Annotated in this window: 45 protein-coding genes, 2 tRNA genes, 3 rRNA genes, 2 other RNA genes and 1 pseudogene (2 of these 53 cut by a window edge); 40 read left to right on the top strand and 13 right to left on the bottom strand. The window is 63.4% G+C overall.

Annotation, left to right across the window (positions count from 1 at the left end; translation table 11 throughout):
- Both ACV17W_RS09820 and ACV17W_RS09815 read right to left on the bottom strand, forming a co-directional pair.
- A protein-coding gene (locus ACV17W_RS09820) for a tripartite tricarboxylate transporter permease (protein ID WP_462596226.1) crosses the window boundary here: on the bottom strand, positions 1-759 show its 5' portion. Its footprint begins 747 nt before the window's first position; the window shows 759 of its 1506 coding nt (coding positions 1-759); the start codon lies at positions 757-759; its stop codon lies off the left edge, out of view.
- A gap of 13 nt (positions 760-772) precedes the next feature.
- The gene (locus ACV17W_RS09815; RefSeq protein WP_462596225.1) at positions 773-1237 is read right to left on the bottom strand and encodes a tripartite tricarboxylate transporter TctB family protein; all 465 of its coding nucleotides are present in this window, start codon (positions 1235-1237) and stop codon (positions 773-775) included.
- Positions 1238-1644: 407 nt separating this feature from the next.
- Between ACV17W_RS09815 and ACV17W_RS09810 the strand changes: the two genes are divergently transcribed.
- The 4 genes from ACV17W_RS09810 (at position 1645) to ACV17W_RS09795 (ending at position 3469) form a co-directional block, all read left to right on the top strand.
- Positions 1645-2091: a hypothetical protein gene (locus ACV17W_RS09810; RefSeq protein ID WP_462596224.1), complete on the top strand. Its 447-nt coding sequence runs from the start codon at positions 1645-1647 to the stop codon at positions 2089-2091.
- Positions 2091-2405, top strand: coding sequence for a cell division protein ZapA (locus tag ACV17W_RS09805; RefSeq protein ID WP_462596223.1), 315 nt, complete (start codon positions 2091-2093; stop codon positions 2403-2405). The genes ACV17W_RS09810 and ACV17W_RS09805 overlap by 1 nt, the downstream gene beginning before the upstream one ends.
- A gap of 45 nt (positions 2406-2450) precedes the next feature.
- Positions 2451-2636, top strand: a non-coding RNA gene (gene ssrS / locus ACV17W_RS09800) — 6S RNA.
- Positions 2637-2710: 74 nt separating this feature from the next.
- Positions 2711-3469, top strand: coding sequence for an SIMPL domain-containing protein (locus ACV17W_RS09795; protein ID WP_462596512.1), 759 nt, complete (start codon positions 2711-2713; stop codon positions 3467-3469).
- On the opposite strand, the gene lgt is transcribed toward ACV17W_RS09795, so the two are convergent.
- On the bottom strand, positions 3444-4232 hold the full coding sequence (lgt, locus tag ACV17W_RS09790) for a prolipoprotein diacylglyceryl transferase (protein WP_462596222.1): 789 nt from the start codon (positions 4230-4232) through the stop codon (positions 3444-3446). The genes ACV17W_RS09795 and lgt overlap by 26 nt on opposite strands.
- 107 nt (positions 4233-4339) lie before the next feature.
- Here lgt and ilvD point away from each other — a divergent pair, with 107 nt between their 5' ends.
- From ilvD to msrA, 3 genes are read left to right on the top strand one after another with little or no spacing between them, the layout of a single operon-like run.
- On the top strand, positions 4340-6025 hold the full coding sequence (gene ilvD, locus ACV17W_RS09785) for a dihydroxy-acid dehydratase (protein ID WP_462596221.1): 1686 nt from the start codon (positions 4340-4342) through the stop codon (positions 6023-6025).
- Positions 6009-6371, top strand: a complete 363-nt coding sequence (locus tag ACV17W_RS09780) for a c-type cytochrome (protein ID WP_462596220.1) — start codon at positions 6009-6011, stop codon at positions 6369-6371. Before ilvD ends, ACV17W_RS09780 begins: the two co-directional genes overlap by 17 nt.
- A 40-nt stretch (positions 6372-6411) precedes the next feature.
- On the top strand, positions 6412-6969 hold the full coding sequence (msrA, locus tag ACV17W_RS09775) for a peptide-methionine (S)-S-oxide reductase MsrA (protein ID WP_462596219.1): 558 nt from the start codon (positions 6412-6414) through the stop codon (positions 6967-6969).
- Positions 6970-7042: 73 nt separating this feature from the next.
- On the opposite strand, the gene hppD is transcribed toward msrA, so the two are convergent.
- Positions 7043-8155 (bottom strand): 4-hydroxyphenylpyruvate dioxygenase, encoded by a 1113-nt coding sequence (gene hppD / locus ACV17W_RS09770; protein ID WP_462596218.1) that lies wholly within the window; start codon positions 8153-8155, stop codon positions 7043-7045.
- A 155-nt stretch (positions 8156-8310) separates the two neighbouring features.
- Between hppD and ACV17W_RS09765 the strand changes: the two genes are divergently transcribed.
- From ACV17W_RS09765 to ACV17W_RS09735, 7 genes are all read left to right on the top strand, one after another.
- Positions 8311-8787 carry an Lrp/AsnC family transcriptional regulator gene (locus tag ACV17W_RS09765; protein WP_462596217.1) on the top strand — a complete coding sequence of 159 codons (477 nt, stop codon included), beginning with the start codon at positions 8311-8313 and terminating at the stop codon, positions 8785-8787.
- 843 nt (positions 8788-9630) lie between these two features.
- Positions 9631-11161: ribosomal RNA gene (locus tag ACV17W_RS09760) — 16S ribosomal RNA — on the top strand.
- 136 nt (positions 11162-11297) lie between these two features.
- Positions 11298-11374 (top strand) — tRNA-Ile (locus ACV17W_RS09755).
- A 54-nt stretch (positions 11375-11428) separates the two neighbouring features.
- Positions 11429-11504: transfer RNA gene (locus tag ACV17W_RS09750), tRNA-Ala, on the top strand.
- Positions 11505-11799: 295 nt separating this feature from the next.
- Positions 11800-14685 (top strand): 23S ribosomal RNA (locus ACV17W_RS09745).
- Between the two features lie 165 nt (positions 14686-14850).
- Positions 14851-14963 (top strand): 5S ribosomal RNA (gene rrf / locus ACV17W_RS09740).
- Together the 16S, 23S and 5S rRNA genes with 2 tRNA genes alongside form the textbook arrangement of a ribosomal RNA operon.
- 641 nt (positions 14964-15604) lie before the next feature.
- Entirely contained in the window at positions 15605-15970 is a 366-nt protein-coding gene (locus tag ACV17W_RS09735) for a DUF4870 family protein (protein WP_462596216.1), read from the top strand.
- A gap of 212 nt (positions 15971-16182) precedes the next feature.
- Here the strand turns inward: ACV17W_RS09735 and ACV17W_RS09730 are convergent, their stop codons facing one another.
- Positions 16183-16461, bottom strand: a complete 279-nt coding sequence (locus ACV17W_RS09730) for an SWIB/MDM2 domain-containing protein (protein WP_160350246.1) — start codon at positions 16459-16461, stop codon at positions 16183-16185.
- 146 nt (positions 16462-16607) lie between these two features.
- On the opposite strand from ACV17W_RS09730, the gene ACV17W_RS09725 reads away from it, so the two are divergent.
- Both ACV17W_RS09725 and pyrC read left to right on the top strand, forming a co-directional pair.
- The gene (locus ACV17W_RS09725) at positions 16608-17801 is read left to right on the top strand and encodes a M20 aminoacylase family protein (protein ID WP_462596215.1); all 1194 of its coding nucleotides are present in this window, start codon (positions 16608-16610) and stop codon (positions 17799-17801) included.
- Between the two features lie 19 nt (positions 17802-17820).
- The gene (gene pyrC / locus ACV17W_RS09720; protein ID WP_462596214.1) at positions 17821-18882 is read left to right on the top strand and encodes a dihydroorotase; all 1062 of its coding nucleotides are present in this window, start codon (positions 17821-17823) and stop codon (positions 18880-18882) included.
- Positions 18883-19263: 381 nt separating this feature from the next.
- Here pyrC and ACV17W_RS09715 read toward each other — a convergent pair whose 3' ends face one another.
- Positions 19264-21087, bottom strand: coding sequence for an ATP-binding cassette domain-containing protein (locus ACV17W_RS09715; RefSeq protein ID WP_462596213.1), 1824 nt, complete (start codon positions 21085-21087; stop codon positions 19264-19266).
- 84 nt (positions 21088-21171) lie between these two features.
- On the opposite strand from ACV17W_RS09715, the gene rnpB reads away from it, so the two are divergent.
- From rnpB to lpxC, 16 genes are all read left to right on the top strand, one after another.
- An RNA gene (rnpB, locus tag ACV17W_RS09710) (RNase P RNA component class A) lies at positions 21172-21586 on the top strand.
- 270 nt (positions 21587-21856) lie between these two features.
- Complete coding sequence (mraZ, locus tag ACV17W_RS09705; RefSeq protein WP_462596511.1) at positions 21857-22285, top strand: division/cell wall cluster transcriptional repressor MraZ; 429 nt, start codon at positions 21857-21859, stop codon at positions 22283-22285.
- An 8-nt stretch (positions 22286-22293) separates the two neighbouring features.
- Positions 22294-23382, top strand: coding sequence for a 16S rRNA (cytosine(1402)-N(4))-methyltransferase RsmH (gene rsmH, locus ACV17W_RS09700; protein ID WP_462596212.1), 1089 nt, complete (start codon positions 22294-22296; stop codon positions 23380-23382).
- Positions 23382-23672 (top strand): cell division protein FtsL, encoded by a 291-nt coding sequence (gene ftsL, locus ACV17W_RS09695; protein WP_462596211.1) that lies wholly within the window; start codon positions 23382-23384, stop codon positions 23670-23672. The genes rsmH and ftsL overlap by 1 nt, the downstream gene beginning before the upstream one ends.
- Positions 23669-25399: a peptidoglycan D,D-transpeptidase FtsI family protein gene (locus tag ACV17W_RS09690; protein WP_462596210.1), complete on the top strand. Its 1731-nt coding sequence runs from the start codon at positions 23669-23671 to the stop codon at positions 25397-25399. Before ftsL ends, ACV17W_RS09690 begins: the two co-directional genes overlap by 4 nt.
- Positions 25396-28224: a bifunctional UDP-N-acetylmuramoyl-L-alanyl-D-glutamate--2,6-diaminopimelate ligase MurE/UDP-N-acetylmuramoyl-tripeptide--D-alanyl-D-alanine ligase MurF gene (murF, locus tag ACV17W_RS09685; RefSeq protein WP_462596209.1), complete on the top strand. Its 2829-nt coding sequence runs from the start codon at positions 25396-25398 to the stop codon at positions 28222-28224. Before ACV17W_RS09690 ends, murF begins: the two co-directional genes overlap by 4 nt.
- The gene (mraY, locus tag ACV17W_RS09680; protein ID WP_462596208.1) at positions 28214-29383 is read left to right on the top strand and encodes a phospho-N-acetylmuramoyl-pentapeptide-transferase; all 1170 of its coding nucleotides are present in this window, start codon (positions 28214-28216) and stop codon (positions 29381-29383) included. The genes murF and mraY overlap by 11 nt, the downstream gene beginning before the upstream one ends.
- Positions 29380-30909 (top strand): UDP-N-acetylmuramoyl-L-alanine--D-glutamate ligase, encoded by a 1530-nt coding sequence (murD, locus tag ACV17W_RS09675; RefSeq protein ID WP_462596207.1) that lies wholly within the window; start codon positions 29380-29382, stop codon positions 30907-30909. The genes mraY and murD overlap by 4 nt, the downstream gene beginning before the upstream one ends.
- Entirely contained in the window at positions 30909-32102 is a 1194-nt protein-coding gene (ftsW, locus tag ACV17W_RS09670) for a putative lipid II flippase FtsW (protein ID WP_462596206.1), read from the top strand. Before murD ends, ftsW begins: the two co-directional genes overlap by 1 nt.
- Complete coding sequence (murG, locus tag ACV17W_RS09665) at positions 32099-33172, top strand: undecaprenyldiphospho-muramoylpentapeptide beta-N-acetylglucosaminyltransferase (protein WP_462596205.1); 1074 nt, start codon at positions 32099-32101, stop codon at positions 33170-33172. Before ftsW ends, murG begins: the two co-directional genes overlap by 4 nt.
- Positions 33169-34575 (top strand): UDP-N-acetylmuramate--L-alanine ligase, encoded by a 1407-nt coding sequence (gene murC / locus ACV17W_RS09660; RefSeq protein ID WP_462596204.1) that lies wholly within the window; start codon positions 33169-33171, stop codon positions 34573-34575. The genes murG and murC overlap by 4 nt, the downstream gene beginning before the upstream one ends.
- Positions 34572-35552 (top strand): D-alanine--D-alanine ligase, encoded by a 981-nt coding sequence (locus ACV17W_RS09655; protein ID WP_462596203.1) that lies wholly within the window; start codon positions 34572-34574, stop codon positions 35550-35552. Before murC ends, ACV17W_RS09655 begins: the two co-directional genes overlap by 4 nt.
- 12 nt (positions 35553-35564) lie before the next feature.
- Positions 35565-36389, top strand: coding sequence for a cell division protein FtsQ/DivIB (locus ACV17W_RS09650; RefSeq protein WP_462596202.1), 825 nt, complete (start codon positions 35565-35567; stop codon positions 36387-36389).
- A 4-nt stretch (positions 36390-36393) separates the two neighbouring features.
- On the top strand, positions 36394-37620 hold the full coding sequence (gene ftsA / locus ACV17W_RS09645; protein ID WP_462596201.1) for a cell division protein FtsA: 1227 nt from the start codon (positions 36394-36396) through the stop codon (positions 37618-37620).
- Positions 37621-37809: 189 nt separating this feature from the next.
- Positions 37810-38994: a cell division protein FtsZ gene (ftsZ, locus tag ACV17W_RS09640; protein WP_462596200.1), complete on the top strand. Its 1185-nt coding sequence runs from the start codon at positions 37810-37812 to the stop codon at positions 38992-38994.
- Between the two features lie 226 nt (positions 38995-39220).
- The gene (gene lpxC / locus ACV17W_RS09635) at positions 39221-40144 is read left to right on the top strand and encodes a UDP-3-O-acyl-N-acetylglucosamine deacetylase (protein WP_462596199.1); all 924 of its coding nucleotides are present in this window, start codon (positions 39221-39223) and stop codon (positions 40142-40144) included.
- A gap of 7 nt (positions 40145-40151) precedes the next feature.
- Here lpxC and ACV17W_RS09630 read toward each other — a convergent pair whose 3' ends face one another.
- Positions 40152-40643 carry a DciA family protein gene (locus ACV17W_RS09630; protein ID WP_462596198.1) on the bottom strand — a complete coding sequence of 164 codons (492 nt, stop codon included), beginning with the start codon at positions 40641-40643 and terminating at the stop codon, positions 40152-40154.
- A gap of 42 nt (positions 40644-40685) precedes the next feature.
- Between ACV17W_RS09630 and ACV17W_RS09625 the strand changes: the two are divergent.
- The 3 genes and pseudogenes from ACV17W_RS09625 to ACV17W_RS09615 all read left to right on the top strand — a co-directional run bounded on the left by ACV17W_RS09625 (position 40686) and on the right by ACV17W_RS09615 (position 45314).
- A pseudogene (locus ACV17W_RS09625) lies at positions 40686-41671 on the top strand (M23 family metallopeptidase).
- 163 nt (positions 41672-41834) lie between these two features.
- Positions 41835-44585, top strand: coding sequence for a preprotein translocase subunit SecA (secA, locus tag ACV17W_RS09620; RefSeq protein WP_462596197.1), 2751 nt, complete (start codon positions 41835-41837; stop codon positions 44583-44585).
- A gap of 3 nt (positions 44586-44588) precedes the next feature.
- Positions 44589-45314 carry a VOC family protein gene (locus ACV17W_RS09615; protein ID WP_462596196.1) on the top strand — a complete coding sequence of 242 codons (726 nt, stop codon included), beginning with the start codon at positions 44589-44591 and terminating at the stop codon, positions 45312-45314.
- A gap of 6 nt (positions 45315-45320) precedes the next feature.
- Here ACV17W_RS09615 and ACV17W_RS09610 read toward each other — a convergent pair whose 3' ends face one another.
- Complete coding sequence (locus tag ACV17W_RS09610) at positions 45321-45848, bottom strand: cysteine dioxygenase family protein (RefSeq protein ID WP_462596195.1); 528 nt, start codon at positions 45846-45848, stop codon at positions 45321-45323.
- Between the two features lie 187 nt (positions 45849-46035).
- Here ACV17W_RS09610 and ACV17W_RS09605 point away from each other — a divergent pair, with 187 nt between their 5' ends.
- Positions 46036-47298, top strand: coding sequence for a D-amino acid dehydrogenase (locus ACV17W_RS09605; RefSeq protein WP_462596194.1), 1263 nt, complete (start codon positions 46036-46038; stop codon positions 47296-47298).
- Between the two features lie 23 nt (positions 47299-47321).
- Positions 47322-47786, top strand: a complete 465-nt coding sequence (locus ACV17W_RS09600; protein WP_462596193.1) for an Lrp/AsnC family transcriptional regulator — start codon at positions 47322-47324, stop codon at positions 47784-47786.
- Between the two features lie 15 nt (positions 47787-47801).
- Here ACV17W_RS09600 and mgtE read toward each other — a convergent pair whose 3' ends face one another.
- The 3 genes from mgtE to ACV17W_RS09585 all read right to left on the bottom strand — a co-directional run bounded on the left by mgtE (position 47802) and on the right by ACV17W_RS09585 (position 50832).
- Positions 47802-49277: a magnesium transporter gene (mgtE, locus tag ACV17W_RS09595; RefSeq protein ID WP_462596192.1), complete on the bottom strand. Its 1476-nt coding sequence runs from the start codon at positions 49275-49277 to the stop codon at positions 47802-47804.
- 26 nt (positions 49278-49303) lie between these two features.
- Positions 49304-49711 (bottom strand): acyl-CoA thioesterase, encoded by a 408-nt coding sequence (locus ACV17W_RS09590; RefSeq protein ID WP_462596191.1) that lies wholly within the window; start codon positions 49709-49711, stop codon positions 49304-49306.
- 77 nt (positions 49712-49788) lie between these two features.
- Positions 49789-50832 carry a YeiH family protein gene (locus ACV17W_RS09585; protein ID WP_462596190.1) on the bottom strand — a complete coding sequence of 348 codons (1044 nt, stop codon included), beginning with the start codon at positions 50830-50832 and terminating at the stop codon, positions 49789-49791.
- Between the two features lie 111 nt (positions 50833-50943).
- Here ACV17W_RS09585 and ACV17W_RS09580 point away from each other — a divergent pair, with 111 nt between their 5' ends.
- Positions 50944-51840: a LysR family transcriptional regulator gene (locus tag ACV17W_RS09580; RefSeq protein ID WP_462596189.1), complete on the top strand. Its 897-nt coding sequence runs from the start codon at positions 50944-50946 to the stop codon at positions 51838-51840.
- Positions 51841-51900: 60 nt separating this feature from the next.
- On the opposite strand, the gene ACV17W_RS09575 is transcribed toward ACV17W_RS09580, so the two are convergent.
- Entirely contained in the window at positions 51901-53109 is a 1209-nt protein-coding gene (locus ACV17W_RS09575; RefSeq protein WP_462596188.1) for a M20 aminoacylase family protein, read from the bottom strand.
- An 80-nt stretch (positions 53110-53189) separates the two neighbouring features.
- On the opposite strand from ACV17W_RS09575, the gene ACV17W_RS09570 reads away from it, so the two are divergent.
- The gene (locus ACV17W_RS09570; RefSeq protein WP_462596187.1) at positions 53190-54878 is read left to right on the top strand and encodes an AMP-binding protein; all 1689 of its coding nucleotides are present in this window, start codon (positions 53190-53192) and stop codon (positions 54876-54878) included.
- Positions 54879-55106: 228 nt separating this feature from the next.
- Here ACV17W_RS09570 and ACV17W_RS09565 read toward each other — a convergent pair whose 3' ends face one another.
- A complete protein-coding gene (locus tag ACV17W_RS09565; RefSeq protein ID WP_462596186.1) occupies positions 55107-55976 on the bottom strand; it encodes an inositol monophosphatase family protein in 870 nt (289 codons plus the stop codon).
- Between the two features lie 136 nt (positions 55977-56112).
- Between ACV17W_RS09565 and mnmC the strand changes: the two genes are divergently transcribed.
- Positions 56113-57671 carry the 5' portion of a bifunctional tRNA (5-methylaminomethyl-2-thiouridine)(34)-methyltransferase MnmC2/FAD-dependent 5-carboxymethylaminomethyl-2-thiouridine(34) oxidoreductase MnmC1 gene (mnmC, locus tag ACV17W_RS09560; protein WP_462596185.1) on the top strand. Its footprint extends 334 nt past the window's final position, so the window shows 1559 of its 1893 coding nt (coding positions 1-1559); it begins with the start codon at positions 56113-56115; its stop codon lies beyond the right edge, outside the window.

The raw sequence follows: 57671 nt of genomic DNA, 5'->3' as shown, positions 1-57671 counted from the left end.
CGCGGCCGGGGCTGCCTCGCGGAATTCCTGCTTGTTGGGATACAGCGAGCCGATCTTGTCCGTGATGTCGACGCGATTCTCTTTCTGTTCCAGGTTGGTCATGATTTCGGCAAAGCCGAACACGCCCATGGCCACGATGGCGAAGTCGATGCCGTCCTGCAGTTCGGGGATGCCGAAGTCATAGCGCGCGACGCCCGAGTTCACATCGGTGCCTACCATGCCCAGTAGCAAGCCCAGGATGATCATGGCGATTGCCTTCGGCAGCGAGCCGGACGCCAGCACCACCGCACCCACCAGGCCCAGCGTCATCAGCGAGAAATACTCGGCGGGGCCGAACTTGAAGGCCACTTCGGCCAGCGGGGGAGCAAAAGCAGCCAGCAGCAGCGTGGCGACGCAACCGGCGAAGAAAGAGCCCAGGGCTGCGATGGCAAGGGCGGCGCCTGCGCGGCCGTTGCGAGCCATCTGGTGGCCGTCGAGCACCGTTACCACCGCCGAGGTCTCGCCGGGTAGCGCCACCAGAATCGCAGTGGTCGAACCCCCGTACTGCGCACCGTAATAGATGCCGGCCAGCATGATCAGGCCCGCCACCGGCGGCAGCACATAGGTAATGGGCAGCAGCATGGCGATGGTCGGCACGGGGCCGATCCCCGGCAGCACGCCGATCAGCGTGCCCAGGATGCAGCCCAACAGGGCGTACAGCAGGTTCTCGGGCGTGAAAGCCACCGAGAAGCCAAGCGACAAGTGTTCAAATAATTCCATGGCCGCTTACTCCTTAATTCATGCCAAGAAACGACGGCCACAGCGGGAAAATCAGACCCAGCCCCTTGATGAAAGCCAGATACGAGAACACCACGAGGAACAGGCCATTGATGGCGGCAACCTTGAAATTGAACTCATGGCTCGCGAGGCTGCTGACCACCACCAGGATGAAGACGGACAGATACACGCCCAACAGTTTCAGGACCAGTGCATAAAGCACCACTGACCCGATCACCAGGAAGGTGATGCGCCAGTCGAGTTTGTCTACATGGGTTTCGGTTGCGCGCTTGGACAGCGAGCCCAGTAACACGATCGCGCCCAAGATGGCCAGAACAAGTCCCAGGGCAAACGGGAAATATCCCGGACCCATGCGAGCGGCGGTACCCATCTGGTAGCTCGCCGCTTTCCAGGCGAATCCCAGGCCCAGGAAGATGAACATCACCCCGGACCAGAAATCCTGCCGATTGCGTAGCTGCATGGTCTACTCCTCTTTACAGCATGTGGGTTAAAACCGGATCCAGACTGGCTCCGGCACAATTGGGCACTACTGTGCCGCTAGGTATGGTGGAATCAGGAGGCGCCTTTTAGGCAGCGCGCATGGTAGCCAAGGGGATAGGGCCTGCAAACCCGACTTATCCGCTATGCAGATGGGGTTTTCCCTAGAACGGGCGCCCAAGTTGTAACCCCAGGCGCTGTTGCGCCCGGAATGAAAGCAAAGTGAAAGTTTTTAGAAAGACAGGCGAAAGCCGCCGTGCATGCGCCTGACGATTTATTCTTCTGCTTGGCCGACCGGCCTGCGGTGGCAAGTCCTACTGAATATTGCCGTGTTTCTCACGTTGCGTGTGGCCTCCCGGCCGACGCACGGAATGGTTTACGATAGCGCCCATGCTGCAAGACCTCGATCAACTCGCCGCCCGTATCGGGCAACTGGTGCAACGTGCACGGCAATTGGCTGCCGAGCGTGACGCGTTGCGTGTCCGCCTGAGTCAATGCGAATCCGGCCAGCGTGCACTCGAGCAGCGCTGCGCCGAGCGCGAGACTGAAATTCAGGCTCTGCAGGCCCGGCTGCAAGAGCACGACGGCACTGTCGCCGGCATGCTGGCCGAAGCGCGCCAGAATGAAGCCGGTCTGCGCGAAGAGCTCGCGCGAGCCGTTGCCGATCACCAGGCTTTCGCATCCCGCGCCAGTGCGCGCGAAGCCGAACTCCTGGGCAGCCTCGGCGCGCGCGACACCGAACTGCAGCGCCTGCGAGTCGCCGCCTCGGCCGCGCGCGAACGTATCGACACTGTATTGGCGCGCCTGCCGGGTGCACCCACCGGAGAGCAACCCTGATGGAACGCGTCGATGTCACCATCCTTGGCCGCGACTACTCGCTTGCCTGCTCCACTGACGAAAAGCCCGCACTGCTGGCGGCCGTGCGCCATGTCGACCAGCTCATGTTGCGCATCCAGGGCTCTGGCAAAGTCTCCAGCAACGAACGCATCGCGGTCATGGCCGCTCTGCAGATCGCGGGCGAACTGCTTGCCATGAAGGCCGCGCCCGATGGTCCGCTGGGTGGGTTGGCGGTCGGCGACTTCAAGCGTAGAATTGAAGACATGAACTCCTTGCTCGACCAAGCCTTGTCGGGTCAAGAGAAATTGTTGTAGGGCGCAAGCCCCCGGCGTGTCGGTATCACGCGTTGTTTTTTCAGTTTGTCCCTGCCGTGTTCGTGACTTGGCCATACATTCTCTGAACCTATGTCTTATGGCATATTGGTTGCGCGAATGGTGAGCTGGAGCGCTTGTCTCTTCGTAGATGAACCCGACGCTCAACGGAACGCGACCACCTTGAACCTCAGGGTTCGAGATGCCGGCCTCGACGGCACAGGTGGGGCATTTCTTCCGGCGGGCCTGCTGCATGCAGGTCCGCTTCGGATGTCTCCTTACTCCCCACCCCCTACAGGCTTGCCATGATGCACTCCATACCCGTGCTTTCATTGAATCGGCTCGCGGCTGCATGCTGCGCGACTTTCGCCCTGGCTGCGGCGCAACCCGCGTGGTCACAGCCTTCGGCTTCAGCGCCTGCGCAGGTGCAAGAGCCCTCTGCACGAGTGCCCGAACTCAGCCTGCAGGCATCGGCTTCCTCTGACGTGCGGCAAGACACGGTTCGCATCACCCTGGCAGCCGAACTCGAGGCGGCCACTCAGGCCGCCGCCGGCCAGGCCCTCACGGCGGCCCTCGATGAAGCGGTCAAGCGCACCCAGGGCGCGAAAAACATCGAGGTCAGCACTGGCGGCTACAGCATCTGGCCGAATACCGACGAAAAAGGCAAGATCCGCAATTGGCGGGCACGCGGTGAAATCATTCTGGAATCCAAGGATTTTGCTGCCGCATCTGAATTGGCATCCAGGCTGTCCGATAAGACCGCAATTGGGCAGATCTCTTTCACCCTGTCGCGCGATGCGCGCGAGGCCGAAGAACGCAAGTTGTTGAGCCAGGCGGCCCAGGCGTTCCGCGACCGTGCCCTGGCGGCGGCCACGGCATTCGGGTTCAGCGGCTATCAGGTGCGCAACCTCGAACTCAGTGGCGGCGGGTCGCCGGTGCCGGTGCCCCGGCCCATGGGCGCTCAGATGATGGCCAAGCGCGACCTGGCCGAGTCCGCCGATGTGCCGCTTGAAGCGGGCAAGGTCACGGTCAGCATTTCCGTCAACGGGACGGTTGCCTTGCACTGAGCACGAACAGCAGCACGCCTATTGCCACCATGGGCAGGGACAGCCACTGTCCCATGCTCATGCCGCCGGCCAGCAAGCCTAGAAAGCCGTCCGGCTCGCGGGTGTATTCCACCAGGAAGCGGAAGGCGCCATAGCCGATCAGGAACAGCGCGCTGACCTGCCCCGTGGGTCGGGGCCGGGCCGAAAACCACCACAGCAGCACGAACAGCACGATACCTTCCAGGCCCAGCTCGTACAGCTGCGAAGGGTGCCGCGCCAGGCTGTCGCCCGCCTGCGGAAACACCATGGCCCATGGCACGTCGGTCGGCCGACCCCACAGCTCTCCGTTGATGAAGTTGCCCAGGCGGCCGGCACCCAGCCCCAGCGGAATCAGCGGGGCAATAAAGTCGCTGACCGTGAAGAACGAGAGGCCTTTCTTGCGCGCGAAAAGCAGCATCACCACGATCACGCCGACCAGGCCGCCGTGGAACGACATGCCGCCTTCCCACAGGTAAAGGATCTCCAGGGGGTGGGCAAGGTAGTACGCCGGCTTGTAGAACAGCACATAGCCCAGCCGGCCTCCCAGCACCACGCCCAGCACGCTGTAGAAGATCAGGTCTTCCAGGTCGCGCGCCTGCAGGGCGGGCGTGTGGCCGCGCGACAGGCGCATGCGTCCAAGGCCATACACCAGCGCGAAGCCCAGCAGATACATCAGGCCGTACCAATGAATGGCCACGGGGCCGATACTCAGGGCAATCGGGTCAAACTCGGGATGATGCAGCATATTCCGCCACGCAGAAAAAGATTGGGTCGATAATAACCGGCGAACGCGCCGCCTCGCAGTCACGGCCCGGCCGCATCTGCGGTCCCGCCATCTTCCGGAGAGCCACTATGCCCGACAACGAACGTTCGCGCCACATCACTCAGGGCGTGGCCCGCGCGCCCAATCGCGCCATGTACTACGCGCTGGGCTACCAGGAAGCTGATTTTGACAATCCCATGATAGGCGTGGCCAATGGCCACTCCACTATCACACCCTGCAACAGCGGCCTGCAACGCCTGGCCGATGCGGCGATCGACGCCGTGCGCGCATCCAAGGCCAACCCCCAGGTGTTCGGCACGCCCACCATCTCCGACGGCATGTCGATGGGCACCGAAGGCATGAAGTATTCCCTGGTCTCGCGCGAGGTCATCGCCGATTGCATCGAGACTGCGGCGCAGGGCCAGTGGATGGACGGCGTGGTTGTCATCGGAGGCTGCGACAAGAACATGCCAGGGGGCATGATCGCGCTCGCGCGCATGAATGTGCCGGGCATTTATGTGTATGGCGGCACCATCAAGCCCGGCCGATACCGCGGCCAGGATCTCACCATCGTCTCGGTATTCGAGGCCGTGGGCGAATACACGATGGGGCGCATGCCGCAAGAAGATTTCAGGCAGATCGAAAAGTGCGCGATTCCCGGTTCGGGGTCTTGCGGCGGCATGTACACCGCAAACACCATGAGCTCGGCCTTCGAAGCCCTGGGCATGAGCCTGCCTTATTCCAGCACCATGGCGAACGAAGACGACGAGAAGGTCGCCTCGGCGGCCCAGTCCGCGCGGGTGCTGGTCGATGCCGTGCGGCGCGGCGTGCGGCCTCGCGACATCATCACTCGCGAATCCATCGAGAACGCGGTGTCCGTCATCATGGCCACCGGCGGCTCGACCAACGCGGTCCTGCATTTCCTGGCCATCGCCCACGCCGCCGAAGTGGAATGGACCATCGACGACTTCGAGCGCATACGCCGCCGCGTGCCGGTCATCTGCGACCTGAAACCGTCGGGTCGCTATGTCGCGACCGACCTGCATCGCGCTGGCGGTATTCCTCAAGTCATGAAACTGCTGCTCGATGCAGGCCTGCTGCACGGCCACTGTCCCACCATCACGGGCAAGACCATCGCCGAAACGCTGGCCGACGTGCCGGCAGAACCGCCAGTGGGGCAAGACGTCATACGTCCAATCGCCCAGGCGTTGTATCCGCACGGCCACCTGGCGATCTTGAAAGGCAACCTGTCGCCGGAAGGCTGCGTAGCCAAGATCACGGGGCTGAAGAACCCGGTCATCACGGGTCCGGCGCGTGTGTTCGATTCCGAAGATGCGGCCATGGCGGCCATCATGGAACAGCGCATACGCGCTGGCGACATTGTGGTCATACGCTATGAAGGCCCCAAGGGAGGGCCTGGCATGCGTGAAATGCTGGCGCCTACCTCCGCGCTGGTGGGGCAGGGCCTGGGTGAAAGTGTGGGGCTCATCACCGACGGGCGCTTTTCGGGCGGTACCTGGGGCATGGTGGTCGGCCATGTGGCGCCCGAGGCCTACGTCGGCGGGCCGATAGCTCTGATTCAAGAGGGCGATTCGGTTACCATCGACGCTCACCAACTATTGTTGCAACTCAATATTTCCGATGAGGAAATGGCGGCCCGCCGCGAGGCCTGGGTTCAACCCAAGCCCCGGTACACGCGCGGCGTACTTGCCAAGTTTGGCAAGCTGGCCGGCACCGCCAGTCGTGGGGCAGTTACCGATGCATTCGAAGATTAGTTGGGCGGTCCGGTCCGCCTTGGGTTTGGGAATCGGCCTGCTGGCCATGACGGCCACGGTGTCTGCACAGAGCACTGCCGAAGGTCTTGAGCTGGCCCAGCGCAAGGCGTGCATGGCCTGTCACCAGGTCGACACCAAACGGGTGGGGCCCCCGTTGATCAGCGTGGCGGAACGCTACGCGGGGCAGGGGGAAGCCATGGTGCAATACCTGGCCGAAAGAATCCGGGGCGGGGGCCGTGGTGCCTGGGGGGCTGTCCCCATGCCGGCGCAGTCCCAGGTGAATCCGGACGAAGCCACTCAACTGGCACAATGGATTCTCTCGCTGGCACCTGCCAAGCCCCAATAGTATTTACGGCGGCCACGCTGGCCGCCCTCAAGGAGCCGTCATGCCCGAGCAAACTTCCACAGGTTCCACTCAGGTCGCCGTGTTGGGCGGCGGATGTTTTTGGTGTGTCGAGGCCGTGCTGGTAGACCTGCGTGGTGTCATCAGTGTGCAGCCTGGCTACAGCGGCGGCCATGTCGATACCCCCACATACGAGCAGGTCTGCGGAAAGCAAACGGGCCATATCGAGGTCGCTCGCGTCGAATTCGACCCGGCCGTGCTTTCCTACAGCGACCTGCTGCGCGTTTTCTTTGCCACCCACGACCCGACCACGCCGGGACGCCAGGGCAACGACGTCGGGCCGCAATACGAATCTGCCATCTTCTGGCAAGACGAAACGCAGCGCGACCAGGCGAAAGCGGTCATGGCCGAGATCGAAGGGCTGCATGTGTACGATGCGCCCCTGGTCACGCAATTGCGCGAGCCCGCCACGTTCTGGCCCGCCGAAGACTACCACCGCAATTACTTCGCCCTGCATCCCGAGCAGGGGTATTGCCAGTTCGTCATCGCGCCCAAGGTGGCCAAGTTTCGCAAGCAGTTTCACGACCGACTGAAGCGCTGATCCCGTCCTGCCTGTGTGCCTCCTCGCGGCGCGTGGGCAGGATAGGTTCGTGCGGCGACTGGCGCGGTGTTCCTTACTCTACCGCCTTGACTACGCCGCGCCGCATCTGGTCCAGTTCGATAGATTCGAACAGCGCCTTGAAGTTGCCCTCGCCGAATCCCTCATTGCCCTTGCGTTGAATGATTTCGAAGAAGATGGGCCCGATCTGGTTCTCGGTGAAAATCTGCAGCAACAGGCCGCCACCGGGGGCGCCATCCAGCAGAATGCGGTTTCCCTGCAGGCGGGGCACCTCTTCGCCATGTCCGGGCAGGCGCTTGTCCAATAGCTCGTAGTAGGTGTCGGGCGTGTCCAGGAACTTCACGCCGTTGCGGCGCAGAGCCTCAACCGTGGCGTAGATGTCTTCGGTGGCCAACGCAATGTGCTGGATGCCTTCGCCACGGTACAGGTCCAGATACTCCTGAATCTGGCCCTTTTCCTCGGTGCCTTCTTCATTGATGGGAATGCGGATATTCCCGCAAGGCGAAGTCATGGCTCGCGACTTGACTCCGGTGACCTTGCCTTCAATATCGAAGTAACGAATCTCGCGGAAGTTGAACAGGCGCTCGTAGAACTCCGACCACTCCGCCATGCGGCCTTTGTGTACGTTATGGGTAAGATGGTCCACCAGCGTAAGGCCGGCACCCGCGTGGGTCAGATCGGTGTCGGCCGTCTGCAGGTCCAGCGGCTCGAAGTCCACATCATAGATGCTGATGTCGCCGATGCCGCCATGGCTGTTCTTGCCGCGCCAACGGTCAACCAGGTAGATCAGTGAATCGCCTATGCCTTTGATGGCCGGAATATTCAGCTCCATGGGGCCGCTGTGGGAATCGAAGCCCCAGGCACCCAATTCGAGCGCGCGCCGATAGGCGCGCGCGGCGTCCTGCACGCGAAAGCCTATCGCACAGATCGACGGCCCATGCAGCCGTGCAAAGCGCTGCGCGAATGAATCCGGCTCGGCGTTGATCAGGAAATTCACGCCGCCTTGGCGATACAGCGTCACATCTTTATGGCGATGGCGGGCGATGGCCTTGAATCCCAGGCTTTCGAACACCTTGCGCAGTGCCGCGGGGTCGGGGGCGGCGTACTCGATGAATTCAAAGCCTGCGGTGCCCATGGGATTGTCCCAGGGCTCAAATGTCTCGTTCATGGTGGCGCTCCTGATCCGGTGTACGCATGACTTGGAAGGCCAAGTCCGAAACACAAATTGTAGGCAGGGCTGGGTGGCAGTTGATTGCAAATCTGCCCCATATAATCCACCTCCCGGCAATAATATTGCTCTATAAACCGATAACGGGACAAAAAATGGCCGATACAGATCTAGACAGGACAGACCGGCGTATCCTGGCCGAACTTCAGCGGGACGGCCGTCTCAGTAACCAGGAGCTGGCCGACAGGGTGTCGCTGTCGCCCAGCCCCTGCCTGAGGCGGGTTCGCCGCCTGGAAGAGCGTGGATATATCAAGCGCTACGTGGCGCTGGTCGACGCCGAAAAGGTGGGCCTGGGCCTGTTGGCCTATGTCTCCATACGTCTGGACAAGCACATCGACGGTAGCCACGCTCCTATCAGCGAATTCGCGCGCGACGTTCAGAGATGGCCCGAAGTCGTGGAGTGCTATGCCATGTCGGGCGACATGGACTACCTGTTGCGCGTACAAGTGGCCGATCTGGCGCATTTTTCGACGTTCGCCATGGACACCCTGATGCGGCACCCCGCCGTCGTCGATATGAAATCCTACTTTGCCCTGCAGCAAATCAAGGAAACCACCGAACTACAACTATAGACAGTCCCGGCCAGTCAGGCGCCGTCCGCGTCGCTGTGTGCATCAGAGGGGACCTCGGGCGGGACCTGCTGTCCGCGTATAAGCGGCTTCCAAGGGCTCGTTTCGCTGGGTCCGATGCAGGCCTATTCCGCCTTTCGGCCGTATGCCGCCTCATCGGTATGCTTGGGGCAGCCTTTCGCTAGCGTCCCCAATTTCCCTGGGCTGGAAAAAAATAAGTTCCGCAGCCGCAAGCGGGGTCAATTTATCTATGCTATAGTCTCGCCTCTTCGTTGCCCGGGTGCAGTTTTCCAGGTGGCGGGGCCGAAGTCTTTGTTGCGACGGCCGGCACAATGTTCACGAACCTTGTTGCGCGGGCTGAAATAAACGTGCTAAGATCTTGGGCTTGGCGGTTCGCAGGAAATCAGGGTTAACCCTTAGATGAATGTGAGCGGTCAAGGTGGCGGGGAGGTGGCCTGGGTTCAGGCAAGCCGGCCAGGCTGGAATCAGATCAAGTTTGCAGAAACATCGATTTGACAGGTTTTAAAAAAGGCCTCATAATCTCGTTTCTGTGCTGATCAAACAGCACCGCAGTTGCAGTACCTGTTCTTTAACAACGAAACAACCGATAAGTGTGGGCGCTTGATGATGCGGCGCAGGGCGCGGGTTGGTGCGAGACGTCCTGGGGGCTTTGCCTTTGGGGTGTGTTGTGTCGGCCTGGCCTGTAAGCCAAAGAGAAATATCAGGCGCTCACCAGTAAGTGAAGTACCAAGAATGTCAAACAGAAATGGTTGATCTATTGGAACCTCATTTTCTTTGAGCGAAGTGCCATGGTTTCGATCATGGTGCGCGAACATTACAGAGATTGAACTGAAGAGTTTGATCCTGGCTCAGATTGAACGCTAGCGGGATGCTTTACACATGCAAGTCGAACGGCAGCGCGGACTTCGGTCTGGCGGCGAGTGGCGAACGGGTGAGTAATGTATCGGAACGTGCCCAGTAGCGGGGGATAACTACGCGAAAGCGTGGCTAATACCGCATACGCCCTACGGGGGAAAGCGGGGGACCTTCGGGCCTCGCACTATTGGAGCGGCCGATATCGGATTAGCTAGTTGGTGGGGTAAAGGCCTACCAAGGCGACGATCCGTAGCTGGTTTGAGAGGACGACCAGCCACACTGGGACTGAGACACGGCCCAGACTCCTACGGGAGGCAGCAGTGGGGAATTTTGGACAATGGGGGCAACCCTGATCCAGCCATCCCGCGTGTGCGATGAAGGCCTTCGGGTTGTAAAGCACTTTTGGCAGGAAAGAAACGGCCCTGGCTAATATCTGGGGCAACTGACGGTACCTGCAGAATAAGCACCGGCTAACTACGTGCCAGCAGCCGCGGTAATACGTAGGGTGCAAGCGTTAATCGGAATTACTGGGCGTAAAGCGTGCGCAGGCGGTTCGGAAAGAAAGATGTGAAATCCCAGGGCTTAACCTTGGAACTGCATTTTTAACTACCGGGCTAGAGTGTGTCAGAGGGAGGTGGAATTCCGCGTGTAGCAGTGAAATGCGTAGATATGCGGAGGAACACCGATGGCGAAGGCAGCCTCCTGGGATAACACTGACGCTCATGCACGAAAGCGTGGGGAGCAAACAGGATTAGATACCCTGGTAGTCCACGCCCTAAACGATGTCAACTAGCTGTTGGGGCCTTCGGGCCTTGGTAGCGCAGCTAACGCGTGAAGTTGACCGCCTGGGGAGTACGGTCGCAAGATTAAAACTCAAAGGAATTGACGGGGACCCGCACAAGCGGTGGATGATGTGGATTAATTCGATGCAACGCGAAAAACCTTACCTACCCTTGACATGTCTGGAATGCCGAAGAGATTTGGCAGTGCTCGCAAGAGAACCGGAACACAGGTGCTGCATGGCTGTCGTCAGCTCGTGTCGTGAGATGTTGGGTTAAGTCCCGCAACGAGCGCAACCCTTGTCATTAGTTGCTACGAAAGGGCACTCTAATGAGACTGCCGGTGACAAACCGGAGGAAGGTGGGGATGACGTCAAGTCCTCATGGCCCTTATGGGTAGGGCTTCACACGTCATACAATGGTCGGGACAGAGGGCTGCCAACCCGCAAGGGGGAGCCAATCCCAGAAACCCGATCGTAGTCCGGATCGCAGTCTGCAACTCGACTGCGTGAAGTCGGAATCGCTAGTAATCGCGGATCAGCATGTCGCGGTGAATACGTTCCCGGGTCTTGTACACACCGCCCGTCACACCATGGGAGTGGGTTTTACCAGAAGTAGTTAGCCTAACCGCAAGGAGGGCGATTACCACGGTAGGATTCATGACTGGGGTGAAGTCGTAACAAGGTAGCCGTATCGGAAGGTGCGGCTGGATCACCTCCTTTAAGAGCGAGTGCCGTGTTGTTAAAGCGTCCACGCTTATCGGTTGTTAATTGTGTAGCTGGGATCGGTTGTGAGCGTGGGTAGAGGGGGAATCCTCCCTGTGCCGCAATCCTGACTGCTGATCCGAAGAGGGTTTTTGGGTCTGTAGCTCAGTCGGTTAGAGCACCGTCTTGATAAGGCGGGGGTCGTTGGTTCGAATCCAACCAGACCCACCAGTATGCGAAGGGTTGTCCGGGTGTCGAGAGGCGTGCGGGTGATTGGTCGTCATAGGGGGTGTAGCTCAGCTGGGAGAGCGCCTGCTTTGCAAGCAGGATGTCATCGGTTCGATCCCGTTCACCTCCACCATTGATTTCCAGAAGTCATTGCATAGGGTTGGTTGGTTCTGTTGAATCAGTCTTATGCATTGGGTTTTGGCCCAATGAAGCTATACATCGTTCTTTAACAATTAGGAAGAAGCACAACGAAAGTGTGTTCATGCAGTAGCTGGCTTGATTGCCGGTGAAGATGAGCACGGGTTGTGATTGCATAGATTTGTTCCAAGTTCTCAAGATCTCGTGCTTGATTGGCGAGATGGCTTTGAAACTTATGAACGGCACAAACGCGAAACATATCAGCGTCCTATAAGACTTCAGTGTTATAGGATCAAGCGACTAAGTGCATATGGTGGATGCCTTGGCGATCACAGGCGAAGAAGGACGTGGTAGCCTGCGAAAAGCTGCGGGGAGCTGGCAAACAAGCTTTGATCCGCAGATGTCCGAATGGGGAAACCCACTGCAGCGATGCAGTATCCCTGGCTGAATACATAGGCCAGTGGAGGCGAACCGGGTGAACTGAAACATCTCAGTAACTCGAGGAAAAGACATCAACCGAGATTCCGAAAGTAGTGGCGAGCGAAATCGGAAGAGCCTTTACGATTTAGCAGATCAGGTAGTCGAACGGAATGGAAAGTCCGGCCGTAGCAGGTGATAGCCCTGTAGACGAAATCTGGTTTGTGGAACTAGGCGTAAGAGAAGTAGGGCGGGACACGTGAAATCCTGTCTGAAGATGGGGGGACCATCCTCCAAGGCTAAATACTCGTGATCGACCGATAGTGAACCAGTACCGTGAGGGAAAGGCGAAAAGAACCCCGGAAGGGGAGTGAAATAGATCCTGAAACCGTATGCATACAAACAGTCGGAGCCTCTTTATGGGGTGACGGCGTACCTTTTGTATAATGGGTCAGCGACTTACATTCAGTGGCGAGCTTAACCGAATAGGGAAGGCGCAGCGAAAGCGAGTCCGAATAGGGCGATTTTAGTCGCTGGGTGTAGACCCGAAACCAGATGATCTACCCATGGCCAGGTTGAAGGCACGGTAACACGTGCTGGAGGACCGAACCCACTAGTGTTGAAAAACTAGGGGATGAGCTGTGGATAGGGGTGAAAGGCTAAACAAATCTGGAAATAGCTGGTTCTCTCCGAAAACTATTTAGGTAGTGCCTCAAGTATGACTGCGGGGGGTAGAGCACTGTTATGGCTAGGGGGTCATGGCGACTTACCAAACCATGGCAAACTCCGAATACCCGCAAGTCCAGCTTGGGAGACAGAGCACCGGGTGCTAACGTCCGGACTCAAGAGGGAAACAACCCAGACCGCCAGCTAAGGTCCCGAATTATCGCTAAGTGGGAAACGAAGTGGGAAGGCATAGACAGTCAGGAGGTTGGCTTAGAAGCAGCCACCCTTTAAAGAAAGCGTAATAGCTCACTGATCGAGTCGTCCTGCGCGGAAGATGTAACGGGGCTCAAGCGATAAACCGAAGCTGCGGGTGTGTACTTTGTACACGCGGTAGGAGAGCGTTCTGTAAGCCTGCGAAGGTGGCTTGTAAAGGCTGCTGGAGGTATCAGAAGTGCGAATGCTGACATGAGTAGCGATAAAGGGGGTGAAAAGCCCCCTCGCCGTAAGTCCAAGGTTTCCTGCGCAACGTTCATCGGCGCAGGGTGAGTCGGCCCCTAAGGCGAGGCAGAGATGCGTAGCTGATGGGAAGCGGGTTAATATTCCCGCACCGTCGTACAGTGCGATGGGGGGACGGATCGCGGAAGGTCATCAGGGTGTTGGAAGTCCCTGTTGCTGCATTGGAGAAGGCGCTTTAGGCAAATCCGGGCGCGTAATTCAAGGGTGTGGCACGAGGTCCCATGTGGACCGAAGTGATTGGAAGTGGTTCCAAGAAAAGCCTCTAAGCTTCAGCTGTACGAGACCGTACCGCAAACCGACACAGGTGGACGGGATGAATATTCCAAGGCGCTTGAGAGAACTCAGGAGAAGGAACTCGGCAAATTGATACCGTAACTTCGGGAGAAGGTATGCCCCATTAGGGTGAAGCGCTTGCGCGCGGAGCTTGAAGGGGCCGCAGAGAATCGGTGGCTGCGACTGTTTATTAAAAACACAGCACTCTGCCAAGACGAAAGTCGACGTATAGGGTGTGACGCCTGCCCGGTGCCGGAAGGTTAAGTGATGGGGTGCAAGCTCTTGATCGAAGCCCCGGTAAACGGCGGCCGTAACTATAACGGTCCTAAGGTAGCGAAATTCCTTGTCGGGTAAGTTCCGACCTGCACGAATGGCGTAACGATGGCCACACTGTCTCCTCCTGAGACTCAGCGAAGTTGAAGTGTTTGTGATGATGCAATCTACCCGCGGCTAGACGGAAAGACCCCATGAACCTTTACTGTAGCTTTGCATTGGACTGTGAACCGGCCTGTGTAGGATAGGTGGGAGGCGCAGAAACCGAGTCGCCAGATTCGGTGGAGCCGACCTTGAAATACCACCCTGGTTTGTTTGCGGTTCTAACCTTGGTCCGTTATCCGGATCGGGGACAGTGCATGGTAGGCAGTTTGACTGGGGCGGTCTCCTCCCAAAGCGTAACGGAGGAGTTCGAAGGTACGCTAGGTACGGTCGGAAATCGTGCTGATAGTGCAATGGCATAAGCGTGCTTGACTGTGAGACTGACAAGTCGAACAGGTGCGAAAGCAGGACATAGTGATCCGGTGGTTCTGAATGGAAGGGCCATCGCTCAACGGATAAAAGGTACTCTGGGGATAACAGGCTGATACCGCCCAAGAGTTCATATCGACGGCGGTGTTTGGCACCTCGATGTCGGCTCATCTCATCCTGGGGCTGTAGCCGGTCCCAAGGGTATGGCTGTTCGCCATTTAAAGAGGTACGTGAGCTGGGTTTAAAACGTCGTGAGACAGTTTGGTCCCTATCTGCCGTGGGCGTTGGATACTTGACGGAGCCTGCTCCTAGTACGAGAGGACCGGAGTGGACGTACCTCTGGTGTACCGGTTGTCATGCCAATGGCATTGCCGGGTAGCTAAGTACGGAAGAGATAACCGCTGAAGGCATCTAAGCGGGAAACTCGTCTGAAGATTAGGTATCCCGGGGACTTGATCCCCCTGAAGGGTCGTTCGAGACCAGAACGTTGATAGGTCGGGTGTGGAAGCGCAGTAATGCGTTGAGCTAACCGATACTAATTGCCCGTGCGGCTTGATCCTATAACTCTGCAGGTTTTGTAGACCTGGTATGAGCGCGTAGCGACAAGTGCCGTTCAAAGAAATAACCTTCACAATCGCTGCTCAGGGCTGCCCCCCTGACAGCTCGATGTGCTTCTTCCAAATTGGGGTGCGCAGACCCACCGTCTGCCCGCCCAACCGTTTACGCTTGACGACCATAGCAAGGTGGTCCCACTCCTTCCCATCCCGAACAGGACAGTGAAACGCCTTCGCGCCGATGATAGTGGACATTCGTCTGTGAAAGTAGGTCATCGTCAGGCTCTTATCCCGCAAAACCCCAGCACCCATACGTGCTGGGGTTTTGTCTTTGGCGCGCCAGTCAACGCCCGCCAAACCAACCGCCCATGACGCGTACCGCGAATGGAGCAAGGGCGCAGTCACGCTGTGCCACGACCAGACCACCGACAGGACCGCTACTGCGGTCTGGGTAGCTAGCGGACATGGCCGCACACTGCCCCAAGTCCGGCGCGCCAACTCCCGAGACAAGATGCGTCTTGAGGGGACGATGACGCAGCAGGCGCGTTTCTCGGTCTGGATACGACCCGACTGAATGATGAAATTCGCATTGCGGATGCATCGCGCATCCCGACCAGGCGCGGTGGCCTTGATCCGCTTGCGAGGCAGGTGGTCATGGACCCGCCCTGTTCAATGGGACGACGAGGGATCTGTTGGCAGTCTGCTTCGTTGTGGGCCAAGTCGACTCTCGGTGGCATAGGCTGGTGCGGGAGACTGCAGGCATTCTGACGGCACTCTGATGCGGCAGCCTCACCCAGCGTGCGGCTGCAGGCATCTTCAGGCCGTCGCGATGCGACCACACCTTGCTCATCGAACGACTCATAGCCCACGTTCAGTTGTCTATGTGCGGTAAGATTGCCTAAATCTATTCGATGGAGCGGTTATCGTGAGCGATCCCCAGATTCCCCAGTCAAACAAGTCGCCCGACCTGCGCACGCTGACCCATGTGGCCTATGGCTTGTATGCCCTTGGATTCCTAACCGGCGGCTTCTTGGGCATTGCCACGCTGGCGGCAGTGGTACTGATGTACGTCAAACGCGCCGACACGGCTGGCACTATGTATGCGGCACATTTCGACTGGTTGCTACGCACATTTTGGTGGGCGTTGCTGTGGCTGGCCATAAGCGCCATCGCTACGCTGGTCTTTATTGGCTGGATTGGCCTGGCGGCCACGGTGATATGGGTACTTTACCGTCTCATCAAGGGCTGGCTCGCGCTGCTTGAAGGCGTGGCGCCCACGCCGTATGCGTAAGCATTATCGGCGTAGTTAAAAAAGGCTGGCCCGTCAGGGCCAGCCTTTTTTTGTCTGGTCACAGCAGCACCATCGCGTCGGCATGGCCGCAATGCGCGCGGGTAGGCTTGCTTGGGGAAGGCAGGGCCTTAGAGGGCCCGCGCGGCCCGCCTTGAGGCGTATGCCGGCTTTCGAATGGGCGCAGGGACGTACCGGGTACGCCCTTTGCCTGCTTACTTCAGGTGGGCGTTGACCAGCTTGGTCAGTTCGAACATCGTGACTTGATCTTTGCCGAAGATCGGGCGCAGCTTGGCGTCAGCATTGATGTTGCGCTTGTTGCTGGCATCTTGCAGGTTGTGTTTTTTGATGTATTCCCAGATCTTTTTGGTGACCTCGGTGCGCGGCACGGCGTCCGAACCAATGACTTCAGCCAGTTCGGCACTGGGGGTCAAGGGCTTCATGAATGCGGCGTTCGGCTTGCGCGCGGTCGCGGGTTTGGAGGTTGTAGCCATAATGCGGCGCTCCTTCTCTGGCTGTTGGAAAAATTGTCCTGCGGGCGGAGCATAACTTGTCTCCCTCGCAAAGACAAAGGCATTTATGCTCTGTAGCAACTAAAATGGGGACTTCCTTGCCCCCTTACCAAGGTGTGTAACGGCACATGTACGCGAGATCAGCGCTGGAGTCCATCCGGCTCTTTCATGACGAACTGACGGCCTTGCGCCGCGACCTGCACGCGCATCCCGAGCTGGGCTTCGAAGAGGTGCGCACGTCCGGCATTGTGGCCGGCGCGCTCGAGGCACTGGGCATCGAGGTGCACCGCGGCATAGGCAAGACCGGCGTGGTTGGCGTGATCCGAGGGCGGGGCCGCGACAGCGGCCGCATGATAGGCCTGCGCGCCGACATGGACGCCTTGCCCATGACCGAAGACAACGACTTTGCGCATAAGTCTAGCAAGGCCGGACTCATGCATGGCTGCGGCCATGACGGGCATACCGCCATTCTGATCGGTGCAGCGCGATATCTTGCGCAGACGCGCAATTTCGATGGAACGGCCGTACTGATTTTTCAGCCGGCCGAAGAAGGTCGCGGTGGCGCAAAGGCCATGATGGAAGATGGCCTGTTCGATACCTTTCCGTGCGACGCGATCTATGCATTGCACAATTGGCCCGGCCTCAGGCCGGGTACGGTGGGCATCAACCCCGGTCCGATGATGGCTGCGGCCGACCGCTTCGAAATCACCATTACCGGCCGAGGCGGCCATGGAGCGCATCCGTACCAGACCATCGACCCCGTCACCATCGCGGGCCACGTCATCACTGCCTTGCAGACTATCGTGTCGCGCAACGTGAATCCGCTCGATTCCGCGGTTTTGTCCATCGGCTCGCTGCAGGCCGGGCACCCTGGTGCCATGAGCGTCATACCCCGCGAAGCCAAGCTGGTGGGCACGGTGCGTACGTTCCGCAAGTCGGTGCAAGAGATGGTCGAGACGCGGATGCGCGAGCTCGTCAACGCACTGTCAGCGGGTTTTGGCGCCACCGCCGAGATCATCTACGAGCGCATCTACCCGGCCACGCTGAATACACCACAGCATGCCAACCTCGTGGCCGACATAGCCACCGACATGGTGGGCAAGGAAAACGTGGTGCGTGATCTGGTGCCTTCGATGGGCTCGGAAGATTTTTCTTTTATGCTGCAGGCTCGTCCAGGCGCCTATTTCCGGCTGGGGCAGGGCGGAGCAGAATCCGGCTGCGTGCTGCATAATTCACGATTCGATTTCAACGATGCCGTCATTCCGCTGGGCAGCGCCATGTTCTGCGCGCTGGCCGAGCGTGGCATGCCCTTGGCAGAATGACGCCGCCCCCCCTTAGCTCATGTCCACCACGCCCCAGATTACTCAACTGACGATCACCCGCCCCGATGACTGGCACTTGCACCTGCGCGACGGCGCGGCGCTGCAGGCGGTTGTGGGGGACACGGCGCGCCAATTTGCGCGCGCCATCATCATGCCGAACCTGCGGCCGCCGGTAACCACTACCGAACAGGCCCTGGCCTACCGGCAACGTATTGAGGCAGCGTTGCGCTTGCATGAGGACGCACCGCCATTTGTGCCGCTGATGACACTCTACCTGACCGACAACACTTCGGCCGATGAGATCGTCCGCGCGCATGAATCGGGCGCCGTCTATGCCGTGAAGCTGTATCCGGCGGGGGCAACCACCAATTCGGATGCCGGCGTGACCGACCTGCTGGGCAAGTGCGGCAAGGCTTTGCAAGCGCTCGAACGTTGCGGCATGCCGTTGCTGGTGCATGGCGAGGTCACCGATCCGTCTGTCGACGTGTTCGACCGTGAGGCCCTGTTCATCGAGCGGGTCATGCAACCGCTGCGACGCGCTTATCCCGGCCTGAAGGTGGTGTTCGAGCACATCACCACCAAAGAGGGTGCAGAGTACGTGCGCGACGCCGAGGGCCCCATAGGCGCCACGATCACCCCGCAACACATGCTGTACAACCGCAATGCCATTTTTCAGGGCGGGGTACGTCCGCATTTATACTGCCTTCCCATACTCAAGCGCGAGATCCATCGCAAGGCGCTGGTCGAGGCGGCCACCAGCGGCAGCCCTCGCTTTTTCCTGGGCACTGACAGCGCACCCCACGCACGCGGCTTGAAAGAACATGCCTGCGGCTGTGCTGGCTGCTATACGGCGCTGCACGCGATAGAACTCTATGCCACGGCTTTCGAGCAGGCCGGGCGCCTGGACAGGCTGGAAGGCTTCGCAAGTTTCCACGGCGCCGATTTCTATGGCCTGCCGCGCAACACCGGCACGCTGACCCTGCAACGTGAATCGTACGTGGTGCCCGCCGAGCTGCCGTTCGGCGACACGTCGCTGGTGCCGCTGGCGGCTGGCGAAACGCTGGACTGGCGGGCGGTGTAGCAAGAGAGCTGCCAAGCGCCGGGGCGGTGGAAGTCGCCCCGCAGCCAGCCTGGTTGTCGCATATCTTCACGGCTGGCCAATACTCGCGCGTCAGGCATCGCGCCGGCAGGCGGATCAGGCGCATATGCAGTTGCACCAGCGTGTCAGATAGGCCCGCGTCAACAGTCACCTCGGCTGGCCCTTAATTGCGCGTCGGTCGTCGCCCTCGACGGCCGATCCTTGCGCTTCCGTTGTCTCCGGCCCACCGACCCTGCGCGTCGGTTATCACACCGGACAGCCAACCTACAGGTGTCACCGACCCCCAGGCGACAGACGCCAGCCTTTACCCGGTGGGCAATACGCGCGCGTGAACTGTGGCCCGCGTTTGTGAATATCCGCTGTTCAACCGTCTGCCCGGCGGGCTTCGAGCAATTCCCAGCGCGCGAACTTGTCTTCCAGTTCCGCTTCCAGGGTCGCAAGCTCTTTATTGATGCGGTCGACTTCAGACGGTGCATCACGATACAGGCTGCCGTCGGCCAACTGGCTGGACAGGGCCGCCTGGCGTGCTTCGATGTCGGCGATGGCTTCGGGCAGGCTTTCGAGCTCGCGCAATTCCCAGGCGCTCAAGCGCGCAGTGCGCGCCGGACGTGTCCGTGGCGCCGAAGGGCTGGCGGAGGACTCGGGCCCGGGGGCCGCGGCGCGCGCGGGCTTGTTGCCGGATTGCGGTGGCGCAGGGCGCTGCGCCACCCATTCGTCGTATCCGCCGACATAATCGCGCCATAGGCCCTCGCCCTCGCTGGCGATAGTCTGCGTGACCACATTGTTCAGGAAGACGCGATCATGGCTGACCAGGAGCACAGTGCCTGTGTACTCTTGCAGCAATTCTTCCAGCAGTTCCAGCGTTTCGATATCGAGATCGTTGGTGGGTTCGTCGAGCACCAGCACGTTGGCCGGCCTCGCGAACAGGCGCGCCAGCAGCAGCCGCGCGCGTTCGCCGCCTGACAGGCTGCGCACCGGTGAGCCCGCGCGTGCCGGCGAAAACAGGAAGTCGCCCAGGTAGCTCATGACGTGCTTGCGCGCCCCGCCGATCTCGACCCATTCACTGCCCGGACTGATGACGTCGGCCAGGGTGGCGTCTTCGTCGAGCTGTGCGCGCATCTGATCGAAATAGGCCACCGCGACGTTGGTGCCCAGTCGAGTGGAACCCCGGTCGGGTGCAAGTTCTCCGAGGATGAGCTTGAGCAGTGTGGTCTTGCCGGCGCCGTTGGGGCCGACGATACCGATTCGATCGCCGCGCAGGATGGTGGTGCTGTAGTCGCGTACGACGACTTTTTCGTCGAACGCCTTGTCGACGTTCTTCAGTTCGGCCACGAGCTTGCCGGAGCGTTGGCCGGCAGCGATGGCCAGGTTGACGTTGCCCATGCGTTCGCGGCGGTCGGCGCGTTCGACGCGCAGCCGTTCAAGCCGGCGTACCCGGCCTTCGTTGCGCGTGCGGCGGGCCTCGATGCCTTTGCGGATCCACACTTCTTCCTGCGCCAACAGTTTGTCGAAGCGTTCCTGCTCCAGGCGCTCCGATTCCAGCCATTGGGCCTTGCGCTCTTGCCACTGCGTGAAGTTGCCCGGGAAGCTGAGCAGGCGCCCACGGTCGAGTTCGACAATGCGGGTCGCCACCGCGTCGAGGAAGCGGCGATCGTGCGTAATGATGACGGCGGCGCCTTTCCAGTTGCGCAGCAGATCTTCCAGCCACGCAATGCCGTCGAAATCGAGGTGGTTGGTGGGTTCGTCGAGCAACAGCAGGTCGGGTTCGTCGACCAGGGCGCGGGCCAGGGCCACGCGCTTGCGCGTGCCTCCGGAGAGACCCGCCACCGACGCCTCGGCGGGAAGGCCCAGGCGTTCCAGCGCGGCCCGCACCCGGGCGGGGCGCTGCCAGTCTTCGTGCTCGTCCGATGGCCCATGCACCACGTCAAACACCGACAGGGTGTCGTCCAGGGCGGGCTCTTGTTCCACGGTGGCCACCCGCAATCCGGACAGGCGTGCCACATCACCGTCGTCAGGCTGCGTGCGGCCGTCGAGCAAGCGCAACAGCGAAGACTTGCCGGCGCCATTGCGGCCGATCAGGCCGATGCGTTCGCCTGCCTGGATATTGAAGTCAGCCTGGGCGAGCAGCGCGTGGTGGCCGTAGGCCAGTTGGACGCCGGTGAGGGTAATGAGGGTTGCCGTAGCCATGATTGAGACTGCCTGTTGCGATGCAACCCCTATTGTCGCAGGAACCCGAGGCGGCTTTCTCCGGGTGTACTAAAATGGCGCAGCAAGGCAGGTCGGGCAGTCGCGTGGGATGCAGATCCCTCGAGGAAGGTCCGGACTCCATAGAGCAGGGTAACGGCTAACGGCCGTCCGGTCGCCCGGCAGGTTCGCCTGCCGTCGCGGCTGAGGAACAGGGCCACAGAGACGAGTCTGCGGGGCGGGCGCGCCAAACGCGCACCGGCACGGCTATCTCCGTGCCGCGCAGTCCGGAAACGGGCGGCGGCATCGCAGGGTGAAACGCGGCAACCTCTATCCGGAGCAACACCAAATAGGCATGCGTGCGGCCTTCGGGCCCGAAGGGCGGCTCGCTCGAGCATGCGGGTAGGTGGCTACAGCGGTCCAGCAATGGCCCGCGCAGAGGAATGATTGCCCGCCGGGTCCGCCCGGTGTACAGAATCCGGCCTATAGACCTGTCTTGCTGCTGAATACGCGCCGTCGGGACCTGATCGCGTCCCGGCGGCCGAACGTAAAGCATTGAAAGCGCCCCGCTGTGGCTGACTTCTGAAGAAGGACTTTTAGTTGTTACTGCAACCCCCTGATTTATCAGGGGGTTTTTATTTTGGAAAATTCCAGAAGTGCTCTAAGTCCTTGTTGTGATTGAAAAAATTGCAACCGCGCGCTTGACCCCGATTGCCCATTACCGTAGAGTGGGAAAAAGTAGGAATTTGTGCAATTAAGTGGGGTGAATGTGGTGTTTCAGGGAAGCAGCGCGCTGACGCTCGATGCCAAGGGACGGATCTCGATTCCGACCCGGCATCGTGACGCGCTGATCGCGCAGGCTGAAGGCCGGCTGACCCTGACCCGCCATCCTGACGGCTGCCTGCTGGTGTATCCGCGGCAAGAGTGGGAAAAGAAGCGCGAGCAGATCGCCGCATTTCCCATGTCTGCGCGGGCGCTACAGCGGCTGCTGCTGGGCAACGCGCAGGACGTCGAAATCGACGGGTCCGGCCGTGTGCTCATCGCGCCTGAACTGCGCAACGCTTCCGGTATGACGCGCGATGTGATGCTGCTCGGTATGGGCGCTCACTTCGAGCTGTGGGATGCCGCTTCCCTGGCCCGCCGCGAGGCAGAGGACCTGGCACAGGGAATGCCGGATGTGTTGAACCAGTTTTCGTTCTGAAATCGAGTATGGAATTCGAGCATCGGCCCGTGCTGCTGGAGCCGACGGTGGATGCGTTGCTGCTGGCCGATTTCGGCGGCAAAGGCGCGACACGGTCGGTCCGGCAGGAAGACGCGCAGGCCGAAGATCGCGCGCGGCAAGGGGTGTTTGTGGACGGCACCTTCGGGCGCGGCGGACACAGCCGCGAATTGCTGCGCCGTCTGGGGCCGCAAGCGCGACTGGTGGTGTTCGACAAGGACCCGCAGGCAATTGCCGTGGCCGGCGAGCTGGCTGCACGAGATGCCCGGGTCGTGGTGGTGCACGGTGGCTTTGCCACGATGCGCGAGGCCTTGGCCGAGCGCGGTATTGGCGCCATCGATGGCGTGATGCTGGACCTGGGGGTGTCTTCCCCTCAGTTGGATGATGCCGAACGGGGTTTTTCGTTTATGCGCGACGGCCCGCTCGACATGCGTATGGATACGACCCGCGGCCCGACGGTAGCGGATTGGCTGGCGCAAGCCAGTGTGGATGAAATGCGGGAGGTCATAGCAGATTATGGCGAAGAACGGTTTGCTTTTCAGGTTGCAAAGGCGATTGCTGCTCGCCGCGCAACACGGCCGCTGCGCACCACGCTCGAGCTTGCCGAGTGCGTCGCCAGCGCCGTCCGCACGCGCGAAAAGGGGCAGCATCCGGCCACACGCACCTTTCAGGCTCTACGGATTTACATCAATCGGGAACTCGAAGAGCTCGCGCGCGCCCTCGCGTCAGCTCTAGAGCTGCTTGCCCCGGGGGGGAGGTTGGCAGTGATCAGTTTTCATTCGCTGGAAGATCGCATGGTCAAACAGTGCATCGCGGCGGCGGCCCGGCCGGCCGCGGCGCATGCGCGCTTGCCCCTGCGCGAAAGCGAACTGCCGCAACCCCTGGTGCGGATGCTTGGGCGGGTGCAGGCCGATGACCAGGAAGTCGCGGTCAATGCGCGCGCCCGTTCGGCGGTGTTGCGCGTCGCCGAGCGCACCGCAACGCCACTGAGCAGCGACGGGGCGGCCGCCCTGGTGCCGGCGATGCGTGTGCCGGGCGAATCGGTGCCTGTGCGCCGCGCCAAGCGGAGGCCGCACTGATGGGACGCACCGCCCTGTTCCTGGCTGTCCTGCTGATGCTGTCGGCCATTTCGCTGGTGACGAGCCGGTATCAGTCGCGCCAGCTGTTCATCGAGCTGGAACGCAGCCGCACGCAGGCCCGCACGCTTGATACCGAGTGGCGCAGGCTGCAGCTCGAGCGGGCCGAACTGGCGCGCAACGCCAGAATCGACCGGGCGGCGCGTGAAGATCTGAAAATGATCCCCATCGTGCCCCACCGCACGATCTATCTCAATCAACAGCCGATTCCGCCGGTCGGAGGCACGCAATGAAGCGCGTGCCTTTCTTCGATAACCCGGTGCTGCGCGGGCAATTGCCCACGTGGCGGGCGCGGCTGGTGCTGCTGATGCTGTTGGGCGGGTTCGTGGTCTTGGCCGGGCGTGCGCTTTATTTGCAGGGCCTGTCTACCGAGTTCCTGCAACAGCAAGGCGAGCGCCGCTACGAGCGCACGCTGACCTTGGCCGCCACGCGCGGCAAGATACTCGACCGCAATGGCGTGGTGCTGGCCTCCAGTGTGCCGGCGCGCGCCATCTGGGCGATACCGGAAGACGTCAAGCCGGCCACCGGCGCGCAATTGAGCGAGCTCGCCAAGTTGCTGGGAACGTCGGCGGCCGATCTGCGCGGCCGCCTCGCCGATGAAGATCGCAATTTCGTGTACCTGAAGCGCCAGGTGCCGATGGAGTTGGCCGACCAGATCAAGAAGCTCGATGTGCCGGGCATTCATCAGCAGCCGGAAACGCGCCGCTACTACCCGGACGGGGAGGTGACGGCGCATCTGGTGGGCTTCACCAACGTCGAGGATAAAGGGCAGGAAGGTGTCGAGCTGGCTTTCGACGATCTGTTGTCCGGGACGCCGGGCAGCCGGCGCGTGATCAAAGACCGTCTGGGCCGCGTCATTGAAGACGTGCAGGCAGTAACCATGCCTGCCAACGGGCGCGACCTGCACCTGTCCATCGATACCCGCCTGCAGTATCTGGTGTATCGAGAGTTGAATGAAGCGAAGGAGCGCCACCAGGCAACGGCAGCCAGCGCGATCATCATGGACGTGGCCACGGGTGAGATTCTGGCCATGGCCAGTCTGCCCACCTTCGATCCGAACCGTCGCGAAACTTTCCACACTCCCAACCTGCGCAATCGGGCCATTACCGACACGTTCGAGCCGGGCTCGATCATGAAGCCGTTCACGGCCGCGCTAGCGCTGGACCTCGGCCGCATCAACGCCAATACCCAGTTCGAAACCGGCAACGGCGCATTCCGCTACCAGGGCAGCACCATCCACGACGTCAGCAGGAACGGCACCATCAACGTGGGCGGCGTACTGCGGCGTTCCAGCAATATCGGCATGACCATGATTGCCGAAAAGCTCGAGTCGCGCGAAATGTGGGAGCGCTTCACCGAACTTGGCTTCGGGCGGGCCCCGCAGTTGGGCTTCCCTGGCGCGGCTCCCGGACGATTGCGTCCCTGGGATCGCTGGCGGCTGATTGAAAAGGCGACGATGGCCTATGGGTACGGCCTTTCTGTTTCCCTGCTTCAGGTGGCGCGCGCCTATACCGTCTTTGCCCGTGAGGGTGACATGGTGTCGCCCACGCTGATCAAGCGCGACAGCGCTCCGACCAGCGTCAAGGTCTACACGCCCAAAGTGGCGGAATTGGTGCGTTCAATGCTCGAGGCCGCGGCCGGCCCCGAGGGCGCCAAGGCTGCGCAGGTGCAAGGCTATCGCGTTGCCGGCAAGAGCGGCACGGCCCGCAAGATCGTCGACGGCAAGTACAGCACGCAACGCTATCGCAGTTCGTTCGTGGGCTTCGCGCCGGTTTCGAACCCGCGCATCGTGGTGGCTGTTTCGATCGACGAACCCAAGACTGGCGGTTACTACGGCGGCGCTATTGCCGCGCCGGTGTTTTCGTCGATCATGGGCGGCAGTTTGCGCATGATGGGCGTGCAACCCGACGCACCGTTTGAATCCACCATCGTGGCGGGCGTCCAGGAGTCGTCGCGATGAGCGTCGGACGTCCTCTCTCCGCCGCGGCTGCCGAGGCACTGTCCTGGCTGCGCGACATCGTGCCCGATACCGCACACCTGCGGCTGGATTCGCGTGAAGTTGCGGATGGCGATGTATTCGTGGCCTGCCCTGGCGGTTCGGTCGACGGCCGGGCTTTCATCGAGCAGGCGATGGCGCGTGGAGCGGCCGCGGTGCTGTGCCAGGCCCCGGTGCCAGACAGCGTGGCGGGCCATCCCGCCGTCCACGGCGTGGCTGATCTTCGGCCGCTGTTGGGCGAGCTCGCGGATGACTGGTACGGCCGTCCGTCGGAAAGCCTGAGCGTGGTCGCGATCACCGGCACCAATGGCAAGACTTCCTGCGTGCAATGGATTGCTCAGGCCCTTACCGAGGCAGGCAAGCCCTGCGGCACCATAGGCACGTTGGGCGCGCTGCTGCCTGACGGACGTTCGCTGGGCGGCGAGCTCACCACGCCGGACGTATTGAACGTACATCGTCTGCTGGCGGCAATGAAGGCCGCCGGAGCCCAGGCCGTGGCGTTGGAAGCCTCGTCGATCGGGCTCGAGCAGGGCCGGCTGGACGGCGTGCGAATTGCCGTGGCCGGCTTTACCAATCTGACGCGCGACCATCTCGATTACCACGGCACGATGGAGCGCTACGAAGAGGCCAAGGCGCGGCTGTTCCGCTGGCCCGGCCTGGCCGCGGCGGTGATCAATGCCGACGACGCCGCTGGCGAGCGCCTGTTGCGGCAACTTCCACATGACCGGGTGGTGAGCTACAGCCAGCAGAACGTGCCGGCGGACTTCCAGGCGCGCCAGCTGCAGGCGACTTCGCACGGGCAGGTGTTCGTGCTGGCTTCCCCCGACGGCGAAGCCCAGATCGTCACGTCGCTGTTGGGCCGGCACAATGTGTCGAATCTGCTGCTCGTGGCGGGGGTGCTGTCCAGGCTGGGATCGCCGCTCAAGCAGATTGCCCGGGCGCTGGCCGCCACGTGCCCCGTCAATGGACGCCTGCAGACGGTGGAGCCGCTGCCGGTGCATGGACCTGCGGCGCCGGCCCGCGGCCCGCTGGTCGTCGTGGATTATTCCCATACGCCCGATTCGCTGGTGCGCGCGCTGATGGCCTTGCGGCCGGTTGCCGATGCGCGCGGCGGCCGCCTGGTGTGCCTGTTCGGTTGCGGCGGCGAGCGCGACGCGGGCAAACGCCCGGAAATGGGGCGAATCGCCGCCGAGCTTGCCGACAAGGTCACTGTATCCAGCGACAATCCGCGCCGCGAATCGCCGCAAGCGATCATCGACCAGATCCTGGCCGGCATTCCTGCCGGGGCACGGCTGTATGTCGAAGCCGATCGGGCGCGTGCCATCATGCAGACGGTATGGGCCGCCGATCCGGACGATGTGGTGCTGCTGGCTGGCAAAGGCCACGAGACCTATCAGGAAGTGGGTGGCTCCAAGCTGCCGTTCGATGACCGTGAATGGGCGCGCCTGGCGTTGCTGTTGCCCCAGGCAGCCGCGTTGTCAACGGACACGCGGCGGATCGGTGCCGATGAGATCTTCCTGGCCTTGGCCGGTGAGCAGTTCGATGGCCACGCGTATCTCGGGCAGGCGCAAGCCGCCGGCGCATGTGCCGCGATTGTGGCGCAACGCGTGGACGGCCCGTCGCCCGCGCAGGTGGTGGTGGGCGACACACGCCAGGCGCTGCAGCGTATCGGGGCAGCATGGCGCGCGCGCTATACCTTGCCGGTCATCGCTGTGGCGGGCAGCAACGGCAAGACCACCACCAAAGAAATGATCGCCGCCATATTGGCCGATTGGCAGGGTGATTCCGGCCGCCTGGCGACGGCCGGAAATTTCAACAACGATATTGGCGTGCCGCTGACACTATTGCGGTTGAGGTCCCAGCATCGCGCGGCCGTATTCGAACTCGGCATGAACCATCCTGGCGAGATCGCCGTGCTGGCGGCGCTTGCTGCGCCATCGGTCGCGTTGATCACGAACGCGCAACGCGAACACCAGGAATTCATGCACACCGTCGAGGCGGTGGCCCGCGAGAATGGCGCAGCCATCGAGGCACTTCCTGCCGAGGGCGTGGCGGTGTTTCCGGGCGATGATCCGCATTGCAACGTATGGGAAGCCCAGGCCGGCGCACGCCGCGTGCTGCGCTTCGGTCTGCAGCCCGGGCTGGATGTCTATGCCCGCGAGATCGAAAGCACCCCGTTCGATACGCGTTGCGTGGTGGTGACGCCTGCGGGCACGGCCGAACTGGCGCTTCCAGTGCCTGGGCTGCACAACCTGCGCAATGCGCTGGCCGCCATCGCGGCCACGCTGGCTGCCGGTGCACCGCTCGCAAGCGCGGTGCGTGCGCTGGGCGGCTTCAGTGCCGTGGCCGGGCGCATGCAGCGCACTGCGCTGAATGACGGCACGGTGCTGATCGACGATACCTACAACGCCAATCCCGACTCGGTGCGCGCGGCGGTGGATGTGCTTGCGCAATTGCCGGCGCCCCGAGCCCTGGTGTTGGGCGACATGGGCGAAGTGGGCGACAACGGCCCGGCCATGCACCGCGAGGTCGGTGAATACGCCCGGGACCACGGTATCGACTTGCTCTATACCTTGGGCGAGGCCAGCCGCGACAGCGCTGCGGCGTTCGGCCCCAGGGCGATGGCGTGCGATTCCGTCGAAGCCGTGGCAGAGGCGCTGCGCGCGTCCCGAGCGGCGAGCATTCTGGTGAAAGGTTCGCGCTTTATGCGCATGGAGCGGGTAGTGAAGCTGTTGACCAACAATAACAAGACCACGGCCGAGCGCCAGGGGGACCCGCATGCTGCTTGAAATCGCCCGTTGGCTGTCAGACGACGTGCGCGCGATCGGCGTGCTGGAATACATCACGCTGCGTGCCGTGCTGGCCTGCGCCACTGCGTTGCTGATTGGCTTGGTGGCAGGCCCGCGCGTGATACGAAAGCTGACCGCAATGAAAATCGGCCAGGCCGTGCGTGCCTATGGGCCCGAGTCGCACCTGGTGAAGACGGGCACCCCGACGATGGGTGGCGCGCTCATTCTGATCGCCATCGCAATCAGTACGCTGCTGTGGGCTGACTGGACCAACCGATTTGTATGGGTGGTGCTGCTGGTGACGTTCGGCTTCGGCTGGATAGGCTGGATGGACGACTACCGCAAGGTCGTCTATCGCGATCCCGAAGGCATGCCGGCGCGCCAGAAGTTCTTCTGGCAGGCCAGTATCGGACTGGTCGCCGCCGTATACCTGGCGTTTGCCGTATCGGCGCCAGCCAATACCGAATTGTGGCCACTGTTCAAAGCGTGGGTGAGCAGCGGCTTCACCATGCCGCTGCCCACGCGGGCCGACTTGATCGTGCCGTTCTTCAAGTCGGTGAGCTATCCGTTGGGCGTGCTGGGTTTCGTGGCCCTGACCTGGGCGGTGATCGTGGGCACCAGCAATGCCGTGAACCTCACCGATGGGCTGGACGGTCTGGCGATCATGCCCACTGTCATGGTCGGCAGCGCGCTCGGCATCTTCGCGTATGTCGTGGGGCGGGTCGACTATTCCAAGTATCTGCTGTTTCCCTATATTCCGGGCGCCGCGGAACTGATGGTGCTTTGCGCGGCGATCGCCGGCGCGGGGCTCGCGTTTCTGTGGTTCAACGCGTACCCCGCCCAGGTGTTCATGGGCGACGTCGGTGCGCTGGCGCTCGGTGGCGCGCTCGGCACCATCGCGGTGATCGTGCGGCAGGAGATCGTGCTTTTCATCATGGGCGGGGTATTCGTGGTCGAGACCCTGTCGGTGATGATGCAGGTGACTTGGTTCAAGTACACCAAGCGCAAGTACGGGCAGGGGAGGCGCATCTTCCGGATGGCGCCCCTGCACCATCATTTCGAGGTCGGCGGCTGGAAGGAAACCCAGGTCGTCGTGCGTTTCTGGATCATCAGCATGATGCTGGTCCTGATCGGTCTTTCCACATTGAAGTTGCGATGAACAGCATCCCGTCCCCCCGCGCCGACACGCCGCTGATCCTGATCCTCGGATTGGGAGAGACCGGTGTTGCCGCCGCACGCTGGTGCGCACGGCACGGGGCGGCTCTGCGCGTGGCGGACACCCGCGCCGAGCCCGGGGGGCTGGCTGCCTTGCGCGAGGCAATGGACGGCACCCAGGTCGATTACCGCCTGGGGTGCGGCGACGCGTTCGATCCGACGCTGCTCGACGGCGTCAGCCAGGTGGTCCTGAGTCCGGGTCTCGTGCCCACGCAATCGCCGACCCGCGAGCTTTTGCAGCGGGCCGCCGAGAACAAGATCGAGGTGGTGGGCGAGATCGAGCTTTTTGCACGTGCGCTGGCCGAGCTGGCAGAGTCGCGCGAGTACCGGCCCAAAGTTCTGGCGGTAACGGGAACCAATGGCAAGACCACGGTCACGGCGCTGACGAGGCAGCTGGTCGATGCGGGCGGGCTGAGCGCCCGCGCCGCGGGCAACATTGGGCCTGCCGCGCTGGCCGCGCTGATCGACGCGCTGGACGCCGACGATCTGCCTCAGGTCTGGGTATTGGAACTGTCCAGTTTCCAGCTCGAAACCACGCACAGCCTGAATGCGGACGCTGCCGCCGTGCTCAACGTGACGCAGGACCATCTGGATTGGCACGGCGACATGGATGCGTATGTGCAAGCCAAGGCGCGCCTGCTCAAGATGGCGCGTCTGGCCATCGTCAACCGCGATGATCCGCGCGTCGCCGCCATGGTCGAGGCGCTGGACGATATGAACGTACGCAGTTTCGGCCGCGAACGGCCCGAGCTGGTCGGCGACATGGGCCTGGAATCCGGACAGGGCATGGCGTGGCTGGCGGCTTGCGAGCCCAGCGATTTCGACGAACCCGTCCCTGCGCCGCGCCGTAAGAAAAACGCCCCCCCGCCGCGCCGCGGGGGTGGCCGCCTGAGCCGCCTGATGCCGCTGGACGCGTTGCGCATCCGGGGGCAGCACAACGGCTTAAATGCGCTGGCGGCGCTGCAGCTGGCACGCGTGCTCGACATAGGCTGGGGCCCGATGTTGCGGGCTTTGGGCGATTACGCTGGCGAGCCGCACCGTGCGGCTTTCGTGCGCACGATCGCCGAGGTCGACTACATCAACGACAGCAAGGGCACCAATGTTGGCGCCACGGTGGCCGCGCTCGAGGGGCTGGGCCAGCCGGTCGTCCTGATAGCCGGAGGCCTGGGCAAGGGACAGGACTTCACTCCGTTGGCGCGAGTCGTGGCCCTGCATGCCCGTGCCGTAGTGCTGATCGGCACCGATGGCCCGCAGATCGGGCGCGTATTGGCAGACACCGGCGTCACCTGCATAGAGGCGTCCGACATGCGCGACGCGGTGCGGCGCGCCGCCGAACTGGCTCAGCCCGGCGATGCCGTGCTGCTGTCGCCCGCTTGCGCCAGCATGGACATGTTCCGCAACTATCCGCATCGCGGCGCTGTGTTCGTGGAAGAGGTCGATGACCTCGCCCGCGACCGGGGGGAAGTGTGATGAGCCTGATCGCCGACCTGACAGCCAGCGTCAACGCCGTGCGCCCGGGCCGCACCCGGATGCGCAACTACGATGCGCCGCTGGCCCTGGCCACGACCACGCTGCTCCTGCTTGGCCTGCTGATGGTCTATTCGGCCTCGATTGCCTTGGCCGACGGCCCGCGCTATGCGTCGTACGGCCGCTATTACTTCGTGCTGCGCCATGGGCTGTTCATGTGCGCGGGCCTGCTGTGCGGCGCCGTGGTGCTGACGATCCCGATCCGGATGTGGCAGCGCCTGGCCATGCCCGTATTCATGGTGTCGCTGGTGTTGCTGGTGGCGGTGCTGATACCGGGCATCGGGCGCGAAGTGAATGGCGCGCATCGCTGGATACCGCTGGGTCCGGTGAACTTCCAGCCGTCCGAGCTGATGAAGCTGGGCGCCTTGCTGTATGCCGCCGACTACACCGTGCGCAAACAAGAGCACATGCAGGCCTTTTCGCGGGGGTTCCTGCCCATGGCCTGCGCCCTGGGCGGCGTCGGGATGCTGCTGTTGCTTGAGCCCGATCTCGGCGCGTTCATCGTCATCGTCGCCATCGCTGTCAGCATCCTGTTCCTGGGCGGCATCAATGGCAAGTATTTCAGCAGCCTGCTGGCCGTGCTGGTGGGCACCTTTCTTGCCCTGATCTGGCTGTCGCCCTGGCGCCGCGCGCGCCTGTTCGCGTACCTGGATCCCTGGAACGAAGCCAACGCCTACGGCAGCGCCTACCAGCTGTCTCACTCGCTGATCGCCCTGGGAAGGGGCGAGTGGCTGGGTGTCGGCCTGGGGGCGAGCGTCGAGAAATTGCACTACCTGCCCGAAGCCCACACCGATTTCCTGATGGCAGTGGTAGGCGAAGAACTGGGCTTTGCCGGCGTCATGCTGGTCATCCTGCTGTTCGTGGTGCTGATCCAGCGTGGTTTCGACATCGGCAGGCAGGCCATTGCCATGGAACGCACATTCGCCGGCCTGGTAGCCCATGGCGTGGCGATCTGGTTCGGCGTGCAGGCGTTCATCAATATGGGCGTTTGCCTGGGCCTGCTGCCCACCAAGGGACTGACTCTGCCGCTGATGAGCTATGGCGGGTCTGGCATTGTGATGAACCTCTGCGGCCTGGCGCTGCTGCTGCGCGTGGATATCGAGAACCGCATCATGATGCGCGGGGGCCGCACATGAGCGCGCGCACCGTCCTGATCATGGCCGGTGGCACCGGCGGCCACATCATGCCGGGGTTGGCCGTGGCCGATGTGCTGCGCCAGCGTGGCTGGCGCGTGCTGTGGCTGGGCAATCCCGACAAGATGGAAGGCCGGCTGGTGCCGGCTCGCGGCATCGAGCTGCTGCCGTTGCAATTCCAGGGCGTGCGCGGTCGTGGCGCGGCGGCGTTGCTGAAGCTGCCTTTCCTGTTGCTGCGCGCCGGCGCGCAGGCGTGGCGCCACCTGACGCGCGCCCGGCCTGACGTAGTGCTGGGCATGGGCGGCTATGTGGCCTTCCCTGGCGGGGTCATTGCCGCGTTGCGTGGTTTGCCCCTGGTGGTGCATGAACAGAATGCGGTGGCGGGCAGCGCAAACCGCTGGCTGGCGCGGCTGGCGCGCCGCGTGCTCAGCGGGTTCCCGGCCGTGTTGCCGCGCGGCGAGACGCTTGGCAACCCCGTGCGGCGCGATCTGTGCGAATTGCCGGAGCCTGCGGAACGCTATGCGGGCCGCTCCGGGCCCTTGCGCGTATTGGTCGTGGGCGGCAGCCTTGGCGCCCAGGCGCTCAATACAACGCTGCCACGGGCATTGGCCCTGCTGGACCCGCAAGTGCGTCCGCAGGTGACGCACCAGGCGGGCGAACAGCATCTGCAGCCGCTGCGCGCCGGTTATGCGCAGGCTGGCGTGCAGGCAGATTGCCGAGACTTCATCGACGACATGGCCGGCGCGATGGGCAGCGCCGATCTGCTGGTGTGCCGTGCCGGCGCCATGACCGTGGCCGAGGTGGCGGCGGCCGGCGTCGCGGCGCTTTTCGTGCCGTTCCCGCATGCCATCGACGACCATCAGACCGCCAATGCACGCTTTCTGAGCGATGCGCAGGCCGCCTGGCTATGTCCCCAGGCCGAACTGACACCCGAGTGGCTGGCCGATTGGCTGCGTCAGCGCACCCGCCCCGAACTACAGGCCGTGGCCGAGCGGGCCCGCCAGCAGGCGCGGCCCCAGGCGGCAGCCCACATCGCCGATGTCTGCGAGCAGGCGGCGAGGCGCACATCATGAAACATAGAATTCAGCATATTCATTTCGTCGGCATCGGCGGTTCGGGCATGAGCGGCATCGCCGAGGTGTTGCTCAACCTGGGCTACACCATCAGTGGTTCCGACCTGCAGCAATCGACGGTGACTCGCCGCCTGTCGAGCCTGGGCGCCCAGGTTGCCGTGGGCCACACCGCCGCCAACGTAGCGGGCGCGGACGCCATCGTCACTTCGACGGCGGTGGCGGGCGACAACCCGGAAGTGTTGGCGGCCAGGGCCGCAGGCATCCCCGTCGTCCCGCGTGCCGTCATGCTGGCGGAACTGATGCGCCTCAAGCGTGGCATCGCGGTGGCGGGCACGCATGGCAAGACCACCACGACCAGCCTGGTGGCCAGTGTGCTGGCCGCCGGCGACCTCGATCCCACATTCGTGATCGGCGGGCGCCTGACGTCGGCGGGTGCCAATGCGCGCCTGGGGCAGGGCGAGTACATCGTGGTCGAGGCCGATGAGTCGGACGCATCGTTCCTGAACCTCTTGCCGGTGATGGCGATCATCACCAACATCGACGCCGATCATATGGATACGTATGGTCATGACGTGGCGCGGCTCAAAAGCGCGTTCATCGAATTCACGCAACGGCTGCCTTTCTATGGCAGCGCAGTGCTGTGCGGCGACGATGCCAACGTGCGCGAGATCATGCCGTTTGTCTCGCGGCCCATCACTACATATGGCCTGAGCGAAGATTCGCACGTGCGCGGTGTGGATGTGCAGGCCGATGGCACGCGCATGCGCTTCACGGTGCAACGGCAGGCGCGAGGCACGGCGCTGCCGGACCTGGCCATCGAATTGAATCTGCCCGGCCTGCATAACGTGCGCAATGCGTTGGCGGCGGTCGCCGTGGCAACCGAACTGGGCGTTCCGGACGATTCCATCAGCCAGGCGCTGGCGTCGTTCAAGGGCGTGGGCCGTCGCTTCACGCAGACCGGCGATTTCGCCGTGCCTGAGGCGCACGGCGGCGGCACTTTCACGCTCATCGATGATTACGGGCATCACCCCGTGGAAATGGCCGCCACGCTGGCGGCCGCGCGCGGAGCGTGGCCCGACCGTCGCATTGTGCTGGCGTTCCAGCCTCACCGGTACACGCGCACGCGCGATTGCTTCGAAGATTTCGTCCGCGTACTGGGCGGCGCCGATGCCGTATTGCTGACCGAAGTGTATTCCGCCGGCGAACCCCCGCTCGTAGCAGCGGACGGCCGGGCGCTGGCGCGCGCCCTGCGGGTGGCCGGCCGAATCGAGCCCGTCTTTGTGGAAGATGTGGCGGAGCTGCCGCGCGCTGTGCTCGATTTCGTGCGCGATGGCGACGTGGTGGTGGTGATGGGTGCCGGCTCGATCAGCAAAGTGCCCGCCCTTGTTGGAGAACTGGCATGAAACAGGCCGTGGCGCCGCAAAGTATCGATGTTGGGGCCTTGGGCAGGGTCGGCGTGCTGTATGGCGGCCGGTCCGCCGAGCGTGAGGTATCGCTGATGTCGGGCGCTGGCGTACATGAGGCGCTGTGCTCGGCCGGTGTCGACGCACACCTGTTCGATACCGGCGAGCGTTCGCTGGCGGACCTGGCCTCGGCTGGATTCGACCGCGTGTTCATCGCCCTGCATGGCCGCTACGGAGAAGACGGCACGCTGCAGGGCGCGCTGGAATTGCTTGGCCTGCCCTATACCGGCAGCGGTCCGATGGCGTCCAGCCTGGCGATGGACAAGACCATGACCAAGCGCGTCTGGCTGCAGCATGGTCTGCCGACCCCCGCCTTCGAACTGCTGGACGCGAGGTCCGAACTGCGCACCGTGCCCGACAGGCTGGGGCTGCCGCTGATTCTGAAGCCGCCGCATGAAGGTTCGACCGTAGGAATCACCAAAGTGGTGGGCTATTCCGACATGAAGGAAGGCTACGCTCAGGCAGCGAAGTTCGATGACCGCGTGCTTGCCGAGCAGTTCATCGTCGGCCGGGAATTGACTGTCGCGGTGCTGGGTACGGGTCAATCGGCGCGCGCGCTGCCCGTCATCGAAATCGTGGCGCCTGGCGGCAATTACGACTACGAGCACAAGTATTTTTCCGACGACACCCAGTATTTCTGCCCGGCCGACCTGCCCGAGCCGGTGGCCCGGCATGTGGCCGAGCTGGCGGTGAGTGCCTATCGGGCGCTCGACTGCGCCGGGTGGGGCCGTATCGATTTCATGCTCGATCGTAACCAGCAGCCCTGGCTGCTGGAAGCCAACACGTCTCCGGGCATGACGGGGCATTCGCTGGTTCCCATGGCCGCCAAAGCCGTAGGCATGAGCTACGCCGAGCTGTGTGTATCCATTGTGGCGGGCGCCGCGTGCAAAGTGCACAGCCCCGCTCGCGACTCTTGACCAGGAATATCCGTGTGGAACGATGCGCGCACCACCAACCTTATCGCCAACACGCTAGCCGTGCTGGCGGTGTTGGCCATGCTCGCTGCCGCAGTCGTATGGGTGGCGCATCGTCCGTACTTCACGCTTGCGGCGATCGAGCTGGAAGCGACGCCCGACGGAGAGCTGCGCTATGTGTCGCCGGAGGCCGTGCGCGCGGTGATCGCGCGGCGTTTCGCGGGCAACTTTTTCACGGTCGACCTGGACGAGGCCCGCGCGGTCTTCGAATCCGTGCCTTGGGTGCGTCGTGCGTCGGTCCGGCGCATCTGGCCCGACACGCTGAGGGTGCGTATCGAAGAGCAGCAGCCGCTGGCGTTGTGGAACGAAAACCAGATGATCAACACATGGGGCGAGGCATTCACCGCCAACATGGGCGAACTGGAAGACGACAGCGATCTACCCCAGTTTTCCGGGCCGGAAGGGTCGGAAGGGCTGGTGGTGCAGCGCTACGCCGAACTGGCGCGATGGTTTGCACCGCTGGAACTGCACGTGCGCGAACTGGACTTGAGCGCGCGATATGCGTGGAAGGCCACGCTGTCCAACGGCATGGTGCTCGATCTGGGGCGCGATCCTGGCGCCGATGCACCCGACCCGCACGGACTGCCCGGGGCGCTGCCGTTTGCCGCGCGTATCCAGCGTTTCGTGCAAGCCTGGCCCGCCGTGACCAGCCGGCTGGAAGGGCGCAGCGTGACGCAAGCGGACCTTCGCTATACGAATGGATTCGCGCTGGCTCTGGCGCCCTTGCCGGACGAGCGCACCAAATCCAAATCTCCATCCATTTCTCCAAAGAAGCGTTAACGCCATGACCCGTGACATCAAGGACCTCATCGTCGCCCTGGATATCGGCACCAGCAAAGTGGTTGCCGTGGTCGCCGAAATCCTGCCGGAGGGCCGCTTCGAAGTGCTCGGCCTGGGGCAGCACGAGTCGCGCGGAATGCGCAAGGGCGTGGTCGTCAATATCGAGACCACGGTCAACTCGATCCAGCGCGCGCTGGAAGAAGCGGAGCTCATGGCCGATTGCAAGATCCGCGATGTGTACACCGGTATTGCGGGCAGCCATATCCGCAGCTTCAACTCCAGCGGCATGGTGGCCGTGAAAGACAAAGAGGTGACGGCTACCGACGTGGCGCGCGTGATCGAAACGGCCAAGGCGGTGAACATCCCGACCGACCAGCAAGTGCTGCATGTGCTGACGCAGGAGTTCATCGTCGACGGCCAGGAAGACATTCGCGAGCCCATCGGCATGAGCGGGCTGCGCCTGGAAGTTCGCGTGCACATCGTGACGGGGGCGGTCAGCGCCGCGCAGAACATCGTCAAGTGCGTGCGTCGCTGCGGGCTCGAGGTCCAGGACCTGATCCTGCAGCCGCTGGCTTCCAGCCTGTCCTGCCTGACGGCCGACGAGAAGGAACTCGGCGTGGTGCTGGTGGACATTGGCGGCGGCACGACCGATGTGGCGATCTTCACGGGCGGCGCCATCCGGCACACCGCGGTGCTGCCCATCGCGGGCGACCAGATCACCAACGACATCGCGGCCATGCTGCGCACCCCCACGCCCGATGCCGAAGAAATCAAGCTGCGCTATGGCGTGGCCAAGCAGGTTCTGGCGCGTCCCGACGAAACCGTGGAAGTGCCCGGACTCGGCGACCGTGGCCCGCGCCAGGTAAAGCGCCAGGCGCTGGGAGCGGTCATCGAGCCGCGCGTGGAAGAGCTGTTTTCGCTTGTGCAGCAGGTAGTGCGCGATTCGGGCTACGAAGACCTGCTGGCTTCCGGTGTGGTCCTGACGGGCGGGACGTCACAGCTGCCCGGCATGATCGAGCTGGCGGAAGACGTGTTTCTGAAACCGGTGCGCGTGGCCTTGCCGGAATACGAGGGCAGCCTGTCCGACGTGATGCGCAATCCGCGATTCTCGACGGTCATGGGCTTGCTGCAGGAAGCGCGCATGCAACGCGTGCGCGGCCGCAAGGTTGCTGCGCAGACCGGTAGTTTCAAGTCGCTGCTCGCGCGTATGAAGGAGTGGTTCATGAATTGATTTAAGGGGCAGACAGGGCCTGCTCCTGGCCTGTATCACCCATGCGGGTGGCACGGGCCGAATGGGGAGACGTTTCAAACCCGTTGCGGACCATGCGGCCGGCTTCGGCTTTGAGGCGATTCACAAAAGCATAGGTTGTTGGGGAATTTTTTTTGTGATTTGCAAATCCAGACTTGTGAGGGAGTCATCATGATGAACTTTGAGATGCTTGAGAACAACACCAAAGGGACCGTAATCAAGGTCGTGGGTGTTGGCGGCGCCGGCGGCAACGCCGTCGCCCACATGATCCGCAGCGGCGTCAACGGCGTGGATTTCATCTGCGCCAATACCGACGCGCAGGCGCTCGCGGCCACCAATGCACCGGTGCAGATTCGCCTGGGCCGCACCGGCCTGGGTGCCGGCGCCAAGCCCGAGCAGGGTCGCGCATCGGCAGAAACCGCCCGCGAAGAGATCCGGCAGGCGCTGAATGGCGCGCATATGGTCTTCATCACCGCCGGCATGGGCGGCGGCACCGGAACGGGCGCCGGCCCGGTCGTGGCCGAAGTGGCCAAGGAACTGGGCATCCTGACGGTGGGCGTAGTCACCAAACCCTTCTCCTTCGAAGGCAACAAGCGCCTGAAGATGGCTGAAGAGGGCATCAACGAACTGGCCAAGCACGTCCATTCGCTGATCGTGGTGCTGAACGAGAACCTGTATGAGCTGATGGACGAGGACGCGACGCAGGAAGACTGCTTCCGCTCCGCCGACGACATTCTCCACAATGCCTGCGCAGGCATTGCAGAGATCATCAATGTCGAGGGCAACGTCAACGTCGACTTCGAAGACGTCAAGACGATCATGGGCGAACAAGGGCAGGCCATGATGGGTACGGCCACCGCCAGCGGCGCCGACCGTGCCCGTGTGGCCGCCGAGCAGGCCATCGCCTGCCCGCTGCTCGAGGGCGTGGACCTGAACGGCGCGCGCGGCGTACTGGTCAACATCACCGCAAGCCGCACCCTGAAGATGCGCGAAACGCGCGAAATCATGGAAACCATCCGCAGCTATGCTTCGGAAGACGCCACGGTGATTTTCGGTACGGCCTACGACGAAGCCATGGGCGACAGCCTGCGCGTTACCGTGGTGGCGACCGGCCTGGGCCGCAATGTCGCCGCGCGTCCGCAACTGGTGCAGAACGCCGCCGAGGCGCTGCGCACCGGCACCGACAATATGCCGATCGGCGCGATGATGGGTCAGCAAGGCGACTACCGCAACCTGGACATGCCGTCGGTGATGCGCAACCCGCGCACGCAGGCGTCTGCCCAGGTGCGCGCGCTGGAAAGCTCGGGCATGGATCACTTCGACATCCCGGCCTTCCTGCGCAAGCAGGCCGACTGATCCTGCCATACCGGGCCGGGCAACTGGTCCGACTCCCTCGGCGCCGGCCCGTCTTCCCCAGACGGGCCGGCAACAGGGCGGCACCCCGGTGCCGCCCTGAATAGGGGACGCATTCATCGGCAAATATGACACGCTCATGGCATCCGCGCCCCGCGCGAGGTTACAATAGGCGTTCAGGCCGGTGATTTCATTGATTTTATTGGCCCAGGCTTCCAGTAAAGACCCCATGTTCCGACAGCGCAGCATCCAGAATCTCGTACGCACCACCGGCGTAGGCGTCCACTCGGGCCGCCGGGTCGAGCTCACTCTGCGTCCTGCGGAAGCCAACACGGGCATCGTTTTCCATCGCGTCGATCTGCCCCAGGTGGTCGACCTGCCGGCCCAGGCGCTGGGCGTGGGCGACACGCGTATGGCTTCCGTCCTGCAGCAGGGCGACGTACGCGTATCAACGGTTGAACATCTCATGTCCGCATTGGCGGGGCTGGGCATCGACAACCTGCACGTCGACCTCACGGCCGAAGAAGTGCCCATCATGGATGGCAGCGCTGCCACCTTCGTCTATTTGCTGCGCTCGGCGGGCATCGTCGAACAGAACGCGCCGAAGCAGTTCATCAAGGTACTCAAGCCGATCGAGATCCGCGAGGGCGAAGGCCGCAACCTGAAATGGGCGCGCCTGGAACCCCATGATGGCTTTGCGCTGGCGTTTTCCATCGACTTCCGCCATCCGGCCATCGATTCCACGGCGAATTTCGCCGAGATCGACTTCGCCACCCATTCTTATGTGCGCGAGATTGCGCGCGCACGTACCTTCGGCTTCGTGAACGAAGTCGAAGCCTTGCGGTCCATGGGACTGGCGCGCGGCGGCAGCCTCGACAACGCCATCGTCATGGACGAATACCGCGTGCTCAACAGCGACGGCCTTCGCTACGACGATGAATTCGTTAAGCACAAGATCCTCGACGCCATCGGCGATCTATACCTGTTGGGCAAGCCCTTGGTGGCCCGGTACGTGGCCTGCAAGTCCGGCCATGGGCTGAACAACCAGCTGGCGCGGGCCTTGCTGGCCCAGCGCGACGCCTGGGAACTGGTCACCTACGAATCGCAGGCCGCGGCGCCGCAGGCCTTCCGCCACGAATGGAAGCTCGCCTGAGCGCGTGCTAGCGGGGCTTGTGGTGGGCCAGCAGCTTGGCCACCGCATCTGCCAAGGGCCCGGGCCGCAATGACGCTTGTAATTGTTCGAAAGCCCCTAGCGCGGTGTCGCCGAGGGGCTCTGCCTCTTTAGGAGGCTTGGGCGCTTTAGCGCCTGGCTTGCGCATTCCGGCTTGAACACGAACCGCAATTTCGTTAAGGTTCCAGCCTTGGGCGCAGAGTGCCTGTGCAATGCGTGGCGCGAGCTGACGCAGCTTGGCTGCGTGGGCGGCACTGGGCACGGCTAGTTGCAGGCGCTTGCTTTCCAGCTTGGCCACCACGCACATGCTGCCCAGCGCGGGCGGCAGCACGGCGGCCACGGCCCGCTGAATTTGCAGATGCGTGCGTGCCGTTGCGAGTACACCGGCGGCGCGCGCGTCATGACCCAGCCAACCCAGGGCGGTGTTTCCTCCCCGCCGGCTGGTGGTGGAACGTGAGCGGTATGGCGCAGGTTTGTTCATGCCGGCTCTGATAACAGGATACGAATCTTGAAAATCGTGATTATGCACGCCCGCGACGGGCAGTCTGGCCAGCTGGCGCTGGGCGGATTGCAGCTGGGCCTGTTGCTGGCGGCTCTGCTCGCCACGGCGGCGCTGGTCGGCGCCACGGTACAACGCTACCTTACTCCAGTTGCGCCGGCGGCGTATTCCGTGGACTGGGCCACTTACGCCCAGGATACCCAACCCGGGCGCGAGGCTGCCTTCCTGCGCGAGAACGTCAGCATGCTCGCGGCCAAGGTGGGCGAGCTGCAGGCCAAGCTGGTGGGCATCGACAGCCTGGGAAGGCGCGTGGCGCAGGTCGCCGGCGTGGCCTATACCGACCCGGAACTGGCCGCCGAACTCAATGCGCCTGCCCAGGTGGGCGAGGTCATGGATGACCTGTTTACCGACCGCCAGCCGCCGTCACCCGAGTCTGCCGAAGAGCTGGGCCGCCAGCTCGATGAGTTGAGGGCACGCCTGGCACAGCAGACCGACAACCTGCGCATGCTCGATGTCGCCCTGACACGCCGCTCGGCAGACCAGGCCCGACTGCCATCCAGTACGCCCATCGCCGATTATCCCTATCTCAGCTCCTCGTACGGCTGGCGGCGCAACCCGGTGACCCATCGGTACTCGATGCACGAGGGGCTGGACTTCGCCGCTCCTTCCGGCACGCCCATTCTGGCAGCCTCGGGCGGCGTGGTGCTCGAGGCCGGCTACCTGCCCGGCTATGGCAATACCGTCGAAATCGATCATGGTGATGGGCTGATTACCCGTTACGCGCATGCATCGAAGCTGCTCGTCAAACCGGGTGACCTGGTCGCGCGCGGCCAGGAGATAGCCCGCGTCGGCTCAACCGGACGCTCTACCGGCCCGCATCTGCACTTCGAGGTGCGGCTGGCCGGCCAGCCGCTCGACCCGCGTCTTTTCCTGCAATCCCCGACGCGCGGCCGCCCGTGGTGGCGCAGGCTCCCGGCGCCGCCCCCGCGGGTGAACCGCTGACCCGTTGAGGTCAGCCGGACGCTTTTGCGGCCAGCCCCTCCACTGGCGCGCAGGTGCGTTAAACTCGATTGTTTCCCAGCGGAATAGTCCGCTCAACCAGATAACAATCCGCCCCGGGCGGAGTCCGGCCCCACGGGGAAGCGGGCGCCGCCGGTGCCGCCACCGACACGCATGGTCTCTTTGCTCAAAAAACTCATAGGCAGCCGCAACGATCGGTTGCTTAAGCAGTATCGCAAGCTGGTTACCCAGATCAACGCGCTGGAATCCAAGACCGCCGAGCTTTCCGACGCGGAGCTGGCGGCCAAGACCCAGGAATTCCGCACTCGCCACGCCGAAGGCGCTTCGCTCGACGATCTGCTGCCCGAGGCTTTTGCCGTGGTGCGCGAGGCGGGCAAGCGTGTTTTCGGCATGCGCCACTTCGACGTGCAGATGCTGGGCGGCATTGCCCTGCACAACGGCAAGATCGCCGAAATGCGCACCGGCGAAGGCAAGACGCTGATGGCCACGCTGCCCGTCTACCTGAATGCCATCGCCGGCAAGGGCGTGCACGTGGTCACGGTGAACGATTACCTGGCGCGCCGCGATGCCGAATGGATGGGCCGGTTGTACCGGTTCCTGGGCATGAGCACCGGCGTGGTTGTGCCGCAGCAGCCCAACGACGAGAAAATCGCCGCCTATGCTGCAGACATCACCTATGGCACCAATAACGAATTCGGCTTCGACTATTTGCGCGACAACATGGAATACCGGGTCGAAGACCGGCGCCAGCGAGCCTTGTCGTACGCGATCGTCGACGAGGTCGATTCCATCCTGATCGACGAGGCCCGCACCCCGCTGATCATCTCGGGCCAGGCCGAAGACCACACCGAACTGTACGTGCGCATGAATGCCGTGCCGCCGCTGCTGACCCGCATGGCGTCCGAACCCAAGCCGCACGAGCCCGAGCCCGAGGGCGATTACTGGGTTGACGAGAAAGCCCAGCAGGTATTCCTGTCCGAACGTGGCCACGAAAACGCCGAGCGCATTCTCAGCCAGTTGGGCATCCTGCCCGAAGGCGAATCGCTTTACGACCCACGGCACATCGCGCTGATGCATCACCTGATGGTGGCGTTGCGCGCCAATACGCTGTTCTTCCGCGACCAGCAGTATGTGGTCCAGGACGGCGAAGTGGTGATCGTCGACGAATTCACCGGCCGCCTGATGGTGGGCCGCCGCTGGTCCGACGGCCTGCACCAGGCGGTCGAGGCGAAAGAAGGCGTGAAGATCCAGCACGAGAACCAGACGCTGGCTTCCATTACGTTCCAGAACTACTTCCGCATGTACGACAAGCTGGCCGGCATGACCGGCACGGCCGACACGGAGGCGTACGAATTCCAGGAAATCTACAGCCTGGAAACCGTCATCATTCCCACCAACAAGCCCATGGTCCGCAAGGATCAGAACGACCAGGTATTCAAGACGGCGCAGGAAAAGTACAACGCCATCCTGAACGACATCCGCGACTGCTACGAGCGTGGCCAGCCCGTGCTGGTGGGCACGACCAGCATCGAGAACTCCGAAGTGCTGGCCAACATGCTTACGCAGGCGAAGCTGCCGCACGAGGTGCTCAATGCGAAACAGCATGCCCGCGAGGCCGAGATCGTCGCCGAGGCTGGCAAGCCCGGTCACATCACCATCGCGACCAACATGGCCGGTCGGGGCACCGACATCGTGCTGGGCGGCAGTGTCGACAAACAGATCGACCTGATCCGTGCCGACGAGTCGCTCTCCGACGCCGAGAAAGAAGCGCGCATCGCGAAAGTGCGCGCCGAATGGCAGCCGGCCAACGAGAAAGTGAAGGCGGCTGGCGGCTTGCGCATCATCGGTACCGAGCGCCACGAGTCCCGGCGTATCGACAACCAGCTTCGCGGCCGTGCCGGGCGCCAGGGCGACCCGGGCTCGTCCCGTTTCTACCTGTCGCTCGAAGACCCGCTGATGCGAATCTTCGCCGGCGACCGCGTGCGCGCCATCATGGAACGCCTCAAGCTGCCGGAAGGCGAGCCCATCGAGGCCGGCATGGTCACGCGTTCCATCGAGACCGCCCAGCGCAAGGTGGAAGGCCGCAACTTCGATATACGCAAGCAGCTGCTCGAGTACGACGACGTCGCCAACGACCAGCGCAAGGTGCTGTACTCGCAGCGCAACGAAGTGCTTGAATCCTCTTCCATCCGCAGCGCGGTTGAAGCCCTCAGCGAGTCTGCCGCCACCGAACTGGTGCGCCGGTTCATTCCGGCCGAATCGGTCGAAGACCAATGGGACGTCGCGGCGCTCGAGCAATCGCTCGCCTCCGACTGGCAGGTGCACCTGCCGCTGGTAGAAATGCTCGATAAAGAGCCCAACCTCACCGATGAGGACATCCTGCAGCGCGTATTGCAGGCGGTGAGCGAGATATATACCGGCAAGATCGCCCAGGTTGGCGAGGAGCCCTGGGCGCAGTTCGAACGTTCGATCATGCTGCAGGCGATCGACACCCACTGGCGTGAGCACCTGTCGGCGCTGGATTACCTGCGTCAGGGCATCCATCTGCGTGGCTACGCTCAGAAGAATCCCAAGCAGGAATACAAGCGCGAAGCCTTCGAGCTGTTCTCGGCCATGCTGGACCGCATCCGCGACGACGTGGTTCGCGTGCTGCTGACGGTGCGCGTGCAATCGGCCGAGCAGGTCGAGCAGGCGGCCGAGGCCGAGACCAGCCAGCCGCACGTGCAGAACGTGCAGTATCACCATTCCGACTTCGACGAAGCCCTGGCCAACGCCAACGCCAATGCTGACGCCACGCCGGCGCAGCAGCCTGTGCGCAACGTCATGCCGAAGGTGGGGCGTAATGATCCTTGCCCATGCGGTAGCGGCAAGAAGTACAAGCAGTGCCACGGCAAGCTGGCTTGAACGATGAACTTGCAGCCCCTAGATGCGCGCACCGAGTTCGACCATGCCGTGGTCATGGTGCGCGATCGCCTCGACGAACTGTCGCCGCATTACCAGCGCCAGGGTTTCCTGCTCAGCGACAAGGCGGTGCACAACCTGGGCTCGTGCAATCGCCTGATCGTGCTCGACACGACTTATGTCGAGCTTCTCGGGTGGCCCGCGGGCTCACCGCCGGCCCGCAAGGAAATTGCCGATTCGCCCTTCGGCCTGGAAGCGCTGGTATTTCGCACGCATGATGCCGAAGCCACGTATCAGCGCCTGAGCGATGCCGGTTTTGCCGTGAACCCCGTGCAGGAACTCACGCGGCCGGCGTACGTCGACGGGCGCGAGATCCAGGCGCGCTTTGACACGGTGCGCTTCGCGCAGCAACCCTTGCCGGGCATACGCATGTATTTCTGCCGGCATCTGACGCCCGAATGCGTCTGGAATCCCGCGCTGATGGCTCATGCCAATGGGGTACGTCGCATTCACCGCCTCGATGTGCGCGCCGCGGACCCGCGCGCGGTGGCGCAGCAACTGGCAGCCGTGGTCGATGTCGCCGCCGAGCCGGCAGCCGAGGGATGGATCGTGCCGCTGGCCAACTTGCAGCTGCACGTGTTGCACGACCCCGGCGCGGCGCAACCGGCTCTGGCCGACCTGATCCTCGAGAACCAAGACGGCACGCGCTACGCGCTCGACACGGGGCTGTAAGGGGCGTCAGGCGGCAGGCACCAGATGGTTGATGCCCGTCTGCGCGTCGGCTTGCGCCACACCATAGATGTGCAGCGAAATCGCGATGTCGCTGCCTTGGTTGCCCAGTTGATGCACCTGATCCAGGCCCGCAATTGCGGTGACGACCGCACCCGGCCGTCGCAGCGCATGGCCTACCGGCCGTGCGACGCCCGCGTTGGCGTCCCACTGAAAGTGCGTTTCGGATAGTTTGCCCTGCAGCACGCGATAGGTGCACCAGGTTTTGTGGCCGTGCACCGGTGACGCCTGCCCGGGCCGCCAGACCAGATAAAACACCGTAAAGCTGCCATGCGGGTCGCTATACGCGACGTGTCGAAGATACGTGTCCGGCTTGCCGGCGCGCAGGGGCTCGGGCAAGTGCGCGAGCATGGCCTGCGGGTCGGCCGAACTGCTGGCGATCTCGGCCAGCATCTGCCGTTGGGCCTGCTGCTGTGCCGCGCGGACGCTGGCGCACAGAGAATCCAGGCAAGTCGAGGGGGTGTGGGCGATCGTCATGGTGCATTGCAGAACATACAACGCTCAATGCTATAGGCCGCCCCGGAGAATCGTTTTGCCAATTCAATGCCGCGGCGCTGCAATTTTGGAAAAATTTTGCCCGGTATGCCGAGTTCTATGCAGGGCTGCGTGCACAGCGCATAATGCGCGCACTCGAGCGTGCACGACTTAGACAGCGGGAGCCTACATGAAGGTGGCAGTATTGGGGGCGGGGGTCGCCGGAATTGCGGCGGCGTATTACCTGTGGCGCGATGGCCATCAGGTGACAGTGCTGGATCGGCGGTCCGGGCCGGCACTGGAGACCAGCTTCGGCAACGCGGGCGGCCTTTGCCCGAGCTTTGCCGGCCCGTGGGCCGCCCCCGGCATGATAGGCAAGGTGCTGAAAATGGCGCTGCAGCGGCAGGCGCCCATCCGTTTCTCATTCAGCCCCGAGCCGCGCAAAATGGCCTGGCTCGCCCGCTGGCTGGGCAACTGTAATGCCGGCCGCTTTCGTGCCAACAAGCTGCGCATGCAGCGTGTGGCGCATTACAGCGATGCCTGCCTGCGCGAACTGTCCAACGCGGGCTTGCCCATCGATTTCGATTATCACCGGGACGGCACTCTGCAGCTGTTCCGGTCAGAGGCCGACATGAGGGCGGTGCCCGCCATTACGCGCGCACTGGACGAGTTCGAAGTGCCATGGCAATTGCTGGACGAGAGCGGCGTGCGCCGCCTGGAGCCCGCGCTGGAGTGGGCACAGGCGCCCATGGCGGGCGCCTTGTACCTTCCACTGGACGGCTCGGGCGACAGCTACAAGTTTGCAACGGGGCTGGCCGCCTATCTGGCACAGCATGGGGTCGGCTTCCGATATGGCGTGCAGATCCGCGGCCTGGAGCGCGCGGGCGACCAGATCCAGGGCGTGCGCATCGAGCGGCACACTGCGCTGCTGACGGCCGACGCCTATGTCGTGGCACTGGGCACGCAGGCGCCGTTCCTGCTGCGTCCGCTGGGCCTGAAGCTGCCGGTGTATCCGTTGAAGGGCTATTCCATTACCGCGCGCGTGACCGAGCCGGCCCGCGCGCCGCGCGCGGCCATCATGGACGAATACAACAAAATCATGATCTCTCGGCTGGGCGACCGGGTGCGGGCGGCCGGCATGGCCGAGCTGAAGGGCTATGGCCTCGCCGTAGAGCCGGCGCGCGTGGCTTTTTTGAAAGAAGTCGTGCGCGCGTGGTTTCCCCAAGGCATCGATCTCGATGACGCGCAACCCTGGGCCGGGCTGCGGCCCATGACTCCCGATGGCCCCGCCATCTTGGGGAAGACCCGCTACGCGAATCTGTACCTGAACTGCGGGCATGGGTCGAATGGCTGGACGCAAGCCTGTGGAACCGGCAAGATCGTGGCCGACATCGTGGGCGGACGGCCGCCGGCAATCGACATGGAAGGACTGACCGCGGCCCGTTTCACCTGACGCCACCGCTCGCCGGAGACCCCATGGACCAGATCGACATCAAGATACTCAGCTTGCTGCAAAAAGACGCGACGCGCCCCGTGGCCGAGATCGCCGAGCAGGTGAACCTGTCGGTCACGCCGTGCTGGCGGCGCATCCAGAAACTGAAGGAAGACGGCGTCATCGAGCGCACGGCCGTGCTCGTCGATCCGAAAGCCGTCGGGCTGGGGCTGACCGTGTTCGTGGCTATCAAGACCAACCAGCACAACGCGAAATGGACGCAGAACCTGATGGGCGCTGTCATGGCGCTGCCCAATGTCGTCGAGTTCCACCGCATGGCAGGCGACCTGGATTATCTGCTGAAGGTCGTGGTGGAAGACATGCCTGCCTATGACCGCTTCTACCGGCGTCTGATCGAGGCCGTCGACCTGCTGGACGTGAGCGCGAGCTTCTCGATGGAGGTCATCAAGAGCACCACCGAGCTGCCGCTCGAACCAGGGCAGGGCTGATCGCGCGGGCGCGGGCTACAGCAGGAATATCGTGGCCAGGCCCAGGAAGATGAAGAAGCCCAGCGAATCGGTGGCGAAGGTGAGCAGCACCGATGAGCCGATGGCGGGATCTTTGCCGAAGCGCGCACGCAACATGGGCACCAGCACCCCGACCGAGGCGCCGACCAGCATGTTGCATATCATGGCAGCCATCATGACCACCGCAATGGCCAGCGAATTGGATATGCCCCACGCAAACAGGGCTGCCACGACGCTGCCGCACAGCCCGACGAGCAGCGTGACCAGCATTTCACGCTTGACCAGCTGCCACAGATTGCGGCCCGTGATGCGGCCCACGGCCAGGGCGCGGATGATCATCGTCATGGTCTGATTGCCCGAATTGCCGCCGATGCCCGCGACGATAGACATCAGGAAGGCCAGAATGACGATATGGCTGACCGTATCTTCGAAGCGGGACGCCACGAACGAGGCCGTCGCGGCGGTGCAAAGGTTGAACAGCAGCCAGGGTGCGCGGTTGCGCAGGGCCATGGCAACCGGTGCGAAGATGTCTTCTTCTTGCAAGCCGGCGCGCGATAAGGCCTGTTCCTGGGAGTCTTCCCGCATGACATCGACCACGTCCGCGATGGTCATGCGCCCGATGAGCCGGCCCTGGTCGTCCATGACGGGCGCCGACACAAGGTCGTAGCGTTCGAACGCGCCGGCGGCGTCGGCATCGGAGTCGAGCGGGTTGAGCGTCAGGAAATCGGTGCTCATGACCGTGCGCACTTCAGTTTCAGGCTCGCTGACCAGGAGCTTGGACAAAGGCAGCACGCCCTGCAGCTTGTCTTGCCGGTCGACCACGAAGATCTGGTCGGTATGGTCGGGCAGTTCGTGCAGGCGGCGCAAGTAGCGCAGCACGACTTCCAGGGTGACGTCTTCGCGCACCCGGACCATTTCGAAGTCCATGATGGCGCCCACGCTGTCTTCGGGGTACCCCATGGCTTCAAGCAGCTGCGCACGCTCTTCTTCGGTAAGGCCTTTCTGGACTTCGGCCACCACGTCGGGCGGCAGGTCGGGCGCCAGGTCAGCCAGTTCGTCGGCGTCCATGTTGCCCGTGGCCGCCACGAGGTCCTGGCGGTCCATGGCCTCGATCAGCGATTCGCGGACCCAGTCTTCGACTTCAATGAGGACGTCGGCGTCGTGGTGAGGGCTGACCAGGCGCCAGACGGTCTGGCGCTCATCCTTGGGCAGGGACTCGAGTATGAAGGCGATGTCGGCCGGATGCAGGTCATCGACCAGCGCCTTCAGTTCGGCCTCGTGCTGGCGGTGCACCAGGTCTTCGGCCAGCGTGACGTTGCCGACCCCCGGTTCCTGACGGTGTACCAGTTCCTCGACGATTTGTTGCCGCCGCAGGCTGTCCTGCACTTCGGCCAGGGCGTGCTGGGCGTCTTCGGGGTCGAGCCGGCGAGGCGTCGCCGACGGCTTGGTGGCGGCGGCAGGCTGCTGCGTCATAGGGATACGGCCAGGCGTTGAACGGGCTAAAGGGCGGGCAGGGGGCGGCTATGCCGCGCTTCGTCGGTAGCGACGTAAGTCAGCGTGGCCTCAGTGACCTTCACGACTTCGGCATCGAGGCGGTGCCGTTCGGCGTAGACCTCGACAAAGACGGTAACCGAAGTCCGGCCCGTTCTCGTAATGGAGGCGTAAAAGCTGAGCAGATCGCCCACGAAAACAGGCTGCTTGAACTGGAACGCGTTGACCGCCACGGTGGCCACGCGGCCCGCCGCGCGGCGCGCCGCCGGCACCGATCCGGCAATGTCGACCTGGGCCATGATCCAGCCGCCAAAGACGTCGCCATGGATATTGGCGTCGGCCGGCATGGGCATGACCCGCAGTACCGGGTCGCGCCCGGGCGGCAGCATGCTGGAGGGTTGTTCGGCGGTAGACATGGCCCGCGCTCCTGACCGGAATGGAGACGGGCCGATTATGCAGGAAAACGCCGCGGCATGCGGCGGTGTTGCGGCGGTCAGACGGCCAGTTTCACGATGCCATAGCCGCCGACCAGCAGCCAGACATACAGAATGAAGCCCAGCGCCAGCACGCGCGGGCCTGCCTTGCGGATCTGACTGAAGCGGGTTTCGATGCCCAGGGCGGTCATGGCCATGGTCAGGGCAAAGATGTCCAGGCGCCGGGCTGCCGTCACCACGTCGGGCGGCAGGATGGCGAGCGAATTGATGATGGCCAGCGCCAGGAAGCCTACTGCAAACCAGGGTATGGGCAGCTTCGCCTTGGCCTGGCCCGGTTCCGCCCGCGCGGCCGCGTTGCGCAGCCACAGGCCCAGAATGAGCAGCACCGGCACCAGCAGCGCAACGCGCGTCATCTTGACGATGGTCGCGACCTCGGTGGTGGCGGGGTCGATGTTGCTGGCCGCGCCCACCACCTGGGCCACTTCGTGGACCGTCCCGCCGATGTAGATGCCCAATGCCTGCGTGTCGAAAGGCAGCCAGCCGGCGTGGTACAGCACGGGATACAGGAACATCGACAGCGTGCCGAACAGCACGACCGTGGCCACGGCCACGGCGCTCTTATGGGGCGCTGCGCGCAGGGTCGGCTCGAAGGCCAGTACGGCTGCGGCGCCGCAGATCGCGCTGCCGGCCGCGGTCAGCATGGCGGTGTCGCGATCGAGGCCCAGCATCCGCTGACCCGCTACGGTGCCCAACACGAGTGTGCCGACCACGACCGCCACCGAGACCGCCAGCCCCGGCAGGCCGACATCGGCAATCTGCTGGATGCTGATGTTCAGGCCATAGAACGCCACCGCAATGCGCAGCAGGCGTCTGGCGGTGAAGTTCACTCCCGCGGCCCAGTCGGCCGGCATGGTGCCGCGCAGGAAGTTGCCATAAAGCATTCCACAGACGATACCGACGACCAGCGGCGAGAAGCCCAACTGGCGAATGACAGGCAGATCGCTCAGTTGCATGACTGCGACGGTCATCAGCGCGACGAACAGCACGCCATTGAGTTTGTCGCGCCATGGGGTGGCAAGCGGCAGGGCGGTAGAGGAAGACATGTGCGATCTGCTATATCTAAATAACTTTACGCAATATTAAAGCCGCGCGTATTATTTAGAAAATGGTTTAACCCGATATTCAGTATCGGAAATATTGATATCGACCGGCCCATGACTCCCGACCAGCTGTTGACCTTCGCTTATGTGGCAGATGCCGGCAATATCAGCCGCGCGGCCGCGCTATTGCACCTGTCGCAACCGGCCGTTTCGGGGCAACTGCGCCTGTTGCAGGACTGGTTCGGCGAACCGCTGTACCGCCGCAGCGGGCATGGCGTGGCCCTGACGGCGGCGGGCGAGCGCCTGGCGGAGCAGGCCCGACAGCTGCGCCAGGTGTACAGCCAGGCGCAGGCCACTCGCGAGGCGTGGCGCGGGCTGGAAACCGGAATGCTGCGCCTGGGTGCGAGCACGACGCCCGCAAGCTACCTGCTGCCGGCCCTGGTGGCCGATTTCAAGCGCAGGTTTCCCGCGGTCAGCCTGCACCTCTCGGACGGAAACACGCGCCAGATTGTCGAGCGGTTGCCCGCACTGGATCTGGCCTTCATCGAGGGCGAGGTGCCAGCGGGGCTGCCGGGTGATACCGCGGTACACGGCTGGCGCCAAGACGAGGTGGTGGCAATTGTCCGCGCCGATCACCCCCTGGCGCGCGCGGGCGCGGCCAGCCTGCAGGAACTGGCCGACCAGACCCTGGTCATGCGTGAGCCCGGATCGGGGGTGCGCCAACTGGTGGAGCGTGCGTTCGACAGCGCCGGGCTGGCCCCTGCCGTGGGCCTGGAGCTTGCCGGAGTGGAAGGCGTGAAGCAGGCCGTACGGGCGGGGCTGGGCATCGCTTTCGTGTCGCTGATGTCCATGCGCCATGAAGACGGCACGCTGGCGGTCGTTCGACTGCTGCCGCAGCCGCTGACCCGCACGCTGAGCATACTGGTGCCTCATGCGCATGCCTCGGCGCGCGCCGCAGAACGATTCCTGCAGGCATGCCTGGCGCTGCGCGTCGATGAGGCTGCCGGGTGAGGCGCATCCGGCAGCACGTGATGTCGCGCCGCAGGGCCGCGCTCTGCCCGATGCGGCGTGTCAGCCCTGGGGCGCGGGGCGCGCCAGCCACTGCAGCGCCAGCTCTACCCAGTAAGTTCCGCCCAGGGGCAGCAAGTCGTCGTTGAAATCGTAACTGCCGTTGTGGAGCATGCAGGGGCCCATGCCGTGACCGGCGTCGCGGTGCGTACCGTCGCCGTTGCCGATCCAGATATAGCAGCCCGGTATTTCCTGCAGCATGAAGGCGAAGTCTTCGGCGCCCATGGTGGGCTGCACATGATCGTTCACATGGTCGGCGCCGACGATGCCTCGCAGTACGGCGGCGCAGAATTCGGCTTCCCGCGCATGGTTGATGGTGGGTGGGTAGTTGCGCCGGAAATCGAAGCTGAGTTCGCAATCGAGCGCGGCGCAAGTGTGGCGGGCGATTTCTTCCATGCGACGTTCGATCAGGTCGAGCGTCTCGTGCGTGAACGTGCGTACCGTGCCGCGCATGATGGCCTGATTCGGTACGACGTTGTCGGCGCTGCCGGTATGGATCTGCGTGATGCTGAGCACCGCGGCATCGAGCGGATTGCGATTGCGCGTGATGATGGTCTGCAATGACTGCGCCAGCTGTACGGCGGTCATGACCGGGTCGACACCCAGATGCGGCATGCCGGCATGCGAGCCCTTGCCCTGGATCGTGATGACGAACTCGTTGCTCGAGGCCATGATGGGCCCGGCGGTCAGGCCGAAATGGCCCACGGGCAGGCCCGGCCAATTATGCATGCCGAACACGGCTTCCATGGGAAAGCGCGTGAACAGGCCGTCCTCGATCATGCGGCGGGCGCCGCCGCCGCCTTCTTCGGCGGGTTGGAATATCGCGTACACGGTGCCCGCGAAGTCGCGGTGTTGCGCAAGGTATCGCGCCGCCGCGAGCAGCATGGCCGTATGGCCATCATGGCCGCACGCATGCATCTTCCCGGCGTGGTTGCTTGCGTGCGCGAACGTATTGGCCTCTTGCATCGGCAATGCGTCCATGTCGGCGCGCAGCCCCACGGCGCGCGTGCCCGGAATATTGCCGCGAATGATGCCGACCACGCCCGTGCCTCCCAGGCCCCGGTCGACTTCGATGCCCCATTCCTGAAGGCGGGCGGCCACCAGGTCGGCGGTGCGGAATTCTTCGAAGGCCAGTTCAGGATGCGCATGGATATCACGCCGGATCTCGGCGATATCGCGATGCCAGGCAACAATGGGGTCGAGGAGTTTCATTGGGGTCTCAATGATATTGGCCGGGGGCAACACAGGTATTATCAAGCAAAATCTCTTAAAACAACGCTCGGAGGCAAGCAATGTCGTCCCGTCCCTGGCTCGCGCAGTATCCCGAAGGTGTTCCCGCCGAGATCTCCACCGAGCCCTACTCCTCATTGGCCGACCTGCTCGACCAGTCGTGCGGCAAGTACGCTCAGCGGGTGGCCTGCACATCGATGGGCTCCGATCTTACGTATGCCCAGTTGGATACCTACGCTCGCGCCTTTGCCGCCTGGTTGCAAAGTCTCGGCCTGCAGAAGGGCGCGCGAGTCGCATTGATGATGCCCAACGTGCCAGCCTACCTGGTGTGCCTGTTGGGTACCCTGCGGGCCGGACATGTAGTGGTCAATGTCAACCCGCTGTACAAGGCCGACGAATTGCAGAGGCAGATGCTGGACAGCGGCGCCGAAGTCATCGTCATACTGGAAAACTTCGCCCGCACGCTGCAAGACGTGACGGATCGCGGCACGCTGAAGCATGTCGTGGTGCCCGGGCCCGGCGATCTGTTGGGCGGACTGAAGGCCCCCTTGGTCAATCTGGCCGCGCGCTACGTGAAGCGCATGATTCCGGCCTGGCGTATCGACGGCGCGCTGCGGCTGACACAGGTGCTGGCCAAGGGCGCACGCATGTCGTTCACGCCGCCGGCCCTGGGGCATGACGACGTTGCCGTGCTGCAGTACACGGGTGGCACGACCGGCGTGCCCAAGGGCGCCATGCTGTCACATGGCAACCTGATCGCCAATGTGCTGCAGATGCAGGCGGTGGCGCGCCCCGCGCTGCGCGACCTCGACCACACGCAGCTGACGATCATCAGCGCGCTGCCGCTCTACCATGTGTTCGCCATGACTGTCTGCGGCCTGTTCGGCATATTCACCGGCATGCGCAACCTGCTCATCATCAACCCGCGCGACCAGCCCGCGCTGATCGGCGCCTGGCGCAAGACCGGCGTGAATATTTTCCCGGGCGTCAACACTTTGTTCAATGCGCTGGCGCACAACTCGGAATTCGCCAAGCTCGATTTCTCGGGGCTGCGCCTGACGATGGGGGGCGGCATGGCCGTGCAAAGGCAGGTCGCCGAACGATGGCTGCAGATCACCGGGCGCCCGCTCATTGAAGGATATGGCCTTTCGGAAACTTCGCCCGTCGCGACCGTCAACCCGACGACTTCAACCGAGTACTCGGGCTCGATCGGCTTGCCGGTTCCGTCGACCGACGTGGCCATCCTGGATGATGAGGGCAATGAGGTGCCGTGGGGCGAGCGCGGCGAAGTGTGCATCCGCGGTCCACAGGTCATGTTGGGCTATTGGCAGAAACCCGAGGAAACCCGGCGTTGCATGACCGACGATGGCTACTTCCGTACCGGCGATATTGGCATCATGGATGAAAAAGGCCATACGCGCATCGTCGACCGCAAGAAAGACATGATCGCGGTGTCGGGGTTCAAGGTCTACCCCAACGAAGTCGAGGCGGTTATCGCGGCGCACCCAGGCGTGCTCGAATGCGCGGTGGTGGGTGTGCCCGACGACCGATCGGGCGAAGCCGTGAAGGCCTTTGTCGTGAAGAAAGACCCGGCACTGACCGAACGGCAGGTCATAGACTGGTGCCGCGAAAAGCTCACCAACTACAAGCGCCCGCATGCCGTGGAGTTTCGTGAGGAACTGCCCAAGAGCAACGTGGGCAAGATCCTGCGCCGCGAATTGCGGCCCGAAAGCGCCGCCAGCGCGGCCTAGCCCGCGTCGCGAGACGGCCGCACGGTTCGGAGCGCGCGAGCGGGTCGAGCGGCCATCAGCCAGGTCGCGGCCGACCGGCGCCTGCCGGAAGCCATGAGTCGGGCCCTGCCGATGCGAAATTCTGTGTGTGTGCGCAGATGCTCGGCTTGGTGCGGCCGATGCCTCAGGCCGACCATGGCCACCGATGGCGACAGGGGCTGGATGTAGGCGGGGCGCGGGTCGGGCGTGTCAGGCGCGCAGATGCGGCGCCACCAGCTCGTGCAAGGCCTCGACGATGGCCGGATTGCCCGCCACCACGCGACCGCCCACGGGCCATGGATCCTGGCGGTGCATGTCGTGGCATACGCCGCCCGCTTCGCGCAGAATCAGCGTACCCGCGGCCACGTCCCACGGGGCGAGGCCCATTTCCCAGTAGCCGTCATAGCGACCGCACGCCGTCCAGGCCAGGTCGAGGGCCGCCGCGCCCATGCGCCGCACGCCGCGCGCCGTGCAGATGGCGTCTTGCAGCATGGGCATGTATTGGCTGGCAAATGAAAAGTCGCGGAAGGGGAAGCCGGTGGCCAGCACCGCATCATTCAGTGACTTGGTGCGCGAGCAGGCGATGCGCCGGCCATTGAGCCAAGCGCCGATGCCATGCACGGCGGTGAAGAGCTCTTCGCGGCACGGATCGTAGATGACGCCGATGACCGGCGTGTCGTCGTCCAGCGGCCCAGCTCCGGCCACGCGTGCGCCGGCATGGGCGACCAGCGCAATGGATACCGCGTAATGGGGAATGCCGTGCAGGAAGTTCGTGGTGCCATCGAGCGGATCGATATACCAAGTGGCGGCTCCTTGGGGCTCGCCTCCTGTTTCTTCGGCAACGATGCCGAATTGCGGGGTACGGGCCCGCAGGGTTTCCAGAATCGCTGTCTCAGCTTCGCGGTCGGCCTGCGAAACCAGATCGTTCCGGGCCTTGTGGTCGATGACCAGGTCGGATCGATGATGCGCGTACGATTGCAGGATGGCGGCGCCCGTATGGGCCGCTGAAACAGCAGTGTCGATGGCAGCAGCCAAATCCAACTGCGCCGCCGGGGTAAGGGTGGATTCTGTCGTCGGCATAAATCCAGTGTAAGCCTTTGTGGTTGTGAGCTTGTGGCTTGGGGCTAAATCAAGACGTGCGCCGTGGCTTTCAGCCAACGTAACACGCCTGTCGCATTGGTTATTCTGGCGCCCTTCAGCAAAATCCATACCCACCATGGCCGCATATGTCCCTTTGACCCCACCAGTCGCCGAACTGGGCCCCGACGCCCGGTTGCGCAGCCTCGCCTACGGGGATGTCTATCACAGCCCGTCCGGGGCGCTGGGGCAGGCCGAGCACGTTTTTCTGCGTGGCAACGGGCTGCCGCAGCGCTGGCGCGGCAGGCAGGCCTTCACCGTGTGCGAAACAGGCTTTGGCCTGGGCCTGAATTTCCTCGCGCTGTGGCAGGCATGGCGCCAGGACCCGGCGCGGCCCCGCCGGCTGCATATGTTGTCGATCGAAGCGCATCCATTCAGCCGTGATGCGTTGCGCGACTGGCTGCGCCAGGCCGCGCCCGCTGACCTGCAGGGCCTGGCCATGCAACTGGCCGATCAGTGGCCCGCCTGCTTGCCCGGCTTACACCGGCTTGAATTTGAAGGAGGCGCCCTGACCCTGACGCTGGCATTCGGGCCAGCGTCCGATGTGGCGCCCCTGCTTTGCGCGCGCGTGGACGCCTATTTTCTGGACGGTTTCGCCCCGGCGCGCAACCCGGACATCTGGCAGCCCGAACTGCTGCGGGATCTGGCACGCCTGGCCGCGCCCGACGCCACGGTGGCCACGTGGGCCAGTGCGGGCACAGTGCGGCGGGGATTGTCCGATGCCGGATTCCATGTGAGCAAGCAAGCCGGGTTTGGCGGCAAGTGGCAAATGACCGTGGGCGTGCGGGCCGCGCAAGCATCGCAGACGGCTCGTCCGGATCCGTGGGCGCAGGCGCGGGCGGCCGATGGCGCCAATGCCGGCGAGGTCATCGTGATCGGCGGTGGCCTGGCCGGTGCCGGCGTGGCGCAGGCCCTGGCGCTGCGCGGCCGTCCGGTCTGCGTGATCGATGCACGGCCTGCGGCAGCCGCGGCACAACTGGGCCATGTCGCAGCGGCCCTGACGCCTGTCATTGCGCGCGACGACAATCCACGCGCACGCCTTTCGCGGGCGGGCAGCGGACGCGCCCTGGCGCGGTGGGCCGGCCTGCCCGACGGCGCCGCGCCGCGACGCTGCGGCACCGTGCAGCTCGAGCGCGACGCCGGGCGTACCGCCGCGCTGGACGAGACCTTGCGCCAATTGCAGTTTCCATCCGAGTGGGTGCGCGCCGTGGACCGCACGGAGGCCTCGTCGCTGGCCGGCATGCCGTTGTCGCGCGGCGGCCTCTTCTTCGCCGACGGCCTGCTGGTGAGGCCGGCTGCACTGATACCCACCTTGCTGCGTACCGCCGGTGTGCGCCGAATCACCGGCCAGGCGGCGCTGCTGCGCCCTGGCGCCCATGGTTGGCAGGTGCTCGATGCCGCGGGCCACCTGTTGGGGCAGGGCGCAAGCGTCGTCCTGGCCAATGCATACGGCGCGCAACAGCTGCTGCGCGATTCGCACCTGCTGGAGCCGCTGCCCCGACTGGCGCAAATGCATGCCCTGGCGGGCGAAGTCTGCCAGTTGCCAGCGACGGCCATCGCGGGCGGGCCCCAGTGTGTCGTGGGTGGCGAGGGCTACCTCTTGCCGTCGACCGATGGGGGGTGTGTGGCGGGCAGTAC

It is taken from the genome of Bordetella sp. MIP270_01_BMS (assembly GCF_054958705.1).
The sequence above is the reverse complement of the archived record's forward strand: the minus strand, read 5'-3'. Positions and strand labels throughout refer to the sequence as shown.

Excerpts from the sequence above, each read along its gene's own strand:
- ACV17W_RS09815 (WP_462596225.1), bottom strand. The coding sequence starts at position 1,237 with ATGCAGCTACGCAATCGGCAGGATTTCTGGTCCGGGGTGATGTTCATC.
- ACV17W_RS09810 (WP_462596224.1), top strand. The coding sequence starts at position 1,645 with ATGCTGCAAGACCTCGATCAACTCGCCGCCCGTATCGGGCAACTGGTG.
- ACV17W_RS09805 (WP_462596223.1), top strand. The coding sequence starts at position 2,091 with ATGGAACGCGTCGATGTCACCATCCTTGGCCGCGACTACTCGCTTGCC.
- ACV17W_RS09795 (WP_462596512.1), top strand. The coding sequence starts at position 2,711 with ATGCACTCCATACCCGTGCTTTCATTGAATCGGCTCGCGGCTGCATGC.
- lgt (WP_462596222.1), bottom strand. The coding sequence starts at position 4,232 with ATGCTGCATCATCCCGAGTTTGACCCGATTGCCCTGAGTATCGGCCCC.
- ilvD (WP_462596221.1), top strand. The coding sequence starts at position 4,340 with ATGCCCGACAACGAACGTTCGCGCCACATCACTCAGGGCGTGGCCCGC.
- ACV17W_RS09780 (WP_462596220.1), top strand. The coding sequence starts at position 6,009 with ATGCATTCGAAGATTAGTTGGGCGGTCCGGTCCGCCTTGGGTTTGGGA.
- msrA (WP_462596219.1), top strand. The coding sequence starts at position 6,412 with ATGCCCGAGCAAACTTCCACAGGTTCCACTCAGGTCGCCGTGTTGGGC.
- hppD (WP_462596218.1), bottom strand. The coding sequence starts at position 8,155 with ATGAACGAGACATTTGAGCCCTGGGACAATCCCATGGGCACCGCAGGC.
- ACV17W_RS09765 (WP_462596217.1), top strand. The coding sequence starts at position 8,311 with ATGGCCGATACAGATCTAGACAGGACAGACCGGCGTATCCTGGCCGAA.
- ACV17W_RS09730 (WP_160350246.1), bottom strand. The coding sequence starts at position 16,461 with ATGGCTACAACCTCCAAACCCGCGACCGCGCGCAAGCCGAACGCCGCA.
- ACV17W_RS09725 (WP_462596215.1), top strand. The coding sequence starts at position 16,608 with ATGTACGCGAGATCAGCGCTGGAGTCCATCCGGCTCTTTCATGACGAA.
- pyrC (WP_462596214.1), top strand. The coding sequence starts at position 17,821 with ATGTCCACCACGCCCCAGATTACTCAACTGACGATCACCCGCCCCGAT.
- ACV17W_RS09715 (WP_462596213.1), bottom strand. The coding sequence starts at position 21,087 with ATGGCTACGGCAACCCTCATTACCCTCACCGGCGTCCAACTGGCCTAC.
- rsmH (WP_462596212.1), top strand. The coding sequence starts at position 22,294 with ATGGAATTCGAGCATCGGCCCGTGCTGCTGGAGCCGACGGTGGATGCG.
- ftsL (WP_462596211.1), top strand. The coding sequence starts at position 23,382 with ATGGGACGCACCGCCCTGTTCCTGGCTGTCCTGCTGATGCTGTCGGCC.
- ACV17W_RS09690 (WP_462596210.1), top strand. The coding sequence starts at position 23,669 with ATGAAGCGCGTGCCTTTCTTCGATAACCCGGTGCTGCGCGGGCAATTG.
- murF (WP_462596209.1), top strand. The coding sequence starts at position 25,396 with ATGAGCGTCGGACGTCCTCTCTCCGCCGCGGCTGCCGAGGCACTGTCC.
- mraY (WP_462596208.1), top strand. The coding sequence starts at position 28,214 with ATGCTGCTTGAAATCGCCCGTTGGCTGTCAGACGACGTGCGCGCGATC.
- murD (WP_462596207.1), top strand. The coding sequence starts at position 29,380 with ATGAACAGCATCCCGTCCCCCCGCGCCGACACGCCGCTGATCCTGATC.
- ftsW (WP_462596206.1), top strand. The coding sequence starts at position 30,909 with ATGAGCCTGATCGCCGACCTGACAGCCAGCGTCAACGCCGTGCGCCCG.
- murG (WP_462596205.1), top strand. The coding sequence starts at position 32,099 with ATGAGCGCGCGCACCGTCCTGATCATGGCCGGTGGCACCGGCGGCCAC.
- murC (WP_462596204.1), top strand. The coding sequence starts at position 33,169 with ATGAAACATAGAATTCAGCATATTCATTTCGTCGGCATCGGCGGTTCG.
- ACV17W_RS09655 (WP_462596203.1), top strand. The coding sequence starts at position 34,572 with ATGAAACAGGCCGTGGCGCCGCAAAGTATCGATGTTGGGGCCTTGGGC.
- ftsA (WP_462596201.1), top strand. The coding sequence starts at position 36,394 with ATGACCCGTGACATCAAGGACCTCATCGTCGCCCTGGATATCGGCACC.
- ftsZ (WP_462596200.1), top strand. The coding sequence starts at position 37,810 with ATGATGAACTTTGAGATGCTTGAGAACAACACCAAAGGGACCGTAATC.
- lpxC (WP_462596199.1), top strand. The coding sequence starts at position 39,221 with ATGTTCCGACAGCGCAGCATCCAGAATCTCGTACGCACCACCGGCGTA.
- ACV17W_RS09630 (WP_462596198.1), bottom strand. The coding sequence starts at position 40,643 with ATGAACAAACCTGCGCCATACCGCTCACGTTCCACCACCAGCCGGCGG.
- secA (WP_462596197.1), top strand. The coding sequence starts at position 41,835 with ATGGTCTCTTTGCTCAAAAAACTCATAGGCAGCCGCAACGATCGGTTG.
- ACV17W_RS09615 (WP_462596196.1), top strand. The coding sequence starts at position 44,589 with ATGAACTTGCAGCCCCTAGATGCGCGCACCGAGTTCGACCATGCCGTG.
- ACV17W_RS09610 (WP_462596195.1), bottom strand. The coding sequence starts at position 45,848 with ATGACGATCGCCCACACCCCCTCGACTTGCCTGGATTCTCTGTGCGCC.
- ACV17W_RS09605 (WP_462596194.1), top strand. The coding sequence starts at position 46,036 with ATGAAGGTGGCAGTATTGGGGGCGGGGGTCGCCGGAATTGCGGCGGCG.
- ACV17W_RS09600 (WP_462596193.1), top strand. The coding sequence starts at position 47,322 with ATGGACCAGATCGACATCAAGATACTCAGCTTGCTGCAAAAAGACGCG.
- mgtE (WP_462596192.1), bottom strand. The coding sequence starts at position 49,277 with ATGACGCAGCAGCCTGCCGCCGCCACCAAGCCGTCGGCGACGCCTCGC.
- ACV17W_RS09590 (WP_462596191.1), bottom strand. The coding sequence starts at position 49,711 with ATGTCTACCGCCGAACAACCCTCCAGCATGCTGCCGCCCGGGCGCGAC.
- ACV17W_RS09585 (WP_462596190.1), bottom strand. The coding sequence starts at position 50,832 with ATGTCTTCCTCTACCGCCCTGCCGCTTGCCACCCCATGGCGCGACAAA.
- ACV17W_RS09580 (WP_462596189.1), top strand. The coding sequence starts at position 50,944 with ATGACTCCCGACCAGCTGTTGACCTTCGCTTATGTGGCAGATGCCGGC.
- ACV17W_RS09575 (WP_462596188.1), bottom strand. The coding sequence starts at position 53,109 with ATGAAACTCCTCGACCCCATTGTTGCCTGGCATCGCGATATCGCCGAG.
- ACV17W_RS09570 (WP_462596187.1), top strand. The coding sequence starts at position 53,190 with ATGTCGTCCCGTCCCTGGCTCGCGCAGTATCCCGAAGGTGTTCCCGCC.
- ACV17W_RS09565 (WP_462596186.1), bottom strand. The coding sequence starts at position 55,976 with ATGCCGACGACAGAATCCACCCTTACCCCGGCGGCGCAGTTGGATTTG.